This is a genomic window from Stenotrophomonas sp. YJH_SMC_4 (assembly GCF_059371575.1).
In genome coordinates this window covers 51,056-104,639 of record NZ_JCAFUR010000001.1, presented here as the reverse complement: position 1 = coordinate 104,639, position 53,584 = coordinate 51,056, and the positions used below count along the sequence as shown (strand labels likewise).

The following is a 53,584-nucleotide window of genomic DNA, read 5'->3' as shown; positions in this document are numbered from 1 at the left end:
GGGGCAGTGACTGGGTCTACACGTACCTCAAGTCGTTCTACCTGGACAGCAGCCGGCCGCTGGGCTGGAACAACGCGCTGTTCGCCAATGCCTCCATGCCCAACCCGCTGTGGGAGATGCAGGGCCTGCAGCATGCGGTCCATGGCAAGGCGGAAGCGCCCGGCATGGACCCGCCGGTGACCGGCCTGAAGATCGAAACGCCGGGGTCGGTCGATGCCGGGCAGTACGACCAGGCGGTGCGGGACATCACCAACTTCCTCGAGTATGCCGGCGAACCGGCCGCGCTCAAGCGCCAGCAGCTGGGCGTGTGGGTGATCCTGTTCCTGGCCCTGCTCACCTTCCTGCTGTACCTGCTGAAGAAGGAATACTGGAAGGACGTTCACTGAATCTGCCGCCGGCCATCGCACGGGCCTATTGGCTTTTGTGATGGTCGGTTGCACACTCGGGGAGGAGTCGACCGCCGGCACGGTGCCGGCGGCGCCGATGCGGCAGGCGGTCTCCTGTCGTGGGAGAGCCTTTGATGGCGGCGAGCGTACGCATGCGCAATACACTGACGCTGTTTTCCTCGAACGACGATGTACTGTGCCACCGTGTACGCCTGGTGCTGGCGGCCAAGGGTGTGACCTTCGACTTCGTTCCGGTCGATCCGCAGAACCCGCCTGAAGACCTGATCGACCTCAATCCGTATCACTCGGTGCCGACCCTGGTCGAACGCGAGCTGGTGCTGTACGCCGCATCAGTGGTCAGCGAGTACCTGGACGAACGTTATCCGCATCCGCCGCTGATGCCGGTCGATCCGCTCTCGCGTGCGCGCATCCGCCTGGCGATGCTGCGCATCGAGCACGACTGGGTGCCACAGGTGCAGGCCATCCAGCTCGGCAACAAGACCCAGGCCGAGGCTGGCCGCAAGCGCCTGAAGGAGCTGCTGACCGCCTCGCTGCCGCTGTTCAAGGCCAGCAAGTTCTTCCTCAACCCGGAAATGAGCCTGGCCGACTGCGCGATGGCGCCGATCATCTGGCGCCTGCAGTCGCTGGACGTACCGCTGCCGAAGGACGGCAAGGCGATCGAGGACTACGGCAACCGCATCTTCCGCCACCCCGGTTTCGTCCGCAGCCTGACCGATCAGGAAAAGAAGCTGCGCGATCTGCCGGTCTGATCCGGGCCTGCGTTACCCGTCTGCACGCCGACCGGCGTGCAGGTGATCCGCCCCGGCGGGGCGCCGGGCGCGTACACTTCACGCATGACCGAAGACTTCTTCCACATGACCAGCCACCGCCCGTACCTGCTGCGGGCGCTGGTGGAATGGATCAACGACAACCAGCTGACCCCGCACATCCTGGTCGACGCCGGCGTTCCCGGCGTGCAGGTCCCGCCTTCGGCGGTCAAGGATGGCCGGGTCGTGCTCAACATCGCCGAACGTGCTGTCGTGCGGCTGATGATCGACAACGAGATGGTGAGCTTCTCGGCGCGCTTCTCCGGTACCAGCTACCCGGTGCAGGTGCCGATCAGCGCCGTGCTGGCCGTCTACGCCCGCGAGACCGGGCAGGGCATGGCGCTACCGGATGACATCCCGGGCAACGAGACCGCTCCGACCAGCGATGAGCTGCTGCACGAGGAAGGCACGCCGCCGGACGATACGCCGCCAGCCAGCCCGCCGCCTAAGGGGCGCCCGAACCTGCGCGTGGTCAAGTAACCAGGTAACGGTGGGTGCCGACCATTGGTCGGCACGCCTTCAGCCCTTACACATCCTCGGCATCGTCCACATCCGCGCGGATCTGGCTGATCCGCGCCGCGCCCGGACCAGTGAATGAGATCAGCTGGTCGCCGCGCAGCACCATGCGGCCCACGTGGCGATCGATGCCGTCGTAGGAATACTCGAACTTGAAGGTACGTTCGAAGCCGAGCCGGCCATCTTCGCCGCGCGACAGGCGCAGGCCGGTGGCGTGCACCGCCTGATCCAGCCATTGCACGTCGGCAGCACGGCAGGCATTGCGCCCCAGTTCGACCGCGCGCTCGGCGGCCGAACGCGCCGCGTTCCAGAAGAAATAGATGATTCCGCCGGCAATCAGCAACAGCAGCAGGGTGGGCATGGCGTCAGCCGTCAGGGGTCGATCCCGCAAAGATGGCGGCGAACGCGCGCGGGATCAAGCGCTGCACTCACCGCCGCGGCTGCGGTTCGCTGGACATCGGCTGCGCGGGCACGATGACCGGTTGCGGTGCCGGAGTGGGCTGCATCGGCGTCGCAGTGGGCGAGGGCATCACCAGCGGTGAGGTTGCAGTGAGCTGCAGCAGCGCTGCCCAGTCCTGCCGGTTGAAGCTGCATTCGTCCTCGCGACCTGGTGTGCAGCCGGGGTCGATGCCGGTGCTGTTGCGTTCGCGTGCCGGAGGCAGCTTGATCAGCCCCGTACGATCCAGCTGCAGCAACCGCATCGCTACGGTGTTCATCACGTTGCCACCGACCAGGTACAGGGTCTGGTCGCCGCCGAGGTTGGCCGCCACCACCACTTCGCAATGCGATTTCCAGTGGCCCACCGAGCCATTGCCCAGTGCCTGCACCAGCCCGCTGTAGCTGAGCGTGGTGCTGCGGTCGCGCAGGAAGCACAGCAGGTCGCCCGGTGCGGGTTTGGCCGTGGCCGGGTCGACCAGCCGGTACGGCACGCCCGAGGGGCCGCCCTGGTAGGCGGCACGGATGTAGTCGATGTGGCGTGGCGACGTATTGAAGCCAGGAACGCCGGACTGGACCATCACCCAGGAAATGAACGCGGCCGACCACGGGTTGTCGATCAGGAAGGCGCGGCAGTCGCTGTCGGTGTAGCGCGTGCCCAACGGCGCCAGGCAGCTGCTGGCGCCCGCGATGCTGCCCATCGCATTGAGCGTGCCGCTGTTGCGCCAGTAGCCGGCCACGCGCTGCCAGGCGATCAGGCCATTGTCTGCCAGGTGATCGCTTTCGGCCTCGGTGACGCTGAGGCTGGCGGCACGGCCTTCACGATCGATGAAGGGCCGGTACCAGAGCCGGTGCTCATTGCAGGCGGTGTTGCGGATGGCCACCGCCAACGGACTCAGGCCGAAGCGGGGCGGAACATCGCAGGCTTCGGCGGCCGCTGCGGACAACGGTGCCGCGGCCAGCAGCAGGCAGGCAGGCAAGAGCATCCGGCGCATGCGCGGCTCCTGTGGGGGATACCTCAGCGTCGCAGCGCTGTCGTGAACGCCGGGTGTGAGAACGGGGTCAGATCCCTTTTCCACGGGAAAAGGGATCTGACCCCGGCCAGGCCTCAACCCGGCGGCGGGCCCAGCTTCAGCGACAGATCGATGGCCTGCACGTGCTTGGTCAGTCCACCGATGGAGATGCAGTCAACGCCGTCCTCGGCGATCGAACGCAGGCCGCCCAGGCCCACGCTGCCTGACACTTCCAGCGGAATGCGGCCGGCCGTGATGCGCACTGCCTCGCGGCGCAGGTCGGGGCTGAAGTCATCCAGCAGGATGCGTTCGCAACCGGCTTCCAGCGCCTGGCGCAGCTGGGCCAGGTCCTCGACCTCGACCACCAGCGGCAGCGCGGGCCATTGCCGGCGCGCGGCGGCCACCGCCGCGGCCAGCGAACCGGCGGCACGGATGTGGTTTTCCTTCAGCATCACCGTGTCATAGAGGCCGAAGCGGTGGTTGTCGCCGCCGCCACAGCGCACTGCGTACTTCTGCGCCAGGCGCAGGCCAGGCAGAGTCTTGCGGGTGTCGAGGATGCGCGTGCCGGTACCGGCCACCGCCGCCACGTAGCGGGCAGTGGTGGTGGCGGTGCCAGACAGCGTCTGCAGGAAGTTCAGCGAGGTGCGTTCGGCGCTGACCAGGCTGCGGCTGCGCCCGTGCAGCAGGGCCAGCACGGTGCCTGCGGTGACCGCGTCACCTTCGGAGACACGCCATTCGATGCGCACGTCCGGGTCGAGTGCGCGGTGGGTGGCGTCGAACCACGGACGGCCGGCAATCACCCCGTCCTGCTTGCACAGCAGGTAAGCGCTGTCGGCCTGGTCGGGCAGCAGGGCGGCGGTGACGTCGCCGCTGCCCAGGTCCTCGGCCAGCGCCCGCGCGACATCGGCGGCGACAACGGCCGCATCCGGCGTCGGCAGCGCGCTCATGCGGCCGGGAAGTCGGCGATCTGGGCGGTCGGGATGGCTTCTTCGGCCAGCAGCACCGGGATGCCGTCGTCAACGCGGAACACCTGCTTGCGGTCGCGGGTGACCAGCGCTTCGCGCAGCGGCTGCGCCAGCGGGTTGCCATCGGCCTTGTTCACCGCGCCGGCCGAAATGGCCTTGTTGAGGGCTTCCAGGCCCTTGCCATCCAGCAGGGACAGGGGCTGGCGGGTGTCCGGCGACACCAGCAGGTCGAGCAGCTTGCGATCCATGGTTCTTCGTCTTGCGTGGAAGATGGCTAGAATACGTCTTTAAGGCAGGTGACGGCCAATGACCCCCAACCCGATCGCGCCGCTTGTCGGCATCGTCATGGGTTCCCGTTCCGACTGGGAAACCATGCAGCACGCCGCCCAGAAGCTTGAAGCCCTGGGTGTTCCGTTCGAAGTGAAGGTGGTGTCCGCGCATCGGACGCCGGATGTGTTGTTCAGTTACGCCGAGCAGGCGGGCCCGCGTGGCCTGCGCGCGATCATCGCCGGCGCCGGCGGGGCCGCCCACCTGCCGGGCATGATCGCCGCCAAGACCGCCGTGCCGGTGCTGGGCGTGCCGGTGCAGTCCAAGGCCCTCAACGGCATGGATTCGCTGCTGTCGATCGTGCAGATGCCGGCCGGCATTCCGGTTGCCACCTTCGCCATCGGCAATGCCGGCGCGTCCAACGCGGCGCTGTTCGCTGCTGCGATGCTGGCCAGCGACCAGCCGGCGATCGGCCAGGCGCTCGACGCCTTCCGTGCACGCCAGACCGAAGACGTGATGGCCCACGACGATCCGCGCCAATGAGCCTGACCGTCGGCATCCTGGGCGGCGGCCAGCTCGCCCGCATGATGGTTCTGGCCGGTGCGCCGCTGGGACTGCGCTTCCAGCTGTACGACCCGGCGGCCGACGCCTGCAGTGGCCCGCTGGCGCCGCTCACCGTCGGTGCCTTCGATGACCGCCACGCGCTGGCGGACTTCGCCGCCAAGGTCGATGTGGTCACTTTCGATTTCGAGAACGTGCCCGCAGACAGCGCGCAGTTCCTGGCCGACCGCGTGCCGGTCTATCCGCCGCCGGCCGCGCTGGCGGTGGCCCAGGACCGGTTGAGCGAGAAGACCCTGTTCCAGCAGTTGGGCATCCCGCTGCCGGCCTTCGCTGATATCCGCAGCCGTGACGAGCTGGCTGCGAAGGCGGCTGAGTTCGGCCTGCCGTGCATCCTCAAGACCCGCCGCCTTGGTTATGACGGAAAGGGCCAGTTCCGCCTGCGCAGCGAGGCCGACATCGACGCCGCGTGGGATGCACTGGGCGCGCAGGTCGAGCGTACCGGCCTGATCCTGGAAGGCTTCGTGGCGTTCCAGCGCGAGGTCAGCGTGGTCGCCGTGCGTGGCCGCGATGGCAGCTTCGAAGCCTGGCCGGTCACCGGCAACTGGCATGTCGACGGCGTGCTGTCGGCCAGCGTGGCACCGGCTGTGCTGTCCGATGCCGAGCAGCAGGCCGCGATCGGCTATGCCCGCCGTGTCGCCGAGCACCTGCAGTACGTCGGCGTGTTCGCGCTGGAGCTGTTCTGTCGCGATGGCGAGCTGTTGGCCAACGAGATGGCGCCGCGCGTACACAACTCCGGCCACTGGACCATCGAGGGCAGCGAGACCTCGCAGTTCGAGAACCATCTGCGTGCCGTGCTGGGCCTGCCGCTGGGCAGCACCCGCATGCTCGGCCACGCCTGCATGCTGAACTGGCTGGGCGCGATGCCTGGCCCGGCACCGGTGCTGGGCCAGGCCAGCGGCCATTGGCACGACTATGGCAAGGAGCCGCGCGAAGGCCGCAAGGTCGGCCACGCCACGTTGCGCGATGACGATGCTGCCGCGTTGGCCGATGCGCTGGAGCAGGTCGGCCTGGAGCTGGATCGCCAGGCCCAGGTGGCGCCGGCGGTGCACGCGCTGCGCAATCGCTGAGCCCGGTAGTGCCGGCCGCTGGCCGGCAGTGCAACGCTGTGAAGCGCCGGTGCAGGCATCGGCGCAACATTCCCGGTGGTAGCGTGGAGCTCCTTTCACAGGAGTCACCCCCATGCTCGACTGGAATGCCTACCGCAAGGAACTGAAGGGCCGTATCGGTGAGATCGGCAAGCTCTCACCGGATACGGTCAAGGGCTACGCCACCCTGGCCAACGCTGGCGCGCAGACCAACCACCTCGATGCGAAGACCCGCGAGCTGATCGCGTTGGCGGTGGCGGTGACCACCCGCTGCGACGGCTGCATCACCGTGCACGTGGATGCCGCGCTGAAGCACGGTGCCAACCGCGAGGAAATCGCCGAGGCGCTGGGTGTGGCGGTGTCGCTCAATGCCGGTGCGGCGCTGGTGTACTCGGCGCGGGTGATGGATGCGGTGGCCGCGCACGAGAACGCGTGAAGCCACGCTCTGCTTTCCGGTAGTGCCGGCCGCTGGCCGGCAGATTCGCCATCTCTTGTACACCGATGGGGATGCCGGCCAACGGCCGGCACTACCCCGGGGCGGAGCCGTTGCCTCAGCGTAGCTGGCTCTCAGCGAATTCCCAGTTGACCATCTGCCAGAACGCATCCAGATAACGCGCGCGGTCATTCTGGTAGTCGGTGTAGTAGGCGTGCTCCCAGACATCGCAGCACAGCAGCGGCGTACTTTCACCCGTCAGCGGCGTGCCGGCATTGCGGGTCGCCTGGATGCCCAGCTGTCCGCCCGGATGCTGCACCAGCCACACCCAGCCGGAGCCGAACAGGCCCAGCGCGGTGCGGTTGAATTCCTCGCGCAGGCGCTGCACGTCGCCGAACTGGCGCTTCACCAGCTCGCCCAGGCGGCCCTGCGGTTCGCCACCGCCACGGGGCCGCAGGCACTGCCAGTAGAAACCGTGGTTCCACGCCTGGGCGGCCGCATCGAACAGCTTGCCCTGGGCCTGGCGGACGATCTCTTCCAGTGGCGCGTCTTCCCACTCGGTGCCGAGGATGCCGGCATTGACCGCATCCACGTAGGCGCGATGGTGGCGGCCGTGGTGCAGCTCCAGGGTCTGTGCGGACAGGTGCGGCTGCAGGGAGCCGGAAAGGTAGGGCAGGGCAGGCAATTCGACAGGCATGGACAGGTTCGTGGCCAGAGGGGCGGCGGCAGCCGGTTCCATCCGCTTACAATGGCGGCTACCGTGGGCAGTCTAGCCGACCACCGCGGTCGGTTTGTCCGGCGAAGCAAGGAGTGAGGTTGTGGCGGTAATGCAGCAAATCCAGGCCGAGGTCGATCGTTACCCGCTCGTGCTGTTCATGAAGGGCACCCCGCAATACCCGATGTGCGGTTTCTCCAGCCGCGCCGTACAGGCGTTGATGGCTGCCGGCGCGGTCACCCTGCGCACCGTCAACGTGCTGGAAGAACCCGAGATCCGCGCCAACCTGCCGCGGTTCTCCAACCTGCCGACCTTCCCGCAGCTGTTCATCAATGGAGAGCTGATCGGCGGCTGCGACATCGTCCTGGAACTGTTTGAAGCCGGCGAGCTCAAGCGCATCGTCGAAGAGGCGACCCAGGGATGAGTGCCTGGCCATCGACGTCACCGACCAACGGGGCGCTCGATGGCCGCCCGTTGCAGGATCGCGTGGTGCTGGTTGCCGGCGCCGGCGGTGGGCTGGGCAGTGCGGCGGCCGTTGCCGCCGCCGCCGCCGGGGCCACCGTGGTCCTGCTGGGCCGCAAGCCGCGCCGCCTGGACCGTGTCTACGCCCAGGTCCAGGCCGTCGGCCCGGAACCGCTGCTGTATCCGCTGGATCTGGAGGGTGCGGGCCCCGACGACTATGCCGAACTGGCCCAGGCCCTGCAGCGCGAGCTGGGGCGCCTGGATGGAGTGCTGGTCTGTGCCGCCCATTTCCCCGGATTGACCCCGTTCGAACTGGCCGACCCGGCCAGTTTCGCCCGTGCGGTGCATGTCACGCTCACTGCCCCGGCGTGGCTGGCCCAGGCCTGTCTGCCGCTGCTGCGGCAGCGCGAGGACGCGGCCCTGGTGTTTGCGGTCGATGCCTCCGAACGGGTGGGGCAGGCCTATTGGGGGGGATACGGTGTGGCCCAGCATGGCCTGCGCGGGCTGATCACCAGCCTGCATGACGAACTCGGCCGCAGCCCGGTGCGGGTCAGCGGCCTGTATCCGGGCCCCCTGCGCACGGCGCTGCGCGCCAGGGCCTATTCCGTCGACCAGGACCCGGCCGCCCGGGGCCCGGAGGCCGCCGCTGCGGCGGCCGTGACCCTGCTGTCCAGCGCTGGGCTTGCCTGGCGGGGCCGGATTCTCGACGCCAGTGAGGCGCCCCTGCCGGAATGAGGCCGGGGGAAAGGCGGAGTGAAGATCCCGTCACGATTGCGTTGCGATCCGGTGCCGTTTGTCGCACAACCGTCACATTGATGGCGTAGCGTGTTAATCTAGTGTTAACCGTTGTGGCTGCCTTCAGCCAAGCGGTAGGGAACCCCAGATAAATCTCCGACCAGCCACCCGCAGGGCTGTTTGGATGCGCTTTTTTTCCGCCATCGCCAACTCGCATCGAGGCTACCGAAAAATGACCCACCCACTCCGGATGTCCAAGCTCACCCTTGGTCTCGTGGCTGCGCTCGCCGCCGCTCCCGCCTTCGCCCAGAGCACCTCTGCCGGTGTCGGCGGCCAGGTGATGTCCGCCGCAGGCCAGCCTGTCGCCGGCGCTGAAGTCACCATCACCCACACCGAGTCGGGCACCGTTTCGCGTGCCACCACCGATGCGTCGGGTCGATACAACGCGCGCGGCCTGCGCGTGGGTGGTCCGTACACCATCACCATCACCAAGTCCGGTGAAGGCACCAAGACCGAAGAGGGTGTCTACCTGAACCTGAACCAGGTCAACACCGTCAACGCCAACCTGGGCGGTGACCTGGCTGCGACCAACCTGGACGCGGTGAACGTTGTTGCGACCGCCGGCGGCCTGGACCTGTTTAGCGCCAACAAGATGGGCACCGGCAGCAACGTGACGCGCGAAACGATGGACGCGCTGCCGTCGGCCAACCGCAACATCCAGGACTACATCCGCCTGGACCCGCGCATCTCGCAGGTCAGCAAGGCTGACGGCGCGATCTCGGCCGGTGGCCAGAACACCCGCTACAACGCCATCCGCATCGACGGCATCAGCGCCTCCGATCCGTTCGGCCTGGGCTCCAACAACCTGCCGACCGAGCGTCAGCCGGTGTCGATGGATGCCATCCAGGAAATCAACATCGACCTGGCCAACTACGACACCACCATCGCCGGCGGTACCGGTGCGGTGATCAACGCCGTGACCAAGTCGGGTACCAATGAGTTCCACGGCACCGTGTACGGCTCGTACCGCGACAAGGACATGGTCCGTTCGCGCCTGGAAGGTGACAAGTCGGACTTCAATGGTTTCAAGGACGAGAAGACCTACGGCATGACGTTCGGCGGTCCGATCCTCAAGGACAAGCTGTTCTTCTTCACCAACTATGAAAAGTACGAGCGTAGCGGCGGCGGCGTGAGCCTGAGTGACAGCCCGTACAACAAGGATCCGTCCAAGGGCGGCATCAGTGACGCCGACATCTCGGCAGTCCAGAAGCGCATGAGTGATCTGGGCTATCCGGTCGGCGGCGTTGACGGTCTGAACAACAAGACGACGATCGAAGAGTACGCCGTCAAGCTCGACTGGAACATCAACGAGAACCACCGTGCGGCCTTGCGCTACAACAAGATGAAGCAGGACGTCGTCCGCTTCCCGCAGGTCAGCAGCAGCGCGCTGTCGCTGAGTGACTTCTGGTACACCCAGCCGACCCAGTACGAAACCTGGATGGGTGAACTGTTCAGTGACTGGTCCGAGAACTTCTCGACCGAGTTCAAGGTTTCGCACAAGGACTACTCGTCCAATCGTGTCGCGGCTTCGCACCTGCCGCAGATGCGCGTGCGCTTCGGCAACAACTCGCTGTACCTGGGCACCGAGCAGAACACTCACACCAATCTGGTCGAGTCGAAGGAACTTAGCGCCTTCGGTGCCGGTACCTGGTACATCGGTGACCACACCGTCAAGTTCGGTTTCGATTACACCGACAATAACCTGATGAACTTCTACGGCCGTAATCTGTACGGCGCGTACGACTTCCGCGACTTGGCGTCGTTCCTGAAGGGTACCGCCAACGGCTACCAGCTGCGCGTGCCGCGTCCGGGTGGCAGCTTGGATGATATTCCGGCCAAGTTCCATCTGAAGAACACTGGCCTGTTCATCCAGGACACCTGGGCGATCAACTACAACCTGAGCCTGATGTTTGGTGTCCGTCTTGATATCCCGGACTTCACCAGCCAGAACAAGTACAACACCGACATCCAGTCGCGCTACGGCTACGACAACACCAAACTGGTGGACAAGAGCCTGTTCCAGCCGCGTGTTGGCTTCAACTACACCTTCGACAGCGATCGTCCGACCCAGCTGCGCGGTGGCGTTGGCTTGTTCGGCGGTGCAGCACCGAACGTGTGGCTGGCAGGTGCCTACCAGAACACCGGTCTGAACTACGTCGAGTACAACGTCAGTGGCAACCCGGGTGGTTTCAGTGCTGATGCCGACAATCCGTTCATTCCGGATCCGTCGAAGATCATTGCTCGCCAGAACGTGGACATTATCGCTCCGGGCACCCGCCTGCCGTCGGTGTGGAAGGCCAACCTGGCGTTCGACCATGAGCTGCCGTGGTACGGCATCGTGGCGTCGGCTGAAGTGCTGTTCACCAAGGTCAAGGATGGTCTGTACTTCGAACGTCTGGACCTGACGGACGGCAAGGGCAAGGGTGCGACCTTCGTTTCGGCGCAGGACGGTCGTGAGCTGTACTGGAACCCGGCAGGTCTGAATCAGGCCAACAGCAAGATCGACAGCCGTTCCGGCGACAACCTGGGCATGGAGAACGGCACCAACGGCGCGCTGAACCGCGCCAACCGTCCGAACAACATCGGTGACGTGATGTTGCTGCGCAACACCGACAAGGGTCGTGGCAGCCAGGCTACCTTCTCGCTGGCCAAGCCGCTGACCGAGAACTGGGGCTGGTCGCTGGGTTACACCTACACCCAGTCGAAGGAAGTTAGCCCGCTGACCAGCTCGCAGAACACCTCGAACTGGAACAACACCCAGATCCTGAACGCCAACGAGAACATCGCGTACAACTCGCGCTATGCAATCAAGGACCGTATCACCGGCACCCTGGAGTGGAAGCACAACTTCTTCGGTGACAACGCTACCCGTATCGGCCTCTTCTACGAAGGTCGCTCGGGCCGTCCGTACAGCTACGTGTTCTACAACGATGCCAACGGCGACAGCGCCATCGGCAACGATCTGTTCTACGTGCCGAAGGGTGTGGGCGACGTGCTGTTCACTGGCGGCGCAACGATGGAGAAGAAGTTCTTCGATTGGCTGGCGCAGAACCCGGAACTCGAGGCCTACCGTGGCAGCGTGGTCCCGGCCAACTCGCACCGCGCCAAGTGGGTCAACAGCTTCGACGTTCGTATCAGCCAGGAATTCCCAGGCTTCGTGAAGGGTCACAAGGGTGAAGTCGCCCTGGACATCATGAATGTCGGCAACCTGCTGAACAAGAAGTGGGGCCTCATTGACGACTACGGCTTCTATGCAACCCGCCGCGTGGGCAACTTCGCAGGTATCGATCCGGCCACCGGGAAGTATGTGTACTCGTTCACCGGTGCGGATGATTCCTCGATCCAGGAAAACAACAATGACAAGGGCAACACTGCCGTGTCGCGTTGGTCCATGCAGCTGACTGTGAAGTACAAGTTCTGATCCGTCAGAGCTTGATGATGTAAACGGAAACGGCCGGGGAAACCCGGCCGTTTTCCGTTCAGGCGAAAGTCCTTGCAGGCCACTCTGCATCGGCGTAGCATCCAGAAATGTGCGCGGTGCCAACGCCGCCGATGCGGTCCCGGAAAGGCGAACGCGGGGAGCACACATCCAACGGTCGGGCTTCCCGGCCGTTTTGCTTTTTAAGGGGGCGGCAGTACAGTCGGAAACCTTGAAGGAAGCAAAAAATTGGACATGACCACGAACGAAAAATCAGCCCGCGCACTGCCAGTGCAGGACGCGCGGATCTACCCGCGCGGTGGGCTGGATGTGCTGTCGCGGGCCGAAGTGGCCCGCTTGCGCGATGCCTCTGCCGGCGGCATGCACGAGCTGCTGCGCCGCTGCGCGCTGGCCGTGCTGACCAGCGGCAGTGCCTCTGACGATCCTCGCGCGGCGCGCGATCTGTATCCCGATTTCGACATCCAGGTGGCGCAGCAGGATCGCGGCGTGCGCATCGACCTGGTCAACGCACCGGCCATGGCCTTCGTCGATGGCGAGATCATCCGCGGTGTTGCCGAACTGCTGTTCGCCGTGGTGCGTGACCTGGCCTACATGGCCATCGAGATGGGCCCTGCCTACGCGGCCGAGCTGGAGTCGTCCGAGGGCATCACCAACGCGGTGTTCGGCCTGCTGCGCAATGCGCGCATCCTCAACCCGGGTGACCCGAACCTGGTGGTGTGCTGGGGCGGCCACTCGATCTCGCGCGACGAGTATCTGTACACCAAGCAGGTGGGCTATGAACTGGGCCTGCGCGGCCTGGACATCTGCACCGGCTGCGGCCCGGGCGCGATGAAGGGCCCGATGAAGGGGGCCACGATCGCCCATGCCAAGCAGCGCCGTACCGTGACGCGCTACATCGGCCTGACCGAGCCGGGCATCATCGCCGCCGAGTCGCCGAACCCGATCGTCAACCACCTGGTGATCATGCCGGACATCGAGAAGCGCCTGGAGGCCTTCGTCCGCATCGGCCACGGCATCATCGTGTTCGCCGGTGGCGTCGGTACCGCCGAGGAAATCCTGTACCTGCTCGGCATCCTGCTGCGCGAGGAAAACAAGGACCTGCCGTTCCCGCTGATACTGACCGGACCGACCGTGGCGGCGCCGTACTTCGAGCAGATCGACCGCTTCATCCGCCTGACCCTGGGTGACGCGGCCGCCGAGCGCTACGAGATCATCGTCGGCGACCCGGTGGCGGTGGCGAAGAAGATGGCCAACGGCATCAAGCGCGTGCGCGAGCACCGCCTGGCGCAGAAGGACTCGTTCTTCTTCAACTGGTCGATCGAGATTCCGTGGGAGTACCAGCAGCCGTTCGTGCCCACCCACGAGGCGATGGCCGCATTGGACCTGCACCACGGGCGTGCGCCGCATGCGCTGGCGGCCGACCTGCGCCGCGCGTTCTCGGGCATCGTCGCCGGCAACGTGAAGGAAGACGGCATGCGTCGCATCGAACAGTTCGGACCGTTCCAGATCCATGGCGACCCGGACATGATGCAGGCGCTGGACGCGTTGCTGCGCGCTTTCGTCGAGCAGCGCCGGATGAAGATCTCCGGCGAATACCAGCCCTGCTACCAGGTGCTGGCCTGAGCCCGGGCCGGTGCGATGGGGATCGCGCCGGCCGGGGTGGGAAGGTGCGGGTCGTCAAGGCTTTGACGCCCGTCGCCCTGGATTGACCGTTCATCCTGCCGCCGCTTGCCGGTGGCGGGACGATGGCCCATCGTGGCCATCAACACGCTGGGGAGCGTCCAATGTCTTTGCGCCGGCAAAACGGCTTCACGCTGGTCGAGTTGATGATCACGCTGGTCATCCTGGTCATTCTGGCCAGCATCTCCTATCCCAGCTTCCGCACCGCGATGCGCTCGAACCGGCTGACCACCACCAACAACGAGGTGATCGGTCTGTTGTCGCTCGCTCGCAGCGAGGCCATCCGCAACCGCCATGGTGGCGGGGTGTGCGGCAGCAGCAACGGCACGTCCTGCGATGGTGAGTGGAGCAAGGGCATGCTGGCCTGGGGCGACGCCGATGGCGATGGCTCCGTCAGCGGCAGCGAAAGCGTGCTGCGCTTCTCCAAGGGCAGCAGCAGCCTGGCGGTCGAGGCTCCCAGCCCAACCGTCATCACCTTCGATTCCCAGGGACGCCGCCGCGCGTCCGCCGACCAGGTCGTGAGCCTGGTGCCGCAAGGCTGCAAGACGGGTGACCCCATGCGGACCCTGACCGTCCTATTCTCCGGCCAGGTCCGCTCCACCGCAGGAACCTGCAAATGAAACGTCGTCGTTCCGGCATGGGCGGGCCTGCCCGCAGTCGTGGCTTCAGCCTGATCGAGGTGCTGATCGCGCTGCTGGTGCTGGCGTTCGGCCTGCTTGGCTTTGCGCTGCTGCAGACCATGAACGTGCGGTTCGTGCAGAGCGCCAGCCAGCGCACCCAGGCCACCAGCCTGGCCTACGATCTGATCGAGCTGATGCGCGTACAGCGCAGCGAAACCCTCAACGGTGGCGAATACACCAAGGCCTCCTTCACTGCCGGCTCGGTCACCGCGCCGGCTGGCCCCTGCACCTGGCCCAACAGTGCCGACGTGACAGCCTCCAAGGCGAACGTGGCGCGCTGGCAATGCCAGGTCGTCAAGGTGCTGGGAGGCAAGGCCAGCGCCAACGTGACCGTCAATGATGGTCTGGTCACGGTGGGCATCGGCTGGGGAGACGAGCGATGGAACGCAGCCAATCCCGACAGCATCACCACGTTCACCCTGGTTACCCGTCTATGAAGCGCGCGCCTTCCGCTGCCAGCCATGCGGCTGGCCTCTCGCTGGTTGAACTGCTGATCTCGCTGGTCATCGGCCTGGTGCTGATGCTGGGCGTGACCCAGATCTTCATGGCTTCGCGGGCGGCCTCGCAGCTGTCCGAAGGTGTCGCGCGCACCCAGGAGAACGCCCGATTCGCGTTGGAGTTCCTCGAGCGCGACATCCGGATGGCCGGGCACATGGGCTGCGTGAATGACCAGGCGCACCTGGTGCGCGCCCAGGACAGTGTCAAGGTCAACATTGCCGGCGTGAAGTCGGGTGATGGCAGCCCGATGGACTTCTCGGTGCCGATCCAGGGTTACGAGGCACAGGGCACCGCGCCTGGCAACAAGCTGACCCTCGGCGCAAGCTGGGGGGCTGCCGGCAGCACGCCGTCGGCGATCACCAATCTGAAGCCCAAACCGCTTGGCGGCAGCGACATCATCGTGATGCGCTACCTTGCGCCGGAAGGCTCGCCGGTGCTGTCCATCGGCTCCGGTACTTCGCCGGACATCACGATCGCCAGTGACGCGGCGGCCCGCCTGTCGGCCGGTGCCGTCACCACGCCCTCGGCGTTTGCCGTGGCCGATTGCAGCAAAGTGGACGTGTTTGCCGGAAAAATCGCCGGCAGCACGATCACGGCCAGCAAAGCCGATCTCTCGGCGTATTCGGCCAACAACGCGGTGACCATGGTCTATCGGGTGGAATCGATGGCGTACTACGTGGCAACGAATACCGCCGGCGAACCCGCGCTGTACCGCGCGCGTGGCGCTGGCGACAACACGTTCGCCACCGGTGAGGAGCTGGTGGAGGGCATTGAGAGCCTGCAGTTCCTCTACGGCCAGGATACCGAGACGGCGATCAGCAGCACCGCGCCGCCGACCGGGGTAATCGCCTTCCAGAAGACTGCCAGCGGGGTCAGTACCGGTACCGATGCCGCCGCTGTCGCTGCGTGGCGACGGGTTGGCCTGGTGCAGTTTGGACTGCTGGTGCGCAGCCCGCAGCGCGCCGCGGCCGAGCAGGCCAATACGGCCGTGGCCCAGCTGGGCGTGCTCGGCGTTGGCTTCAATCCGCCCACGACCTACGACGATCGCTACCGCGCCTCCTACGAGGTGTCCGTGGCACTGCGCAACCGACTGTTCGGGAACTGACCCATGAAGCCCTCCGTCTCCCGTCGATTCCAGGGGCGTACGCAGCAGCGCGGTGCGGTGCTGTACGTGGCTCTGATGCTGTTGATCCTGCTGTCGCTGATCGGCGTGGTCGGCATGCAGGTGGCGAGCATGCAGGAGCGCATGTCCTCCAACTACCGGGCCGCCAACGTGGCGTTCCAGGCCAGCGAGCGGGCGGTCCGTGACGCCGAGCGGTCGATCGAGGAGATCGACAACAATACCGGCGACGGCGGCTCGTTGAAGGCTGACGCCATCAAGCGCATCTGCGATGACGGCTTCGATCCCACCCGCTGGGTGGGAGAGCAGAAACTGTCGGCGGCGCCGGTGGTCAGCGTGCGCCGCATCGACGCCTGCATCCAGGGCGAATCGACGCTGGGCATGGGCACGCCGGAAAGCGAAGAGCCCACCCGCGTCTACCAGATCACCGCGTTCGGCTCCGATCGCGATGCCGCCACCAGCAACGAGGGTACTTCCTCGGCGGCTGTCGACACTGTTTTCAAGCTTTGAGGAACCCGGTCATGGCGACCCGAAAGATCAAGATCCTGGCCGGCTCCGGGCTGTTGCTGGCGGTGGCTGGCGGCACCTGGCTTGCGATGAACCTGTTCGCCGCGCAGGCGCAGGGCACATTGTCGCAGCACCCGATGAACCTGAAGGTCTCCGCGCCGCCGTCATTCATCATGGCGGTGGACGATTCGGGTTCGATGACCTTCCAGACCCAGTTCCCGGGGCAGGATGGAACGGCGTGCTGGAGCAACGCGCGCAAGAGCTTCTTCAAGTCGGCCGGGGTCCTGAACAAACCGGATGACATCATTGCTTACGATGCGTGGAACAGGCCCTACAACGATGGGCAGTGCAACTATTTCTACCTGTTGCCGGGGCCGCGGATCAACACCAGTTATCTCGGAATCCCTGCGTTGGACGTGTTCGGGTTTGCCCGATCCGCTGCCTACAATCCAGCCTACTACGATCCCTCGATCCAGTATCAACCCTGGCTCCGTATCGTCAATGAGGCTGTTGAATCCTACCCGGCATCGGTCGCCAGTGCCGCGCTCATTGATCCGCGTAACCAGAATGACAGCAACTATGTCGTAAATGTATCGAGCAGCTACCTGGGAACTCGATCCTGGGATGTGCAGCGCATGCAGGACGGCATGTATGCCCCGCCGGGCCAGCGATACATGACCGTATCCGACTCCGGACGGTTCAGTTCCGTGCAGGAGAACAAATCTGGGACCTCATGGTCGTCCGCGGCCAACGCGTCGTTGGAGTACACGCCTGCGACGTTCTATATGCCCTTCAAGAGCGATGGCGACCCCTACCCGCAGTTGGCGGGAACGCCCAATGCCTATGCCAACGCGGGCAACAATCGGACCAAGGTCCTGGATGCCTGCGGCAAGGGTTGCCACATGTGGAAGTACGTGCTCACGGCAAGTGATGCGGCGGCAATGCAGAACTTCGCCAACTGGTTTACCTACTACGGAAACCGCAACCGCGCGATGATCGCGGGCATGACGCATGCGTTGAATGTCAACGATATGTATGTCGGCTATTTCAGGATCAACGATTTCCTGAAGTACAACAGCTCGACGGATGCTGCGAAGCGTCTAACGATCCAGGACATGAGCCTGATTGGTCAGAAGACTCAGCTGTATAACGACATGATCGCACTGACGGCCAGCGGTGGCACGCCAAACCGCAATGCGGTAAATGCGGCCGGCCTGCAGTTCATGCGAACCGACGATGCGGCCCCCATCAAGCTTTCCTGCCAGAAAAACGCGGTGATGCTGTTCACCGATGGCTACAGCAACAACGGCAACGGGTTCCCATCGAGTTCGATCCCCACCCCAGGGAACATTGACGGTGCCATGGGTGCCCCGTTCAAGGACAGCAACTCGGATACGATGGCTGATATCGCGGCGTACTATTACGTCAATCCGTTGCGCACCGATACCGCGATGCCCAAGGGCAATGTGCCGGTGCCGGAGCAGTGCGCGACCAGTACAGACAAGTCGCTGGACTGCAACAAGGACCTGCATATCAACTTCTACGGGATCACGCTGGGCGCGCGTGGCAATCTGTTCGATCCGAACAAGCAACAGAACCCGTATACCGATTCGGCGGTCTACAGCAACTGGCCAAGTCGCCAGAACGACAACCCCAGCACCGTGGATGACATCTGGCACGCCGCGACCAATACCCGCGGTGAGTACATCAACGCGCGTACTCCGGCAGACATCACCACGGCCATGCGCCGGGTGCTCTCGTCGGTCACCTCCGGGCCAGCGCCTTCGGGCAGCCAGGGCCTGACCGGCGCGCGTATCGGTACCGGGTCGCTGGCGGTCACGCCCCAGTTCGAAGTGGCCAACGAGGAAACCGATTGGTTCAGCCGCCTGAAGGCATCCAAGCTTGCGGTGAACGACAAGACGCAGCAGACCGAGTACACGCAGGTGTGGGAAGCGGCCGAGAAACTGGGCGCGCAGCGTTCGCGCACCATCGTCGCCACCAAGGGCAATGCTGCAGTTGACTTCAGCAGCACCAACATCGCCTTCACCGATCTCTGCAACAAGGACGAGAAGCAGTATCCGGGTATTGCGCGCTGTTCTGCGACCGAGGCTGAAAAGCTGGGCGGCGACATCGCCACGGCCATGGCTTATCTGCGCGGCGACGCATCACGCGAAGTGCGCAACTCGGGGGGCATCTATCGCACCCGTACCACCGTGCTGGGTGACATTGTCAATTCCAGCCCGGTGATCAGTTCGCCCCGCGACGACTATGGCTACCAGCGCATCAGCACCGCGATGGCGACCTCGTATGCGACGTACCTGACCCGCAAGCGCAACAATGGCCGCTACATGGTCTATGTCGGTGCCAATGACGGCATGCTGCATGCCTTCGACGGTGGCATGAACGGCAATGGCGTAAGTGACGGTGCCGGTGGCAGCGAGACCTTCGCCTACATCCCTGGAACCGCGCTGGGCCACATGGCCAACCTGCTGTATCCCTACGTGGCGGCCAACAAGTCCGACCAGCGCTTCCGTCATCGCTACTACGTGGATGGACCGATCGCGGTGGCGGACGCGCAGATCGGTGGCAACTGGGCCACGGCACTGGTCGGTACGGCCGGCGCCGGTGGGCGCTCGGTGTTCGCGCTGGATGTGACCACGCCGTCCAGCTTCGGTACCGGCAATCGCCTGTGGGAAATCAGTGACGTGGCGCCGGGGCTCGACAGCACCGTGAAGGCGAATATCGGTCATGTCCTTGGCAAGCCGGTGATCGTGCCGGTGAAGGAAGGGACCGGGGTGGCGTGGAAAGCGATCTTCGGCAACGGTTACAACAGCCTCAGCCGCAAGGCCGTGCTGTTCGTGGTCGACCTGGGATCGGGCGCGGTGCGGATGATCACTGCTACCGAGGCCGCAGCAACCGCACCTGCCGGTGACAATGGCCTGGGCAACATCGTAGCTGTCGACCGTTGGCGCGCCGACAGCGCCGGTGGGACCGGGCGTGTACGTGGCCGTGACGGCCTGGCGGACACGATCTATGCGGCCGACCAGCGCGGCGCGCTGTGGAAGTTCGACCTGGAAAGCACGGCGACCTCGGTCACCACGCCGGTGTTCACCACGGCGCGCCAGACCAACAACAACAACCAGGTGTATCGCCAGCCGATTACCGGTGGCATGACCGCCGTGACCGGACCCGGTGGTGGCGTGATGCTGGTGCTGGGTACCGGCAGCTTCTCCTTCGACAATGACCCTCAGGATCTCACCGCGCAGTCGCTGTACGGTGTCAACGACACCAGCAAGGATCAGCCGGAGGCCACGATCGTGCCCGCCAATCTGGTGGCCTATACGGTGACCACCACCAACAAGTTGCGCACGGTCACGGCCACGCCCTTCTCCGGGGCGGCGCGCGGATGGAGCATTGCACTGCCCGGCGCAGGTGAACGCTTTGTTGGTAATCCTGCCGTGGCGTCGGGAACGGTGTTCATGCCGACCTACATGCCTACCGCGGGTGGCCGTGGCTGTTCGACCGAGGGAAGCAACTGGCTGTTTGGCCTCAATCCGATCTCGGGTGTTGCATCGCTGGAGCAGGCGCGGGTCGGGTCCATTACCGGCACGCCCTACGGAGCGGGCACGGCTGGCGTGAGTCTCGACACCGGCGGCACCGCACCGGTGAAGGACGTCAATGTCTCGGTGATGCCGCGCCTGGCAAAGGGTGCCGATCGAGGCGGACGTGCCTGCTGGATGGCGGTCAATGTGGCGGGTGCTCCGACGATGTACGTGCCTTATCCCTGCGGTCGCCAATCCTGGCGCCAGATCCAGTAACGAAGACATGCCCATGAGCCTGAACACTCTTTCCCGTACCCTGCGTCGTCCCGGCAAACAGCACGGTTTCTCCCTCATCGAACTGATGATCGTGGTGATCGTGCTCGGCATCCTGGCCGCGATTGTCGTTCCGTCGTACCAGCAGTACATCCGCCAGTCGCACCGGGGCGTGGCCAAGGCGGACCTGGTGGAATACGCGCAGCGTGCTGAGCGCTACTACTCGGTGAACAACACCTACTCGGGCTTCGCGCTGCCCAGCAAGGTGTCGCCGCGCGAGGGCGGGACCACACGGTACGCGATCACGTTCGATGGCAAGGCGTCCTCGTTCACGCTGACTGCGACGCCCCAGGGCAACCAGACCAAGGACAGCTGCGGGACGCTGAGCGTGGACCAGGCCAACCGCAAAACGGCCAGCGGCACGGTTTCCGATTGCTGGTAAATCAGGTGTTGATCTTCCTCTGAACGCCCAGTACAATGCGCCTCCCCGCCCGAATAGCTCAGCCGGTTAGAGCACTTGACTGTTAATCAGGGGGTCGTTGGTTCGAGTCCAACTTCGGGCGCCAGATACTGCAAAAGCCGCGAGAAATCGCGGCTTTTGTCGTTTTGGCCCGTCAGCAGGGAAGGGTGCGGTCGACACGCTCGCTGCGGATGCGGCCGCCGTTGTTGATGACCAACCTGCCATGCAGCCGGTCTCCTGCGCAGATGCGCAGCGTCAGATTGGCACCGGGACTGCGCCCGTCAGGCTGGAAGAACAGCAGCGGCCGTCCACCGCTGGCCTGGGCGACGATGGCGATGTCGGTCCGGCCTTGATGGTGGATCAGGATGTCCTGGGCGGATGCTGGTGTCCCCCGGTGCCTGCCGCTGCGATAGATGATCCACCCTGCGCTCCAGTCGCGGGAGCACTGCTCACCGTCGTCGCTGGCGCACAGCCCGATCAGTTCGCGGCGCTTCAGGGCCTCGCTTCTGGCGCTGGAAAGACTGGCATGCAGGGTCAGCTGCAGGGCGTCGGCGCGTTGCCGCAACAGCACCGGGCGCAGGGCCGGCCAGCCCACGGCCAGCAGAACGGAAAGGATGGCGATCACCACCAGCATCTCAACCAGATGCATGCCGGGTGATGCTGAACGACAGTGGGCGGGAGTGCGATGCATGGCATCAAGCCTCGCGCCGCAGCGGGACGGCCGCCATCAGGCACTGCCGCGCCCGCCTGCCCGGAAAGCCCTCAGCCGGCCGTCACCCCTTGCCCCGTATACTTGTCCTTCCCGGGAACTGGCAACACCATGAGCGACCGTTTCGAACTCGTCTCGCCGTATTCGCCGGCGGGCGACCAGCCTGATGCCATCGCGAAGCTGACCAGCAACTTCGAGGCGGGCATCGCCAAGCAGACCCTGCTGGGCGTCACCGGCTCGGGCAAGACCTACACCATCGCCAACGTCATCCAGAACGTGCAGAAGCCGACGCTGATCATGGCGCCGAACAAGACGCTGGCGGCGCAGCTGTATGGTGAGTTCAAGGCGTTCTTCCCGCACAACGCGGTCGAGTATTTCGTCAGCTACTACGACTACTACCAGCCGGAGGCCTACGTGCCTTCGTCGGACACCTTCATCGAGAAGGACAGTTCGATCAACGAGCACATCGAGCAGATGCGGCTGGCCGCGACCAAGACCCTGCTGTCGCGCCCGGATGCGATCGTGGTGGCCACGGTGTCGGCGATCTATGGCCTGGGTGCGCCGGAGGACTACCTGTCGCTGCGCCTGATCCTGTCCAAGGGTGAGCGCATCGACCAGCGCGACCTGATCAATCACCTGACCCAGCTGCAGTACACGCGCAATGAGTACGAGCTTCAGCGCGGCACGTTCCGCGTGCGTGGCGAAGTGATCGACGTGTTCCCGGCCGAGTCGGACAGCGAAGCGCTGCGCATCGAGCTGTTCGACGGCGAGGTCGAGAAGATCACCCTGTTCGACCCGCTCACCGGTGAGACGATGCGCAACATGCAGCGTTTCACCGTCTACCCCAAGACCCACTACGCCACTACCCGCGAGCGCGTGCTGGCCGCGGTGGAAACGATCAAGGTGGAGTTGAAGGAGCGGCTTGAGCAGCTGTACGCGGAAAACAAGCTGGTGGAGGCGCAGCGCCTGGCACAGCGCACGCAGTTCGACATCGAGATGATGGCCGAGGTCGGGTTCTGCAACGGTATCGAGAACTACTCGCGGCACCTGACCGGCAAGAACGCCGGCGAGCCGCCACCGACGCTGTTCGACTACCTGCCGCCGGACGCGCTGCTGGTCATCGACGAATCGCACGTGACCATTCCGCAGATCGGCGCCATGTTCAAGGGCGATCGCTCGCGCAAGGAGACCCTGGTCGAGTTCGGATTCCGCCTGCCGTCGGCACTGGACAACCGACCGCTGCGTTTCGAGGAATGGGAGGCGCGTTGCCCGCGCGCGATCTACGTGTCCGCCACGCCGGGCCCGTATGAGTACCGCGAGGCCGGCGACGAGATCACCGAGCTGGTGGTGCGCCCGACAGGCCTGATCGATCCGGTGGTGGAGATCCGCCCGGTGGGCACCCAGGTCGACGACCTGATGAGTGAGGCCAACGCGCGCATCAAGGCCGGTGACCGAGTGCTGGTCACCACGCTGACCAAGCGCATGGCCGAGAACCTCACCGAATACCTGACCGAACACGGTATCCGCGTGCGTTACCTGCACTCGGACGTGGATACGGTCGAGCGCGTGGAGATCATCCGCGACCTGCGCCTGGGCAAGTTCGATGTGCTGGTGGGCATCAACCTGCTGCGCGAAGGCCTGGACATGCCCGAGGTGTCGCTGGTGGCGATCCTCGACGCCGACAAGGAAGGCTTCCTGCGCTCCACCGGTTCGCTGATCCAGACCATCGGCCGCGCCGCCCGCAATGTGCGCGGCAAGGCGATCCTGTATGCGGACAAGGTGACCCGCTCGATGCAGGCAGCGATCGACGAGACCGACCGCCGCCGCGCCAAGCAGGTCGAGTACAACGAAGAACATGGCATCGTGCCGCGCTCGGTGGCGCGCCCGATCGTCGACGTCCTCGAAGGTGCGCGTTCGGATGCGGCGGAGAAGGAAGCCAAGAAGGGCAAGGGCAAGGGCAGGGCGGGTGTTGCCGAGGACGGAGCCGATTACCGTTCGCTCGGTCCGGCGCAGCTGGCGGCGCGTCTCAAGGCGCTGGAACAGCAGATGTACCAGCACGCCAAGGACCTGGAATTCGAGGATGCCGCACGGGTGCGTGACCAGATCCGGCAGCTGAAGGAAGCGAGTCTGGGCTGAACGCGGCGGTGCAGCATCTTCTTCACAAAAGTGTTGCGCTTCACGGCCGGCATCCGTAATATACGCGGCCTGCACCGACGCAATCGCGGACGTTCAGAAGCAAAAACGGGCGGTTAGCTCAGCGGTAGAGCACTACCTTGACATGGTAGGGGTCACAGGTTCGAACCCTGTACCGCCCACCACGAAGTCTCCGGAAGGAGGCTGTCGTGAACTGAAGAGCCCGGCCCTGGCGCCGGGTTTTTACGTAGCAAGGCCAGCTTTCGGGCGGCAGGAACAAGATGGGCGGTTAGCTCAGCGGTAGAGCACTACCTTGACATGGTAGGGGTCACAGGTTCGAACCCTGTACCGCCCACCACCTGGCTCCCGGCATTGCCGGTGCAGCGGTGGATCACGATGAAAGCCGGCCCTGGGCCGGCTTTTTCGTTTACGACGGTTGCCGGTGCCGGTGCCGGTGCCGAGCGTCAGCGCTGGGCAACCCATTCGTCGATGCTGATCATGCGCTGCAGCCGCCAGTGCCCGTCCACGCGTTCCCAGACCTGCGCGAAACGTGCTGAACCGGCCTGATGCTGCTGGCCGCCTGCAGGCAGGCGCTGGTTGCCCACGCGCAGCACGCGGTCCTGGCGTAGCCGGTACAACTGCAGGGCCGTCGGCTCCGGTGTCTGGTCATGTGCCGGGGGCACGCCCGCATGCCCGGCGTCGGCCTGCAGGATCTGGCTGCGCAGGGAGGCATCCCCGGCGTCGGCATCGCGGCCGAACAGGCCAGCGCACAACAGCAGCAGGGCAAGCATCGGCATGGCACGGTGCTCCGGAGAAGGGAGTCCAGCGTGGCACTGCCCCCTGCGCTGTGAAACCGGTATGCGACGAAAGCCGGAAAAGCGCCCGCCAAGTCGCTGCGGGAAGGATGAATCCGGGCCAGGAAGTGCCGGGCCGCGCTTCAAGGCGGCCCGGCGTGGTGGGCCACTGCGGGGTGGCCCGGTCATGGCCGCGGCGCTGGCTCAGCTCCGCGGCGGGTGTGGCAGGTCAGCGATGCCGACCCCATGCACGGATCCGGTTACAACGGATCGCAGCACAGCAGCTGGCCGTGCTTGCCCGCGTTGCCGAACGGGCACTGCGGGTGTGGTTCGCAGCCCGGTGCATATCCGGTCTTGGGCGAGACGGCGAAGGCCTGGCTGGCGCCGAAGGCCATGGCCGCGACAACGACGATACCGGCGACGGACGAAAGCACTTTCTTTCCGATCATGTGTATCTCCTTGGTTGGCGTTGTGGAGTTGCAGTTGCCGAAGGCACGGGAGTGCCGGTTGTGGCGCGAATGCGGTAACAGGGGGCCGCGACGCAATGCGCGGCACGCGGGATCAGGGCAGCGCCGGCTTCGGTGCGAGCGACGCGACGGCAGCCTGCACGACCTGGGCGTCGAGCTGGCCGACATGCTTGTAGGCAACGCGGCCATCGGCAGCCAGCACCATCAGCATCGGCGTGACGGTGGCGCGATAGCGCGTGGACGCGGCGGCTTCGTTGTCGATGGCGATCGGGAAGCGCAGTGCATGTTTGCCGGCGTAGTCCGCCAGCTGGTCGTATGGCGGCATGCCGACACCGACCAGTTCGCTGTTGCCGCGGGCCGCAGCGATCTGTTGCAGCTGCGGTACCGAGGCCAGGCAGTAGCGGCATGCGGTGGAGAAGAAATAGAGGATCTGCGGAACCTCGCGGGCACCGCCGATATCGACGAAGGTCTGCTGCGTGGTGCGCAGCGCCAGCGCATCCGGGCGACTACCCAGTTCGAGGCCATGTGCTGCAAGACGCATGTCCTGCAGCTGCGTGGCCATCTGCTCATTGATCTGCCGCAGCTGGCGGTTCTGCCATCCGAGCGCGATGACCAGCACGGACAGCAGCAGGGCGACAACGGGGAACAGGACGCGCTTGAGCATCGATCATCCTTGAACACAGCGTTGGGTCGAACATACCCGAACTGGCGCGCAGGTTGTTAAGCGGATGTTCCCGGCACATCCTCCGACGGAGCGCATGTACTAGAGTTGTGCCCGCGCAGGCATGCGTGCATGCCCTCCACCCATCCCCAGGATCTTTCAACGATGAGCGATCATGTGCCGGTTTCCAGGCCCAATCCGTTCTTTGAACTGCTGTTCGGCGGCAACATGCTGGAAGGTACGTTCAAGGCAGTGATCTGGGTCGCCCTGTTGTCCGCTGTGCTGGCCTGGACCACGTTCCGCTGAGCGGGGGCGCGGCACTGCCGCCGCGTTGCGGCAGGCCGGTGCTCAGGCGCTGAAGGCCTGGCGCAGGCTGCGCAGGGTGGCCTGCCGGTGCTCTTTCGCGCTGGCCTCGCCCATTTCCAGTTCCTGCAGGCGCAGCCCGACCAGGGTCATCGAAAGCGCGTATCCCCGGGCTGCGTCGGCAACGCGCGACTGGCCGAGCGCGCGACGTGCAAGCGCGCTTACGTGCTCAAGGTCGGGCATCAGGCCAAGGTAGACGCGTTCGGCGCTGTCCAGATCGGGGGCTCGCAGGATCGCGTGTGCTTCGGAGGTGGGGGAGACGGAGGCCATGGGGAGTCCTTGTCCGTAGCGGGTGCTCGTTCAGAACGAGCGCATCAGGGAAATGAAGGCCGATGACTGAGTGCCGCGTCGTGCCATCGGGCTGTCCTTTACTGCATCGCCGAGCCACTGGTTGGCGACCACGCCGGTCGCGCGCCACTTCGTGCCCAGGGGCGTGCTGACCGCGATCTGCAGGCTCGGTGATGTCGCGCTGCCCGGGTTGTAGGCGGCAAGTCCCGAGCGCAGCGCTTCCTCATCGCTGATGCCGTAGTAGTAATCCAGCAAGCGTGCGCTGGAGTGGACCACGCCGACCTTCGGGACCCAGGTGAAGCGACCAGCCTGGATCGGATAGCTGTAGTGCAGGCGCGACTCCATGCCACCTCCGTGCCCGGTGACCTCGCGCATCACGCTGGCCTCGACGATGCCCCAGTCGGCGCTGTATTCACCATTGATGCCGGCCATGGCGGACATCTGCCGGCTGTGCAGGCGGCGCAGCTGAGGATCGTTCACGTCGTCGGTCTTGAAGCGCAGCGTGTAGGGCGTGACCGCCGCCGACAGGCGCAGGCCCTCGCGCTTGTACAGGTACATGCCCAGCGAGCCCGGGCTGGCGAAGAAGCGCTGGCCCTGCCAGGCAATGGACGGGACCACCAGTGGCTTGACGTCGTAGTGCGCATACGCGCCCGAGGTCGCGCCAGCACTGATGCCGGCCTGTATGCCCGGGTTGCTGTCGGCGGCCTGCGCGAACACCGGCAGGCCAAAGGCAGCGGAGAACAGCAGCGGGCGCAGCAGGGTCGAGGGCAGTGGCGGCATCGGTCAACGACGTTGCGGAGGATGGCTGCGCATGATGGGGGCGCAACATTGTCAGAACATTGCGTCGGCGCATCCGCCAGGCCGAAGCGGAAAAAGTGGGCGCCAGGCACTATGATCGGCACCGTTTCCGGTAGCCGAGCCCCCGATGCGCATCCTCCTGGTCGAAGACGATCCTGACCTGTCCCGTGCCCTGCAATCGGGGCTGGAGCGGCAGGGCGTGGTCGCCGATGTGGTTGGTTGCCTGGCCGAAGCGGCCATCGCGCTGCGCGAACCGGTGCACCAGCTGATGCTGCTCGACCGCCAGTTGCCTGATGGCGATGGCGCTGGCTTCGTTGCCGTTGCGCGGGCCCTGCGTCCGAACCTGGCGGTGATCATGCTGACGGCCAAGGGCACGCTGTCGGACAAGGTCGAGGGCCTGGATGTCGGCGCCGATGACTATCTGGTCAAGCCGGTGGCGATCGAGGAACTGATGGCGCGCATCCGTGCGGTCTCGCGACGGCCCTCGGCAATGGTGACACCACGCTTGCGACTGGGCCGGCTGGAGTTCGATTTCGAATCGCTGCAGGCGCAGGTCGATGGCCAGCTGCTGGCGCTGCCCCGGCGCCAGGTGCTGGTGCTGCAGGCGCTGGCGATGCGGCAGGGGCGCACCGTCACCCGCAGTGCACTGGAGGCGGCGGTGTACGGCTTCGATGACGAGATCCAGTCCAATGCACTGGACGCGCACATCTCCAAGCTGCGCAAGGCGCTGCAACAGGCCGGGGCCGGCGTGGAGATCCATGTGATCCGCGGCGTCGGCTACCTGCTGGCGGAGGCCTGAGATGGCACGCCCGATCCGTTCCATCACCCTGGGCCTGGCCTGGCGCCTGTTCCTTGCGCAGGCGTTCACCGTGCTGTTCGCGGTGGTCGCGCTGATCCTGACCTGGGGTGACAAGGACTCCTGGGGCATGGACATGTTCACGGCCGAGGCGGTGGCCAAAGCCGTGCACAGCGAAGGCGGCCGGCTGGAACTGGACCAGGCGCGCTGGGACAAGCTCAATGCCGGGGCCGGCGGCAACCTCTGGTTCGCGGCGGTTGATGACAGGGGCACGTGGCTGGAGCGCGGCACGATTCCTGCGGTCCACGCGCCATTGCTGGCACGCTTGCCGACAGTGGGCGCCACCGAACTGGGTTCACTGGTGCCACCCTATCTGGACGTGGCGCGGGTGATGATCCGCAACGAGGATGGACGCCGCATCACGGTGATGGTCGGTGGTGCTCCAAAGGGTGGGTTGCTGGATGGCGCGCTGATGGTGCTGCGCCTGATCGGCCTGTGGTTCTTCCTGCCGTTGATCGTGGTCACGCTGCTGGTGATGCCGACGGTGATCCATCGCGCGATGCGCGGCGTGCGCCGCTCCGCGCAGCAGGCCAAGGAACTGGACATCGGCCAGCCGGGCGCGCGCCTGGATGCGCAGCTGGTGTCCACCGAGGTCGCACCACTGGTGGAAGCGTTCAACGATGCGATCGACAAGGTGCAGCAGGGCTATGCAGCGCGCGACAAGTTCCTCGCCGATGCCGCGCATGAGCTGCGCGTACCGATCGCGGTGGTGCAGGCGCGCCTGTCGCAGCTGCCGCAGGGTGAACTGAAATCGCAGTTGCTGACCGACGTCGCCCGCCTCGGCAACGTGGCTGAGCACCTGCTCGACCTGCAGCGTCTCGATCGCAATGTCGGCGCGCTGCAGCGGCTGGACCTGGCGTTGCTGGTGCGCGAGGCGGCCGCCGATCTGGCGCCGCTGGTGGTCGGCGCCGGTTATGGCTTCGAGGTGGATGCGCCGGAGTCGCCCGTGTGGATCCATGGCGACAGCCTGGCGCTGGGGCGGGTGATCGCCAACCTGGTGCACAACGCCATCGTCCATGGCGGCGGGCGCGGCACGATCTGCGTGCGCCTCGATGCACGCGGCCTGCTGGAGGTCAGCGACCAGGGCGCCGGCATTCCGGTCGGCGACCGCGAAGCGATCTTCGAGCCCTTCCACCGCCTGCGTGCAGCCGGCAGCGGCAGTGGCCTGGGCCTGCACCTGGTGAAGGAAATCGTGCAGCACCACGGTGGCTCGGTCAGCGTTGGCGAAGCGGCTGGCGGCGGCGCCAGCTTCAGAGTCAATTTCCACCGCGGTACCGTACGGCGCTGACAGGCGCACGGGGAAAGGCCCGATAGGCAGCCTGCGGCCTCCAGCGGCAGGCTGGGGAAATGGTTCCCGATCGATCCGCCCCGGCCCTGTTTGGCTTTGGCTGCGCTGCAGGCCTGGTGCTGGGGGCGCTGGCCTGCGTGCAGATGCCGATGTTGCTGCCGCTGTGGCTGAGTGTGCCGATGGCGATCGCCGGCGCCGGCGGCTGGCTGTTGCCCTGGCGCGGCCGTGCCTGGTCTGCGTCCCTGCTCGGCCTGGCCTGGGCAACGGTGCACGGGCACTGGGTCCTGCATGGCCAGCTGCCACCCGGCGCGCCACCGCAGGATGTGCAGGTGCGGGGCCGGGTGGCCGACCTTCCCCGGCAGGGGCCCGGCTACACGCGTTTCGTGCTGCATGTCGAAGATGCCGGCGCGCTGCCATCGCTGCGTGGCAAGCGCCTGCAGGTGACCTGGAGCGACCCGTGGCGCGGATCGCCGGCGCACGAGGCGGAGGGCGGGCGCCATGCGGTTCGCGCAGGATCGCATTGGCAGTTGTCGTTGCGCGTGCGCGCGCCACGCTCGCGGATCAATCCCGGCGGCTTCGATGGCGAGCGCCACGCCGTGCTGCGGGGCATCTCCGGCAATGCCTCGGTGCGTGATCCGGCCCGTGCGCGGGAGTGGCTGCCGGCGCAGGGCCTGCAGGCCTGGCGGGAACGCAGCAGTGCGGCGATCGCCGTGCAGGTGGCACATCCTGCCGCGCGGTTCGTGCAGGCGCTGGCACTGGGCGATACCCGTGGCCTGTCCGATGCCGACTGGGAACACTTGCGCGCGCTGGGCCTGACCCATCTGGTCGCCATCTCCGGTTTCCACGTGGGCGTGGTGGCTGGCTTCGGTGTACTGCTGTGCCGCTTGTGGTGGTGGCTGTGCCCGTTGCTGGGACGGTACTGGCCACGGCCGCAGGCCGCCGCATGGGGAGCGGCGCTGGCCGCAGCCACCTATGCCGTGGCGGCGGGTGGTGCGCTGCCGACGGTGCGCGCAGCGCTGATGATCGGGCTGGTCGCACTGGCCAGGGCCGGGCGTCGCCCGGTGGGCGCAGGGCAGGGGCTGGCGTTGGCCGCGATGGTGATGCTGTTGCCTGCGCCGCTGTCGGTGCTCTCGGCTGGATTCTGGCTGAGCTTCGGTGGCGTGCTGTGGCTGCTCTGGTGCCTGCCGAGGACGGGGCCGGAGGGAATCGGTGGCGGGCTGCGCGGGTTCCTTGCCGCGCAGGGTGTTGCCAGCCTTGGGCTGCTGCCGATGTGCATCGCCTTGTTCGGCGGGACCGCGCGGCTGGGGCCGCTGGTTAACCTGCCGGTCATCCCGTGGTGGACAATGCTGGTTGTTCCGCTGTCGCTGCTCGGTACCGGCCTGCACGTGCTGCATGACGGCGCGGGGCGTTGGGCCTGGCGTGCCGCGGCCTGGCTGTTCGAGCTCAGCTGGGGGGCCCTGCAACCGTTGGCGCTGCATCCGCAGGCGATGTGGTGGCTGGCCGAGGCGCCGCGCTGGGCGCTACCCGTGGCCTTGCTGGGCGTGTTCTGGTGGCTGCTGCCGCGCGGCGCCGGCGGTGGCCTGGCGGGCCTGCTGCTGTGCCTGCCGCTGCTGTGGCCGGCCCGGCATGCACCGGCCGCGGGGGAGCTGGAGCTGCTGGTGCACGATGTCGGCCAGGGCACGGCGGTGCTGGTGCGCACGGCGCGGCACGCGCTCTGGTACGACGTGGGGCCGCCGACTGGCGGCGAGGGCAACGAACGCATCCTGGTCCCCGCCCTGCGCGCGCTCGGCCAGGGGCCGCCCCGGCAGGTGATGCTCAGCCATGACCACCTGGATCACACCGGCAGCCTGCCCAGCCTGCGACGGCAGTTGCCCGGGCTGCAGCTGCTGGCGCCACCGGGCAGCACCATCGGCGGCGCCACGCCCTGCCAGCAGGGGATGCGCTGGGAGTGGGACGGGGTTGATTTCCAGGTCCTGCACCCGGCGCCGGGCGGCCGGCAAGCCGAAAACGAGGACAGCTGCGTGCTGCGCATTGCCAGCCGTCACGGCGTGGTCCTGCTGCCGGGTGACATCGGTCGACCGGCCGAGGGGGCGCTGCTGCAGGCGTACCCGCACGCGCTGAGGGCGGACGTGGTACTGGTGCCGCACCATGGCAGCGGCGGCAGCTCCAGTGCGCCGTGGGTTGCGGCGGTGGCGCCGCGGCTGGCGGTGGTCTCGGCCGGGCACCGGAACCGCTTCGGCCACCCGCGCCGGGAGGTGGTCCAGCGCTGGCAGGCGCAAGGCGCGGAGGTGCTGGCCACGGCCGACTCCGGGGCGATCCGCGTATGGCTTGGCGCACAAGGCCTGCAGCTGCGTGAACAGCGCATCCATGCATCCCGGTGGTGGGATGCCGCTGGGCGGGCGCGGTCGGCTGCTATCCTATCGCCGATCGAACAAGCGGCCGTTGGGCCGGAGGGTTGAAACGTGTGGGAACTGGTCAAGGCCGGTGGCTGGCCGATGGTGCCGCTGCTGCTGTTGGGCGTACTGGCTTTGGCGATCATCCTGGAGCGTTTCTGGTCCCTTCGGCGGACTGAAGTGCTGCCGCCCGGCCTCGGCCAGGAAGTGCGCAACTGGGCCGCTCGCGGCAAGCTCGACCCGGCCCACCTGCAGACCCTGCGGGCGAATTCGCCGCTGGGCGCGCTGCTGGCTGCCGCACTGGAAGCCCGCAACCGCCCGCGCGACCAGATCCGCGAGCGCATCGAAGACACCGGCCGCCACCTGGTGCACCGCATGGAGCGATTCCTGAACGCACTGGGCACCATTGCCTCGGCGGGCCCGCTGCTGGGCCTGCTCGGCACGGTGATCGGCATGATCCAGATGTTCCTGGGCATCCTCGACCACGGCGTGGGCGACGTGAACCAGCTGGCCGGCGGCATCGGCAAGGCGCTGGTGTGCACCGCCACCGGCATGATCGTGGCGATTCCGGCGCTGATGTTCCATCGCTACTTCAAGGGCCGCATCCACGGCTACGTGGTGGAGATGGAGCAGGAAGCCAGCGCCCTGCTGGATACGCTCGACGGCCGCCCCGGGGTGATGAACCCGGCCCCGGCCGCGCGCCAGTCCGGCGCCGCCACGGCGAAGGCCTGATCGATGCGTATCGGCAACGACCGATCCCAGGATGAGCCGCATATCGACCTGGTGCCGCTGATCGACGTCATCCTGGTGCTGATCATCTTCTTCGTGGTCACCACCACCTTCGACGCGCGTTCGACGCTGCAGGTGCAGTTGCCGACCGCCAGCCAGCAGCAGACCAACGAGCCGCCGCGCTCGCTCAGCGTTCTGATCAACGCCGAAGGCCGTTACTTCATCAACGACCAGGAAGTGCTGCGCAGCGACGTAGAGTCGGTCAAGCAGACCATCGCCGCCGTGGCCGGCAGCGATCGCGAGCAGACCGTGCTGCTGCGTGCCGACGCACGCACTCCCTACCAGGCCGTGGTGACCGCGCAGGACGCGCTGGGTCAGCTCGGCTTCCGCCGTATTGCCATTGCAACAGCACCCGAGGTGCGTCCATGAGTTCCAATCACGCGCCGGTGTGGCCGATCTACAAACGTCTGCTGGGGTACACCCGCGCCTATTGGGTGTTCATGGTGGCCGCGGTCATCGCCATGGTGGTCGAAGCCCTGGCGGGCTACCACTTCACCAAGTTGATGGAGCCGCTGGTCAACCGCGGTTTCGTCAACCCGGAACCGCGCATGGCGGTGATCCTGCCGCTGACCATCCTGGGCCTGTTCCTGATGCGCAGCGTCGCCACCTGGGTGAGCGACTACGCGCTGGCCAAGACTGGTCGCAGCGTGGTGCGCGACCTGCGCGAACAGGTGCTGGCCAAGTACCTGCACCTGCCGTCCTCGCATTTTGATACCGAAGCGACGCCGGTGATGGTCAGCCGCCTGAACTTCGATACCGAACAGGTCACTCAGGCCAGTGCCGACGCACTCAAGACCGTGGTGGCCGACACCCTGACCATCATCGCCATGCTGGCGGTAATGCTGCAGATGAGCGTGAAGGTCACCGTGGCGATGCTGGTGGTGGTACCGCTGATCGGCGTGATCGTGTCCTACGTGGGCAAGCGCTACCGCCGCATCAGCCGTGGCATCCAGGATGGTATGGGTTCGATGGCGCAGACCGCCGAACAGTCGCTGGCGGCGCAGCAGGAAGTGAAGGTGCACGGCACCCAGCAGCATGAGATCTCGCGCTACTCGCGCCTGGCCAACCGCATGCTGTCGCTGAACATGAAGGTGGAAGTCACCCGTGCTGCCGCCTCCAGCGTGGTGCAGTTCCTGGCCGCACTGGCGCTGGCGGTGATCGTCTGGGTATCGACCCGCGAAGCGCTGGCCGGCCGCCTCAACGCCGGCCAGTTCATGGGCCTGATGACCTCGATGATGGCCATCATTCCTTCGCTGCGCCGCCTGACCAGCGTGCAGACCTCGATCTCGCGCGGCGTGGCCGCCGCAGAGCGCCTGTTCGGCATCCTCGACATGCAGGTCGAGCGTGACGAGGGCCGCAACAGCGTGCAGCGCGTACGCGGCGAACTGGCCTTCGACCACGTCATGCTGCGCTACCGCGAGGACAGCGGCATTGCCTTGGACGACATCAGTTTCGTTGCCAAGCCCGGCACGGTCACCGCCATCGTGGGTCGTTCCGGCAGTGGCAAGACCAGCCTGATCCGGCTGGTGCCGCGCTTCTACGAGCCCAGCGGTGGTGTCATCACCCTCGATGGCGTCGCGCTGGATGACTATCCGTTGGCCGACCTGCGTCGGCAGGTGGCGATGGTCGGGCAGAAGGTCATGCTGTTCGATGACACCATCGCGGCCAACATCGCCTATGGCATGGAAGCGAGCGAGGAGCAGATCCGTGCGGCGGCCGAAGCAGCCAATGCGTGGGAGTTCATCGCGCGCATGCCGCAGCAGCTGCAGACCCCGGTCGGCGAGAACGGCGCGCTGCTGTCCGGCGGCCAGCGCCAGCGCCTGGCGATCGCCCGCGCGATCCTGCGTGACGCCCCGATCCTGATCCTCGACGAAGCCACTGCCGCGCTGGACAACGAATCCGAGCGACTGGTGCAGGATGCGCTGCAGCGCCTGATGCCCGAACGCACCACGCTGGTCATCGCGCACCGCCTGTCGACCATCGAGCATGCCGATCAGGTGCTGGTGATGGACCACGGCCGCATCGTTGAACGGGGTACCCACAAGGAGCTGCTTGCCATGGGTGGCCTGTACCAGCATCTGCACAGCATGCAGTTCCGCGAAAGGCAGGACTGATGGCTGGCAAGGGTACCCAGACCCCGCCGTACTGGTACGACGGCAGCCCGGTTCCGTGGGCGATGCGCCTGCTGGCGCCGCTGTATGCCGGCATCACCGCGCTGCGCCGCCGTGCCTACCGGCGTGGATGGCGCAAGCGCTACGCGCTGCCGGTGCCGGTCATCGTGGTTGGCAACATCACCGCCGGCGGCACCGGCAAGACGCCGCTGACCATCGCCCTGGTCGAGCGCCTGCGTGCGGCCGGCTGGAAGCCGGGCGTCGCCAGCCGTGGCTATGGCCGTGAAGACGCTGACAAGCCGCTGTGGGTGCAGGCCGACACGCCGACCGCCAAGGGCGGTGACGAACCGGTGCTGATCGCCTGGAAGACCGGCGTACCGGTGCGCGTGGACGCTGACCGCGTGGCCGCAGGCAGGGCACTGGTCCAGGCCGGCTGCGATGTGATCGTCTGCGATGACGGCCTGCAGCACTACCGGCTGGCGCGCGACATCGAGATCGAAGTGGTCGATGCCCAGCGGCGCTACGGCAACGGCCGCATGATTCCCGCCGGACCGCTGCGCGAGCCGGTCAGCCGTGCCGGCGAATGCGATTTCCGCGTGGTCAACCTGGGCCAGGCCGATGAGGAAAGCGCGGCACAGGCCTGCGGTTTCGGCCAGTGGCCGATGGCCCTGCACATCGACAGTGCGCAGCCGCTGGCCGGTGGCCGCGCGCGCCCGTTGTCGTACTTCAAGGGCCAGCGTGTTCATGCGGTGGCCGGCATCGCCCATCCGCAGCGCTTCTTCGACATGCTGCGCGCGCGTGGCATCGGCGTGGTGCCGCACGCCTTTGCCGACCACCAGGCCTACCAGCCGCAGGACCTGTCGTTCGGCAGCCAGCTGCCGGTGCTGATGACCGAGAAGGATGCGGTGAAATGCCGCGCGTTCGGCAACGATTGGCATTACGCGGTGCCGTTGCGTGCCGAGTTGCCTGCCGCGTTCTGGGTGGCGCTGACCGACCGCCTGGACAAGCTGCGACCGAACTGAGCGGCGCGGCGGCGCTTGCATTCACGTGCCGCCGGCCGCATCCCCGTTGTAACGAGCCTGCCGAGTATTGCCCCATGACCGAATTCGTCGTCGCCATTCCGGCCCGCTATGCCGCCTCGCGGCTGCCGGGCAAGCCGCTGCGCCTGCTGGGCGCTGAGCCGCTGGTGCTGCACGTGGCGCGCCGCGCGCTGCAGGCCGGCGCTGGCGAGGTCTGGGTCGCTACCGACGATCAACGCATTGCCGACGCGCTGTCCGGGCTGGCCGAGGTGAAGGTGGCGATGACCGCCACCTCGCATGCCTCCGGTACCGACCGCCTGGCCGAGTGCGCGCGCATCGCCGGCTGGGCCGACGACACCGTGGTGGTCAACCTGCAGGGTGATGAACCGTTCGCGCCGGCTGCGGGAATCCGTGCGGTGGCCCAGGCGCTGGTTGAAGGCAATGCGCCGATGTCGACCCTGGCGACCGCCGTGGAGGATGCAGAAACCCTGTTCGATCCGAACGTGGTCAAGCTGGTGCGCAACGTGCGCAACGAGGCGATGTACTTCAGCCGCGCGCCGATCGCCTGGCACCGCGATGGTTTCGCGCGCAGCCGCGACACGCTGCCGGAAGGGCATGCCTGGCTGCGCCACATCGGCATCTATGGCTACCGCGCCGGTTTCCTGCAGCAGTTCGCGGCGATGCCCCCGGGCCGGCTGGAGCAGGTCGAATCGCTTGAGCAGCTGCGCGTGCTCGAGGCCGGCTACCCGATCAGCGTGGCGATCTCGCCGGAGCCGTTCCCGCCCGGCATCGATACGCCCGAGGATCTGGAACGCGCTGAAGCGCTGCTGCAGACGCTGGCCGCGCGATGAGGCTGCTGGTCGTCTGCCTCGGCAACATCTGCCGTTCGCCGATGGCCGAAGGTGCGCTCCGCGCACGCCTGGACGCTTCACCGCTGGCGGGGCGGGTGCAGGTGGATTCGGCCGGCACCGGCGACTGGCATGTGGGCGAGCCGCCGGGCCGGCGTGCGATCGCCTGCGCGGCCGGGCACGGCGTGGACATCGGCGGCCTGCGTGCGCGCCAGCTGCACGCCGCTGATTTCGACCGCTTCGACTGGATCCTCTGCGCCGACGAGGCGAACCTGCGGGACGCGGGACGCTTGGTGGCACCCGCCCAGCGTGAGCGGCTGGCGCTGTACCTGCCCTGGTCGGGCGGGGAGGGGCAGGCGGCCATCCCGGATCCTTACACCGGCGGCAGCGATCACTTCGAACAGGTCTGGACGCTGGTCGACAATGCTGCAAAACGTGCAGTGGCACGACTGTTGCATGACGCCGACTCCGGCATAATCGGGCCATGAACGTCCAGCCCGTCCCGGACCTGCCCGAGTTCGCCACCTGGCTCAATGCCGCTCCCTGTACCCTGACCGAACTGCGCGGTCGGCCGGTGGCGCTGTTGTTCGTCAACGCCGCTTCTGCCTGGAGCGCGCAGCGCCTGGCCGAATTCAGTCAATGGCTGTCGCGTCACCCTGGCATGCTGCAGCCGCTGGTCCTGCAGGTACCCCGCTTCGATTTCGAGCGTGACGCCGGCGCCGCACTCAAACTGCTGCGCCGCCAGGGGCTGTCAATGCCGGTCCTGCTCGATGCCGACTGGGATGGCTGGCGTCGCTTCGGCATCACATCGTGGCCGACCGTGGTGCTGCTGGACGCGCAGGGTCGCGAGCAGCAGCGGCTGGTCGGGCTGGGGGCTCCGGGAGAGCTTGAGCGTGCGTTGAATGCGCTGTGCCACGGTGCGCCGTCGGCACCGCCGCGCGGCGGTACCGAGCTGCATCCGGAGCCGCGGCAGGCCCTGCGTTTTCCGCTGGGCCTGGCGGTCAGCACCGAACGCCTGTACATCGCCGACAGTGGCCATCACCGCATCCTCGAATGCAGCCACGGCGGCCGCATCCTGCGCCAGTTCGGGCTGGGGACGGCCGATTTCATGGACGGCAACCTCGCCGAAGCGGCGTTCCATCGCCCGCAGGCGCTGGTGCTGGAGCGCGACGCGCTGTACGTGGCCGACACCGGCAACCATGCCGTGCGCCGCATCAACCTGCTGACCGGCATCGTCGACACGCTGTGCGGCAATGGCCGCCCCGGTGCGCCGGTGGAGGGCCCGGTAGCACAGGCGCGGCAGGTCTCGCTGGACCACCCGGTCGGCCTCGCCATCGCCGATAACCAGCTGCACATCGCCATGGCCGGCGACAACCGCATCTGGAGCTACCACCTGGGTCAGCGCAGCCTGCAGTGGCGCGCCGGCAGCGGTGCCATCGACGAGCGTGACGGCAGCGGCCACCTGGCTGCCTTTGCCCAACCGACTGCGCTGGCCGTGGTGCAGCAGGTGCTGTACGTGGCCGATGCGCTGGGCTCCTCGATCCGTGCACTGCAGCTGCGCGGGGATCTGGTGCAGACGCTGGTCGGGCAGGGCCCCTGGCGTTTCGGTGACGAAGATGGCCCGCGCGCGCAGGCCAGCCTGCAGTTCCCACAGGCGATCGCGCTGAGTCCGGATGCGCCGCTGCTGTGGATTGCCGATACTGGCAATGGTCGCCTGCGCACGCTGCGGCTGGGCGGTGGCGAACTGACCACCCAGCCGCTGCCGCGCCGCCTGCACGGCCCGGCCGGGTTGGCCGTGGGTGCCGGTGCGGTGTGGATCGCCGAGACCGATGCCCACGCCGTGCTGCGATTCGACCCCGAAAGCGGCGTGCTCAGCGAAGTGCCGATCAGCGAATGACCGACGTTCCCGCCCCGGCCTTCGACGGCAAGGCCTTCGCGGCCCAGCTCAGTACCGCCCCCGGTGTGTACCGCATGTACGCGGCCGACGACACCCTGCTGTATGTCGGCAAGGCGCGTGCGCTGCGTAACCGAGTCGGCAGCTATTTCAACGGCAGCCCGAAGAATGCGCGGATCATGTCGATGATCTCGCAGATCGTGCGCATGGACGTGACGGTGACGCGCTCGGAAGCCGAGGCGCTGCTGCTGGAAAACCAGCTGATCAAGTCGCTGTCGCCGCGTTACAACGTCTCGCTGCGCGACGACAAGACCTATCCGCATGTGCTGCTGACCCGCGAGGACTGGCCGCGCATCGCGCTGCATCGCGGCCCGCGCGCCATTCCCGGCCGCTATTTCGGGCCGTATCCCGGCGTCACTGCGGTGCGCGAAACGCTGAACCTGATGCACAAGCTGTTCAAGCTGCGCAGCTGCGAGGACAGCGTGTTCCGCAACCGCTCGCGGCCGTGCCTGCAATACCAGATCGGGCGTTGCAGCGCGCCCTGCGTGGAGCTGGTGGCGCCTGCCGAGTACGCCGAATCGGTGCGTCGCGCTGCATTGTTCCTGGAAGGCAAGAGCGACGAACTGACCCGCGAGCTGGGCGAGCAGATGCAGGCCGCCAGCGAGGCACTGGAATTCGAGCAGGCCGCGCGCCTGCGTGACCTGATTTCCTCGCTGCGCAGCATGCAGACCCGCCAGTACGTGGATGGCCGTGCTGCCGACCTGGACGTGCTGGCGGTGGCCATGCAGGGCTCGCAGGCCTGCGTGCTGCTGCTGGCGTTCCGCGATGGCCGCAACCTCGGCACCCGCCCGTTCTTCCCGCGCACCAATGGTGAAGAAAGCCCGGAGGAAGTGCTGGCCGCGTTCGTCTCGCAGTACTACATCGAATTCGAGCCGCCGCGCGAGATCCTGCTGGACCGCGAGATCCCCGATGCCGACCTGCTGGTCGCCGCGCTGTCGGCCTCGGCCGAGCGCAAGGTGCAGCTGAAGTGGAACGTGCGCGGCGAGCGCGCCGGCTACGTGGAACTGGCCAGCCGCAACGCGCAGCTGACCCTGGCCACCGAACTCAACAGCCGCAACGCGCAGCATGCGCGCAGCGACGCACTGCGCGAGATGCTGGGTCTGGCCGAGCCGGTCAAGCGGGTCGAGTGTTTCGATATCAGCCACACCCTGGGCGAGGCTACCGTGGCCTCGTGCGTGGTGTTCGACGCTGCCGGTCCGGTGCGCGCGCAGTATCGCCGCTTCAACATCAGCGGCATCGAGCCGGGCGATGACTACGCCGCCATGCGCCAGGCCATCGACCGCCGCTTCCGCCGTGCGGTGGAAGAGCAGGGCGTGCTGCCGGACGTGCTGCTGATCGACGGCGGCGCCGGGCAGCTGGCGCAGGCCCAGGCCGCACTGGCCGACCTGGGCGTGGAAGGCGTGCTGCTGGTGGGTGTGGCCAAGGGCGTGGAGCGCCGCGCCGGCCATGAAGCGCTGGTGATGCCCGACGGCCGCGAGCTGCGCCCCGGCGCGGCCAACCCGGCGCTGCAGTTCATCCAGCAGGTGCGCGACGAGGCGCACCGCTTCGCCATCACCGGCCACCGCGGCCGCCGGCAGAAGGCGCGGATGACCAGCAAGCTGGAGGACATTCCCGGTATCGGGCCGCGCCGCCGCGCCAGCCTGCTCAAGCATTTCGGGGGCCTGGTGGGGCTGAAAGCCGCTGGCGAAGCGGAAATCGCCAAGGTGGAAGGCATCAATGACGCCCTCGCGGCACGTATCTACGCTAACCTGCACGGGTTGGCCACGCCTGATGCGGCCGAGTAGAGAGAGAAGCACGCAAGCATGAAGTTGACCCTGCCCACCTGGCTGACGTTGTTGCGGATCGTGATGATCCCGGTGCTGGTGCTGGTGTTCTACCTGCCCTACACCTGGACCAACTTCGCTTCGGCGGCGATCTTCGGCCTGGCCGCGATCACCGACTGGCTCGATGGCTGGATCGCACGCCGTTACCAGCTGGAGTCGGCCTTCGGTGCCTTCCTCGACCCGGTCGCGGACAAGCTGATGGTGGCAGTGGCACTGTTCCTGATCGTGCAGGGCCATCCGACGCCGTGGATGGCGTTCTGGGCGGCGGTGATCGTCGGCCGCGAGATCGCGGTATCGGCGCTGCGCGAATGGATGGCCGAGCTGGGCCAGCGTGCGAAGGTGCGCGTGGCGATGATCGGCAAGGTCAAGACCACCGCGCAGATGGTCGCGCTGCTGTGCCTGCTGTACTCGGTGGCCCCGAACGTGCCGGTGGAAGACATCTGGATGGGCTGGCCGGTGTTCCATATCGGCGACTGGACCCTGGCGATTGCCGCGGTGCTGACCCTGTGGTCGGGACTGCAGTACCTGCACGCCGCCTGGCCGAGCCTGCGCGATGACGAGCGCGCTGCGCGCGAGCGTGCGCGGCAGAAGAAGCTGGGCAACTGAGCCCGGGGTCGGATCCCTTTCTGCAGGAAAGGGCTCTGACCCCACGGTTGCTGCCATCCACGCATGGCGTGGATCTATTGGAAATGCCGCATCCACGGAGGGGGCGGATCCATCAGTTTGCGGAGACGCTGTAGTAGATCCACGCCATGCGTGGATAGGCGGTGCAAGGCGCCTCACAGACCCTGAAAAAAGCGCTTGACGCCATCCTTGGAATAGGTAAAATTTCGCCTCCCAAGCGGGAATAGCTCAGTTGGTAGAGCGCAACCTTGCCAAGGTTGAGGTCGCGAGTTCGAGTCTCGTTTCCCGCTCCAGATTCAAGAGAAACGCTCCCGCAAGGGAGCGTTTTTCGTTTGCGTGTTCCACGCTTCATCCTCACTTCACCGCCACTCCTTCGCCTCACCACGCGGCAGTTCGAAGCTGCATCTCCGACTCTCCACGGCGATGCCGCAATGCCTCACACTCTCTCCGCCTACGACCACGACGTCGTCATCGTCGGCGCCAGCTTCGCCGGTGCCGCCTGCGCACTGGCTGCCGCCCAGTACGGTCTGCGCGTCTGCGTGCTTGAACGCAAGGCCGACCCCGGCGAGCGCCTGCACACCACCGGCATCGTGGTGAAGGAAGCGATGGAGCAGACCTGGCTGGGGCGCATGCCCGAGCATCTGGTGCAGCGGGTCGCAAACGTGCGCCTGTATGCGCCGAACCTGCGCAACGTGTTGCTGGCCGCGCCGGGCTATTACTTCCTCACCACCGATACACCGAACCTGATGCGCTGGCTGGCCAGCGAGCTGCGCGCGAATGGTGTCGACCTGCGCCTGCAACGGTCTTTCACCGATGCCCATCGCAGTGGTGATGGCTGGCAGGTGGATGGGGCAGGGCGATGCGCCTATCTGGTTGGTGCTGATGGCGCACGCTCACGCGTGGCCCAGCGCACCGGCCTTGGCCAGGTGCGCGACACCCTCTACGGCGTCGAGCGCGAGTTCGCCGGCCTGCAGGTGGCGCAAGGCAATGCGCTGCATTGCTTTGTCAGCAAGCGCTACGCGCCGGGCTACATCGGCTGGGTCGCACAGAATCCGACCGGGCTGCAGGTGGGATTGGCGCTGCGTCATGACCCGCAACAGGTGCGGCCGCCGGATATCGATGGCTTCCTCGACCACGTGCGCGATGTGGTCGGCATTCCGCCTTCGGCGCGTCCCTCGGCCACCCGCGCCGGCTTGGTCCCGTGCGGCCGGCCGGATGGGCCGTTCACCGGCCAACGCGTGATCCTGACCGGCGACGCGGCAGGCATCGTCTCGCCGCTGTCCGCCGGGGGCATCCACTCCTCGTGGCGGCATGGCTGGGCGGTCGGCGAGGCGATTGCCCGCCATCTGCGTGGGCAAGGGCCGGAAGCGGAACGGGTGGCGCGGCGGGTGGCGCCGGCATTCCATGGCAAGCGCCTGCTGCGCTGGGCGATGGACCATCTGCAGGCCGACTGGCCGCTCAATGCACTGCTGCACACGGCGGCCACGCGGCGCATCGCCGAGCAGGTCTACTTCCACCGCCGTGGCCTGCGAACCTGAGGTATCGGTCCTGGGGGCCTGAACGCCTCCCCGCAATGCAGGCGAAAATTCCTGTTGACGCCGTGCAGCAATATCGACACAATAGCGCTCCTTCGACGCAGGTCGAACGAAATCTGCGGGAATAGCTCAGTTGGTAGAGCGCAACCTTGCCAAGGTTGAGGTCGCGAGTTCGAGTCTCGTTTCCCGCTCCAGATTCAAGAAGAACGCTCCCGAAAGGGGGCGTTTTTCGTTTGTCATGACGTTGGCGGCACGGGGCGCTACATTCGCGCCATGGCATTGTCATGGCGGGCGTGATATCGGCGGCCTGGCGGGACGATTCCAGCGTTAGTGTCGCAATCGGAATGGCGGGGCGTATCGGTCGTGGGGATGACCGCAGGGGCGGGGCTCGGGGAAGGTGGCAACAAGACGCAATGGCCCGGATGTCGCACCAGCGTTCCGTGCGTCGCATGCAGTGAAAGGCTGGCGAAAGGCCAACGCCATCGTTGCCTGAACCGCATGCGTGCTGTGACCTTTTTCGGACCATTTCTCCATGTTCGCTCCACAATCGCACGGTAGCCTTCATGCTCCTTCTACACGTTGGCGGGCTGGTGGTCAGGCGTATCACTTCAGTGGCAGTGCCCAGGACAGGGCGCGGACTCTCCCTGCAGGCAGTGCTGCGCCCCGGTGCGTTGTTGGCAACCCTGGCCCTTGCCGGCTGCATGTCGGTGCCCGTCCCGGACCTGCCTGATCGCACACCCAGCGCCTGGACCCAGGTACCGCAGGGCCAGGGCGTGGCGGTGGACGCCAGGCAGTGGTGGAAGGTGCTGGCCGACCCGGCGCTGGATGGCCTGGTCGATCAGGCGGTCGCCGGCAATCTCGACCTGCAGCAGGCCACCTTGCGCCTGCAGGCCGTTCGGATCGTCGCTGGCACGTCCGACTCGCGTTTCCTGCCGGAAATCTCCGCCAGCGCCAAGCAGGTGCAGGACGCCGCCGCTGTCGATACCTACTTCCATGCCGGCATTGAAGCGATCTGGGACCTGGGCCTGTTCGGCGCCGCCGAGAGTGTGCAGCTGAGCGCGCAGGCTTCGGCTGGCAATGCCGAGGCGCTGCGCAATGCCGCGCAGGTCGCGGTGATCGCCGACGTGGTGCGTAGCTATCTTGACCTCACCGTGGCACAGGCCCAGCAGGACCTGCTGGCCCGGCAGCAGACTGTGGACGACCGCGGTGAACAGTTGGCCCTGGTCCGCCAGCGCCTGCGCCTGGATGAACCCGGCGAGCTGGACCGCCTGCGTGCGCGCCAGGCGGCGACCCGCGCAGCCACGGCGCAGGCCCGCGAAAATGCTGACAACGCGGCCCGCGCGCTGGCATTGCTGCTGGGCCGTGACGGCCCGGACCCGGCCTGGCGCGCCTATCGCACGCCGCCGAAGCTGGGCACGTTCTCGTTGCAGCAGGTCCCAGCGGACCTGTTGCGCCATCGTCCGCAGATCCTGCTGGCCGAATCGGAGGTGATGCAGGCCGCCGCCAGCAAGGGCTCGGCGCGCGCCGCGATGTACCCGCGGATCAGCCTCGGCGGCTCCATTCTGTATGCCTACAACCTCACCCAGAACGCGCGCTCCAATTCCGACTCCAGTCCGTCGATCGGTCCATACGTCGATATTCCGCTGTGGGACTGGGGCCAACGCCGTGCGCGTTTCCATGCCGATGAGAAGCAACTGGACGCCGCGCTGCTCGGGTATCGCAAGGCCGTGCTGGAAGGCGTGAGCGAAGTGGAAGGCGCACTGGGCAGCCTGGCGCGCCAGGACAGCAGCATCCAATCGCTCCGTGCGGCCAATGATGCCGCCAACCAGCAGGTCAAGCGCCAGGTGCGGCAGGTGCAGCTGGGCCTGTCCAGCGAGTTCGATGGGCTGGATACGCAGCGTGCCGCATTGGCCTCGCAGGCCGACCTGATCGGTGCGCAGGGCGCGCGCGTGCTGGCGTTTGCGTCGCTGTACCGCGCCCTTGGTGGCGCACCGCTGCCGGTCGAGGCTGAGGGCGAACCGCAATGATCGCGCTGGCCCGCAAGACCCTGGCCTATGAGTGGCGCCGGTTCCTGCCGGTGGTGCTGGCGATGTGTTTCGCCGGCGTGCTGTTGATCGTGCAGGCCGCACTGGTGCTGGGCATCTTCGGCACCGCCGCGATCTATGTGAAGGCATCCTCGGCCGATATCTGGGCCGGTTTCCCCGGCACCCAGAGCGTCAACTACGGCCACGCGATCAGCGCCGATGTGGAAAGCCACCTGCGCATGGATCCGGATGTCACCCGCGTCGAACCTTACGAGTGGGTGGATGGCGAATGGCGCTCCAGCGCGCAGGGCACCGGCAACGTGTCGGTGTATCTGTCCGGCATCTCCACCCAGGACGACGCGATGATGTTCGCGCGCATCCTGCCCATCGACCTGCGCGCGCAGTTGCGCGAACCGGGTGCGGTGATCGTCGACAGCGCTGACCTGGATACGCTGGGCGTGGACCTGCAGAACAACCGTGCCTGGATCAATGGCAAGGCCGTGCGCGTGGTTGCCGCGCAGCCGGGCCTGCGTGGCCTTGGTGGTGTCAACGTACTGGCTTCGCTGGATACCGCGCGCGCCATCGCCGGTACCGACCCACATGAGGGCAGTACCTACTTCGTGGCGGGCCTGCGCTCGCCGGACCTGGCCGACCGCGTGCGCGATCGCCTGGCCGCGTCGATGGGCCAAGCTACGCCGGTCGAGTTCTGGACCGCGCCGGAGTTCGCCAGCCGCTCGCAGCAGTACTGGCTGTTCGACACCGGTGCCGGCATCGCGGTGTTGTTCATGGCCGTCATCGTCTGCTTCGTCGGCGCGGTGATCACCAACCAGTCGTTCGCGTCGGTGGTGGCCGGCTCAGTGCGCGAGTACGCCACGCTCAATGCACTCGGTGCAGGCCGCTATGCGCTGGCACGGGTGGTGTTCGAGCAGGCGTTGCTGATCGGTGGCGTGGGCATGTTGCTGGCGGCGGCCTTCAGCACCGTGGTGCTGTTGATCGCGCAGACCCAGCGCGTTCCGGTGCAGCTGACACCGATGGTGATCCTTGGCTGCGTGGCGCTGGTTGCGGTGATGGCCATGCTCTCCAGCATCATGGCGGTGCGCAGTGTCGTCCGCTCCGATCCATCGTTGCTGCTGCGTTGAGGACCGGCCGATGACTTCCACACGCGCCGTCGCCCCGACCCTGCGGGCCGATGCACTTGAAAAGGGCTTCATGTCCGGCGATGTGCAGGTGCCGGTGCTGCGCGGCCTGTCGCTGGACATCTATCCTGGCGAGCTGACCCTGGTGTCGGGCCCGTCGGGTTGCGGGAAGAGCACGCTGTTGTCGCTGCTGTCCGGCCTGTCCGCGCCCGATGGTGGCCGCGTGCACGCACTTGGCCAGGATGTGGGGCACATGACCCGAAGCGAGGTGGAGCGCTTCCGCCTGCACCATGTCGGTTTCGTGTTCCAGGGCTTCAATCTGTTCCCGGCACTGACTGCGCTGGAGCAGGTGCAGCTGCCGCTGGGCTACCGCGGCATGCGCAATCGCGAAAGCGAACCGCTGGCGCGCAAGGCGCTGGAAGAAGTGGGCCTCAGCCACCGCAGCCACATGCGCCCGGCGCAGCTGTCCGGCGGCGAGAAGCAGCGTGTGGCCGTTGCCCGCGCCTTCGCCAAGTCGCCGACGCTGATCTTCGCCGACGAACCCACCAGCGCGCTGGACGCCGAGAACGGTCAGCGCGTGATCGACATCCTGCATCGCTACGCACGTGCGCATGGCGCCACCGTGCTGTGCGTGAGCCACGATCCGCGCCTGATCCGGCATGCCGATCGGGTGATCGCCATGGAAGACGGCATGGTCCGTGATGACCGCCGCCAGAACGAAACTGTAGAGTCCGCCCCATGACCGAGACGTCGCACCTGCTTCCCCTCAGCCTGGCCCTGTCCGCGGCACTGCTGCTCGGCGCCTGTTCCAGGGACGCGCCTGCGCCTGCACAGTCGCCTTCGGGCAAGGCCGGTGCAACCGCCGTCGGCAAGGTCGCGGTGGCGCGCGGCATCATCGACGTCGAGGGTGGCCTGATCGCGCTGGCACCGCCGGTGGACGGCTCGATCACTGCCGCGCCGGTGAAGGAGGGCGCCACGGTGAAGAAGGGGCAGCTGCTGCTGTCGCTGGACGGTGCGCTGCTGCAGCAGGAGGTGGCGATGGCCACCGCCGATCTCGCCCTGGCCAATGACCGCCTGAAGGGCAGTCAGGCGCAGCTGCGCGAACTGGAGCGCAACGCTACTCGCCTGTCTACGGGGGCCAGCGAAGGCGTGTCGTCCAACCAGCAGGCCGATGCGGCCAAGCAGCAGCTGGCTGGCGTACGCGCCGATGTTGACGTGGCCGGTGCGCAGGTCGACCTGGCCCAGCACAAGCTGGAACACGCCAGGCTGAAACTGCAGCAGATGTCGCTGAGCGCGCCGGAAGCTGGCACCGTGGTCGGCCAGGTGCCGGGCCTTGGCGCATTCGTGCAGGCCGGCAAGCCGGCAATCTCCCTGCTGCCCGCGCGCCCGCTGCAGGTACGTGCCGAACTCAGCGCGGCCTACGCCGATGCCGTGCAGGTCGGCATGAAGGCTACCGTCGTTCCGGACAGCGATGGCGCCGAAAACACCAGCACGCTGCCGCCCGCACGCGTGGTACGCATCAGCCCGGTGTTCGCACAGGCACGCCTGCCTGAAGACGCTGGGCGTGGCGTGGCCAAGGTGGTGGAGTGCGTGCTGGAGTTCGATGGCGAGGCCAAGGCGCGCTTCGGCCAGCATGTGCGGGTGGAGTTCCGGAAGTAAGCCTAGTGCTGCGGCGGGGGCGCATCCGCGCGCCCTCGACGCCTGAGCACCCGCCATGCGCTCACCGCCGACACCATGCACAGCGCCAGCAGCAGTCCCACGTCCAGCAGCAACAACCACAGCAGATGCATGCCGTGTACCGGCGGCTGGTGCATGGCTGACAGCATCCACGGCACCGACCATGCCAGCAGCAGGGCGAAGGCGATCAGCAGGCGCAGCCACAGGCGTTTCAGTCTCCACGGCCGCACGATCAAGGCGGCCACCACCAGTTCGACGGTGCCCAGCAACGCGAACACGATGACAGTGCTGGTCGGGTAGGGCAGTTCGGCGCCCTCCAGGTGATGCAGCAGCCAGTAGTCTGGGGTGAAGCCGGCATTGACCAGTGCGGCGATCAGCGCCAGCCAGGTCAACGCAACCAGCAACCAGAACAGGCGGACGTAGCGTCTAGGCATCGGCGGTGTCCGTGGCGGCAGGCAGGCGGTTACGTGATGCATACCACGCGGAAATGGCGATCGCGGCCAATGCCAGCAGGCCGGGCCCGAGGGTAAAGTACAGCAGGCGCAGCGGATGGTTGTGCATCAGTGTCCAGCTCGCGAACGCCAGGGGAATCGCCAGCACCAGCAGCTTGGCAAACAGTGGCCGCAGCACCGCGATCAGCGGCTGGGCGCCAATGAACATCCAGAACAGATAGAACTGGGCGATGCCCAGGCCGATGTCACGATGTGAAGCAAAGCCGAAATGGTCGCGATACCAGTTCATTCCCATCGGCATCAGCGCCCAGTACAGCAGGGCCACCAGCAGATGCAGCAGCAGGGCGATCAACAGAGGCGTGCCGCGAAGGAGCATGGGCGAACGGGGCCGGGCGGGGCAGCGTACCCCACTGCGGACGTCCGTGACCGCATGATGTGAAGACTGTTGACGGCGTGAAGGAATTTGGACACAATAGCGCTCCTTCGACGCAGGTCGAACGGAATCTGCGGGAATAGCTCAGTTGGTAGAGCGCAACCTTGCCAAGGTTGAGGTCGCGAGTTCGAGTCTCGTTTCCCGCTCCAGATTCTACAGGGCCCCGGCAGGGGCCTTGTTTTTCTCCCGCCACGGCAAGGCGGGGCACGTTGGGCCACAAGGCTTTACGCGCAGTCAGAAAGGTGAAATCGCTGGTGTGTTTTCCGGATTTCCGGTAGCATGTCGGCTTATGCGGGAATAGCTCAGTTGGTAGAGCGCAACCTTGCCAAGGTTGAGGTCGCGAGTTCGAGTCTCGTTTCCCGCTCCATGTTCCGACAGGCCCCATCTTGGGGTTTTGTCTTGTCAGGGCCCAGTTCCTGGCGCGCAGTACGTTGGCCTCATGGCAGAGTGGCTATGCACCGGATTGCAAATCCGTTTACAGCGGTTCGATTCCGCTTGAGGCCTCCAATTGAAAAGCCCTGACTCCGGTCAGGGCTTTTTGTTTGCCTGGCGTTCGACGCCTTTGTGCAGAATCTCTTGATTCGGCCATGAAATCATCTGTTTGCCACCCGTTGTCAGCAGGTCCTATGAAGCCGAGGAACGAGTATGTACGTCGTCTGGACGTGCTGCTTGATCGCGGCGTGGTGCCGGAGGAGCTAGCCAACACCGAGGCGGCAGCGAAGAATCTGCGACGCGAACACGCCTCTCGATGCCATCAGCGGCTTGGCCGGGGCAAGTGTCGCGGTGGTGTGCAGTCCGACCCGGCGCAGCCGGTGTTGCGGGTTCGGGCCAGCTATCCGGTCAGCCCGTAGCTTTGGCGGGAATCACCTCCTGATCACGTTGTGCAGGAGGACATCGTCCTTGCCGAGAGCCTCCAGATGCGTAGCGAACCGCCGCACGATGCGGTGGTGGTCACTGGTGAGCTGCCGGGGAAGGGCATCACCTGCAAAGTACGCAAGGACGGTCAGGCAGGTCAGCTTTTCGCACAGCAGGTCAGCAGCCCACTGATTCATGTTGCTGCCGTCGGCGCCGAGCGCGGGCGGAACATCCTTGGTAAACGAAGTGAGCAAGCCGCCGTCGACCTCACTATGCCGCTGTTCCCCAAGCCGATTAAGCCAGGTGAGGTCGGCCCAGTCATGCCATTGGACCTGGTGGAAGTGGTTGGCGCTGCGGGGAGATGGCATGGGCAGTGCGAGTCGCTGCGCGTTGATGTTGTGATCGATCAACAGGCAGTTGTGATCGAGCACGCCGCAGCCCTCGAAAGGCACTACAACGATGCGAACTGACCTTCGGGATCAATTCGGCGAACTGGTCAGCAGCAATCCTCGATTGCTGGCGACCGTCACCGCGCACAACAGTGATGGCAGCAGCACGCTGACGACGTATGACGGTGTACAGATGCGGGCGTTCGGCCAGCTGCAGCAGGCCATCCCATACAACGTCTGGGTTCGTGGTGCTCGCTTGGTCGAGGCGGCTCCCAACCTTCCGGTGATGGAAGTCACCATCTAGCAAGACAGGGCGCTGCCTAGATGCCTGCAAGCATCCAGACAGCGCCGCAACACAGGTGATCTCAGCACCTGGCATTGGCCGTGGCCCCGTCGCCCTCGCGAGAGCGACGGGATTGTCGGCTTCCTCTATCGCAAATACTGAGAAACCATGTCCAAGCCCATCATTTCGTGGCCGGGCGGCAAGCGCCGCCTGCTGAAGCACCTGTATCCCCACTTCCCGATCCACGATTGCTACGTCGAGGCGTTTGCTGGTGGCGCCGCCTCACTGCTGATGCGGCCGTATCCAGCCCAGATGGAAGTGCTCAACGACATCAACGGTGAGCTGGTCTCCCTGTACCGCTGCGTGCGGCATCACCTGGACGAGTTCGTACGCATGTTCCGCTGGTCTCTGGTATCGCGGCAGATGTTCGAGTGGGCGCAGATGGAGCGGCCGGAGACGTTGACCGACATTCAGCGTGCTGCGCGCTTCTACTACCTGCAGAAGCTGGCCTTAGGAGGGAAGGTGCAGGGTCAATCGTTCGGTGTGGTCACGGCTGGAGGTCCGCGGCTGAACCCTCCTGCGCATCGAGGAAGAGCTAAGCGCGGTGCATCCGAGATGCGGGAACCACAAGGTGTGCAGCGCTTCTGCACGCGACCCCTACAAATGTACCGCTATGCGCTGGTAGGGTGTCGATTCGGTCCGGAAGCGGGGCTGGATAGTATTCGGCGAAGTGCCGTGTGATCCCCCTGGGACGCGTCGTGTGTTTCTAAGCAAGGACTTGAGATCGGTGTGACTCGCGAGTAAGTAATGTAATGCCGGATCCGGGGCCGCAGGCAGCCAACCCGGGGGGCGCGTGAGCAGCGCCTCGTCGGCTCAATATGGCAACGTATCTCCTGCCTGGCCGGTCGAATTTTATGCTGTTGCCGCGTAGCTGGTGCCAATGGGGGGCCATGACGCTAGCATGGCCCTGAAGCCCTTGACCGATATGGCCGGACTGGATCATGGAAGAATTGCCAAAGCGGAATAAGAAGCCCAGCCGCAAAGACGGCTTCCCTTGGAAGAGCACCATTGCCGTCGTGATTATCGTCGGCGTTGTCCTAGCCGTAGCGGAAATGGGGCGGGTTGACCGCGAGTACCGCGCGCAGGCCAACCGCCAAACCTTCGGCGCAATGCAAAATGCGCTCCATGGGGATGAGTTCGTGGCCCGCCCAGCTGCGGATACGATACCGGCAAGCGATGCAGATCAAAACGATCAGAAGGCCGAAACAGACCCCTCCAGCAAAGTGAAGTGAAGCGCAGGTGCGGCCCGCGAACGGGCTGCACCGGCAGTGCTAGGAATCAGCTAGGTGTCCAACCGAACTCGTACAAGATCCATGGTTCCATGGACAGGCAGACCATCTCGCCCGCCAATTGACAAGCTTCTTCCTTGGTGAACGGCGGGTTACCGAGCAGGAGGACTGCGTGCGATGGGTCGTCGCCGATATGGCATTGACCCTTAGGGGTGCAGATTACTCTCCCATCGCAGCCATCAGTGACCTTCAGGTAGTACGGGGTGGTGGTGTCGCCGCCCTCCAGCCTTCTGCCGTTGCAGAAGTATGCGCGTTGACCGACAGGCGTGCCATTGACATCAAAGTAAACGTAGTTGACCGAGCTGTTTCGAGCGGCACTGGCGCCGAAGCTAATCGCGGTAAGGGTCGCAAGCAACAGAGATACGAGTATTGCTTTCACAAGCGCTTCTCCTTAGGCAGTAGAGCTATCGCTCTCTAGGTCTGAATGGAAGGTGGTCCTATGGTTGTCAAGTTGATGAATGCCCGGTGGGCAACTGGAAGGTCTCAACGGACTTGGATGCTCGCAATAGGAAAACCGCTCACTGGCATGTAGGGAAAAGCCTAGGGGGCGGCGCTGATAGAGGTGTAGCAGGGCGTCCTGAGCGGTTAAGACTTGCGGTTGAGCGAATCGCAGCGATTGAGACGGCCGGTCGTATCCTTCCGGCCATGATCTCCTCCACCTACCAAGGCTTCCGCACCGCGCCAATTCCCTCTGGTTGGGCCCAGACCGGTGAGCGCTGGGCGCTCTGGTATAACGGCCGCGAGACGGCTGGCGTCACGCCCGATGGTGGTCCCAGGGGCCGGCTATGGATGGAAGGCCAGAAGATGTGGCAGGTGAAGGAAGTGCGCGCGGCAAACGTCCGGCAGGCGAAGCGATACGCCGAGCGATGGTGTGCTGCCAGGCTCTATCCCGATCTGCCTCTGCGCCAAGCGGTTGCCCGGCTGACCGACAGCACCCCGATTCAGCCCGAGCCGCCGGTGCCCGGCCTGCCGCCGACCCGAGAGCAGCAGCAACAGGCCCGGCGGCTGGCCGAGGCCACGTCAGCTGCCACAGCGAGGGTCAGGGAGGCACTGGAGCCGCGCCGATCGCCGGAGGAGACCAAGCCCAGGGCGAAGGACCCGATGAAGGCATGGGTGAGAGCTGGGCGCACCGAAGTAACGCGAAGCAGTAGGTAAGGTTCCTCCCTATAGCTCTCGTCGTCCCTCCGTGCGAAGCTCCAAGATTGGCAAGGAAGCCTCAGGGGGAGGCGCATGCAGAGACTTACCCATTCATTTACTCTTTTTCGCGTTCAGCTACACAAGCCTCAACAGATGCCTCTGCTTGGGGTGGAGGCGACAGAAGCGCAAATCCTCAGAGCTGCATTGCTCGAAAAGCCTTGGGACGAGGTCCGAGGGCACATTTGGAGAGTTGGCAATGTCAGCGAGGTCTCCGGCGATGCGATGGTTTTCTTCATAGGAAAAGAGCAGCCGACGACGTTTGGCACAGTCGGCGCGGATGGCGATTTCCATGAAGCGGAGGCAGTAGTGGCTCCGAATACTCTGGTTGTTGTGGATCTCAAATATCAGCTTTTAGCCATTGCTCACCGGGTGCAGCTCTCTCAGAGTGTTTACGCGGTCGCGAGCAGGATTCGCACTTTGCTTGCGTCAAGTCAGAGTGTCCGTGAGACGGAATGCAAAGTTTCTGTAGCAGCCGTTAATGACCCTACAGATTTCATTCGGGTCTTGGAGACGGCTCAGGCGGTGGTGAAGTTCAAGGTCACCTACGGGCTGCCGAACGTTTGGGACGCCGATGATTTCCAGAAGCCAATGCAGGAAACAACTCGCATTCTGGGTGCCGATGAGGGAGCTGCGGTCTTCAAGGGTGATGATCTTCGAAGAGGGCCGCTAGTTCGCCTCGCAAAGGCATCGTCCGCAATTGGCAAGGCAGCTGTCGCTTGGGTGAAGAAGTCTGCCGGCGATAGAGTTGTGACCGTCAAGCAGAAGAACAATCCTGTGATCCTTGAGCAGGATATCGTCACAGAGGACTCGTCTGTCTCAGGGCAGGATGTGGCGTACGTCGAACAATCTCAGCCACTGAGAATTGCGGACCTCATAGTACGACGTATGAGAGAAGAGTACTTAAAGATAAGACATGAGTGACGAGCCCATCCCCACGTTCTGGCATTGGTTCTTCCACGGTGTTGCCAAAAGGCCTGGCTATAGGCGCGTGGCTAATGCTTGGGGATTTCTTCATCTTGCCTTGGGGGGCATTGTCGCGTTCGTGGTCGAAGTTGACTTCCAGGAGCTTGCGAAGGGTGCACTGCTACCTCTGATGGCGATTCTGGTCGGCCTGACCTTTTCTTGGGCCGGTAACGTTAATTCGATCATGCAGACCGAAGAGGTGCAGAAATTCTTGAACGAGAAGGGTGGGCCGCTGGAGTATGTTTACACGTTTCAGTTGTGCATTCTTATCAACATTTCCGTCATCTCCGCTTGGTGTGTCCCTCTACTGAATTTGCCGTACTTGCTTCCCTGCCAGACACGGGCGCCGGTGGAAGGCGCGATGGCGGCCGTGCTGTTTGCTTCGGTCTCCCTCGCAGTTCGGACCGGCTGGCACGCGGTAGTCGGGTCGAACATGTTGCTCTTGCGCAAGCTCATCCAAGGTGGCAGTCCGGGTGGAGGGATTGAGTAATCATTTGAAATGAAAAGATAAGGTGCGGATTGCAAATCCGTTTACAGCGGTTCGATTCCGCTTGAGGCCTCCATTTGAAGAGCCCTGACTCCGGCCAGGGCTTTTTTTGCGGTCTGGAATGGGTCGCTCGAGCGCTATGATCGGGTCTGGACCTTAGCGGACTT

55 protein-coding genes, 8 tRNA genes and 1 pseudogene (1 of these 64 only partly in view) are annotated in these 53,584 nt (G+C 65.8%); 49 read left to right on the top strand and 15 right to left on the bottom strand.

Annotation, left to right across the window (positions count from 1 at the left end; all coding sequences use genetic code 11):
- From AC5P9F_RS00630 to AC5P9F_RS00620, 3 genes are all read left to right on the top strand, one after another.
- Positions 1–386, top strand: partial view of a cytochrome c1 gene (locus AC5P9F_RS00630; protein WP_005408841.1) — the 3' portion only. 364 nt of this gene lie to the left of the window's left edge; 386 of the gene's 750 nt are visible here — the last part of the coding sequence; the start codon falls outside the window, past its left edge; it ends in the stop codon at positions 384–386.
- A 134-nt stretch (positions 387–520) separates the two neighbouring features.
- Positions 521–1,156, top strand: coding sequence for a glutathione S-transferase N-terminal domain-containing protein (locus tag AC5P9F_RS00625; RefSeq protein ID WP_005408842.1), 636 nt, complete (start codon positions 521–523; stop codon positions 1,154–1,156).
- Between the two features lie 84 nt (positions 1,157–1,240).
- Positions 1,241–1,693, top strand: a complete 453-nt coding sequence (locus AC5P9F_RS00620) for a ClpXP protease specificity-enhancing factor (RefSeq protein WP_005412806.1) — start codon at positions 1,241–1,243, stop codon at positions 1,691–1,693.
- 46 nt (positions 1,694–1,739) lie between these two features.
- On the opposite strand, the gene AC5P9F_RS00615 is transcribed toward AC5P9F_RS00620, so the two are convergent.
- The 4 genes from AC5P9F_RS00615 to AC5P9F_RS00600 all read right to left on the bottom strand — a co-directional run bounded on the left by AC5P9F_RS00615 (position 1,740) and on the right by AC5P9F_RS00600 (position 4,390).
- On the bottom strand, positions 1,740–2,090 hold the full coding sequence (locus tag AC5P9F_RS00615) for a DUF3301 domain-containing protein (protein WP_005408844.1): 351 nt from the start codon (positions 2,088–2,090) through the stop codon (positions 1,740–1,742).
- 67 nt (positions 2,091–2,157) lie between these two features.
- Positions 2,158–3,159, bottom strand: a complete 1,002-nt coding sequence (locus AC5P9F_RS00610; protein WP_005412807.1) for a DUF2272 domain-containing protein — start codon at positions 3,157–3,159, stop codon at positions 2,158–2,160.
- A gap of 113 nt (positions 3,160–3,272) precedes the next feature.
- Positions 3,273–4,124, bottom strand: a complete 852-nt coding sequence (gene nadC / locus AC5P9F_RS00605) for a carboxylating nicotinate-nucleotide diphosphorylase (protein WP_005408846.1) — start codon at positions 4,122–4,124, stop codon at positions 3,273–3,275.
- Positions 4,121–4,390 (bottom strand): Trm112 family protein, encoded by a 270-nt coding sequence (locus AC5P9F_RS00600; RefSeq protein WP_005408847.1) that lies wholly within the window; start codon positions 4,388–4,390, stop codon positions 4,121–4,123. Before AC5P9F_RS00600 ends, nadC begins: the two co-directional genes overlap by 4 nt.
- Before the next feature lie 58 nt (positions 4,391–4,448).
- On the opposite strand from AC5P9F_RS00600, the gene purE reads away from it, so the two are divergent.
- The 3 genes from purE (at position 4,449) to AC5P9F_RS00585 (ending at position 6,551) form a co-directional block, all read left to right on the top strand.
- Positions 4,449–4,952, top strand: coding sequence for a 5-(carboxyamino)imidazole ribonucleotide mutase (gene purE / locus AC5P9F_RS00595; protein WP_005412808.1), 504 nt, complete (start codon positions 4,449–4,451; stop codon positions 4,950–4,952).
- Positions 4,949–6,097 (top strand): 5-(carboxyamino)imidazole ribonucleotide synthase, encoded by a 1,149-nt coding sequence (locus AC5P9F_RS00590; RefSeq protein WP_005412809.1) that lies wholly within the window; start codon positions 4,949–4,951, stop codon positions 6,095–6,097. Before purE ends, AC5P9F_RS00590 begins: the two co-directional genes overlap by 4 nt.
- 112 nt (positions 6,098–6,209) lie before the next feature.
- Entirely contained in the window at positions 6,210–6,551 is a 342-nt protein-coding gene (locus AC5P9F_RS00585; RefSeq protein WP_005408850.1) for a carboxymuconolactone decarboxylase family protein, read from the top strand.
- A gap of 115 nt (positions 6,552–6,666) precedes the next feature.
- Here the strand turns inward: AC5P9F_RS00585 and AC5P9F_RS00580 are convergent, their stop codons facing one another.
- Positions 6,667–7,245, bottom strand: coding sequence for a superoxide dismutase (locus tag AC5P9F_RS00580; protein ID WP_012479673.1), 579 nt, complete (start codon positions 7,243–7,245; stop codon positions 6,667–6,669).
- A 121-nt stretch (positions 7,246–7,366) separates the two neighbouring features.
- On the opposite strand from AC5P9F_RS00580, the gene grxD reads away from it, so the two are divergent.
- The 11 genes from grxD (at position 7,367) to AC5P9F_RS00525 (ending at position 20,825) form a co-directional block, all read left to right on the top strand.
- Complete coding sequence (gene grxD, locus AC5P9F_RS00575; RefSeq protein ID WP_005408852.1) at positions 7,367–7,687, top strand: Grx4 family monothiol glutaredoxin; 321 nt, start codon at positions 7,367–7,369, stop codon at positions 7,685–7,687.
- Positions 7,684–8,460 (top strand): SDR family NAD(P)-dependent oxidoreductase, encoded by a 777-nt coding sequence (locus AC5P9F_RS00570; protein WP_005412811.1) that lies wholly within the window; start codon positions 7,684–7,686, stop codon positions 8,458–8,460. Before grxD ends, AC5P9F_RS00570 begins: the two co-directional genes overlap by 4 nt.
- A gap of 232 nt (positions 8,461–8,692) precedes the next feature.
- Entirely contained in the window at positions 8,693–11,941 is a 3,249-nt protein-coding gene (locus AC5P9F_RS00565) for a TonB-dependent receptor (RefSeq protein ID WP_080101792.1), read from the top strand.
- Positions 11,942–12,193: 252 nt separating this feature from the next.
- The gene (ppnN, locus tag AC5P9F_RS00560) at positions 12,194–13,582 is read left to right on the top strand and encodes a nucleotide 5'-monophosphate nucleosidase PpnN (protein ID WP_032966556.1); all 1,389 of its coding nucleotides are present in this window, start codon (positions 12,194–12,196) and stop codon (positions 13,580–13,582) included.
- Between the two features lie 161 nt (positions 13,583–13,743).
- Positions 13,744–14,259 carry a GspH/FimT family pseudopilin gene (locus AC5P9F_RS00555; protein ID WP_005408856.1) on the top strand — a complete coding sequence of 172 codons (516 nt, stop codon included), beginning with the start codon at positions 13,744–13,746 and terminating at the stop codon, positions 14,257–14,259.
- Entirely contained in the window at positions 14,256–14,756 is a 501-nt protein-coding gene (pilV, locus tag AC5P9F_RS00550) for a type IV pilus modification protein PilV (protein WP_005408857.1), read from the top strand. The genes AC5P9F_RS00555 and pilV overlap by 4 nt, the downstream gene beginning before the upstream one ends.
- Positions 14,753–15,922, top strand: a complete 1,170-nt coding sequence (locus AC5P9F_RS00545; protein ID WP_005408858.1) for a PilW family protein — start codon at positions 14,753–14,755, stop codon at positions 15,920–15,922. The genes pilV and AC5P9F_RS00545 overlap by 4 nt, the downstream gene beginning before the upstream one ends.
- Before the next feature lie 3 nt (positions 15,923–15,925).
- Positions 15,926–16,447, top strand: a complete 522-nt coding sequence (locus AC5P9F_RS00540) for a pilus assembly PilX family protein (protein ID WP_005408859.1) — start codon at positions 15,926–15,928, stop codon at positions 16,445–16,447.
- A gap of 11 nt (positions 16,448–16,458) precedes the next feature.
- Entirely contained in the window at positions 16,459–20,262 is a 3,804-nt protein-coding gene (locus tag AC5P9F_RS00535) for a pilus assembly protein (RefSeq protein ID WP_164170802.1), read from the top strand.
- Between the two features lie 13 nt (positions 20,263–20,275).
- The gene (locus tag AC5P9F_RS00530; protein WP_005408861.1) at positions 20,276–20,701 is read left to right on the top strand and encodes a type IV pilin protein; all 426 of its coding nucleotides are present in this window, start codon (positions 20,276–20,278) and stop codon (positions 20,699–20,701) included.
- A gap of 47 nt (positions 20,702–20,748) precedes the next feature.
- Positions 20,749–20,825, top strand: a tRNA-Asn gene (locus tag AC5P9F_RS00525).
- A 48-nt stretch (positions 20,826–20,873) separates the two neighbouring features.
- On the opposite strand, the gene AC5P9F_RS00520 is transcribed toward AC5P9F_RS00525, so the two are convergent.
- Positions 20,874–21,368, bottom strand: a complete 495-nt coding sequence (locus AC5P9F_RS00520; RefSeq protein WP_012479680.1) for a GspH/FimT family pseudopilin — start codon at positions 21,366–21,368, stop codon at positions 20,874–20,876.
- 171 nt (positions 21,369–21,539) lie between these two features.
- Here AC5P9F_RS00520 and uvrB point away from each other — a divergent pair, with 171 nt between their 5' ends.
- The 3 genes from uvrB to AC5P9F_RS00505 all read left to right on the top strand — a co-directional run bounded on the left by uvrB (position 21,540) and on the right by AC5P9F_RS00505 (position 23,919).
- Positions 21,540–23,564 (top strand): excinuclease ABC subunit UvrB, encoded by a 2,025-nt coding sequence (uvrB, locus tag AC5P9F_RS00515; RefSeq protein ID WP_005408863.1) that lies wholly within the window; start codon positions 21,540–21,542, stop codon positions 23,562–23,564.
- Positions 23,565–23,671: 107 nt separating this feature from the next.
- Positions 23,672–23,746, top strand: a tRNA-Val gene (locus AC5P9F_RS00510).
- Positions 23,747–23,844: 98 nt separating this feature from the next.
- Positions 23,845–23,919 (top strand) — tRNA-Val (locus AC5P9F_RS00505).
- Between the two features lie 106 nt (positions 23,920–24,025).
- Here AC5P9F_RS00505 and AC5P9F_RS00500 read toward each other — a convergent pair.
- From AC5P9F_RS00500 to AC5P9F_RS00490, 3 genes are all read right to left on the bottom strand, one after another.
- Positions 24,026–24,358: a hypothetical protein gene (locus AC5P9F_RS00500; RefSeq protein ID WP_005412816.1), complete on the bottom strand. Its 333-nt coding sequence runs from the start codon at positions 24,356–24,358 to the stop codon at positions 24,026–24,028.
- Positions 24,359–24,615: 257 nt separating this feature from the next.
- Entirely contained in the window at positions 24,616–24,804 is a 189-nt protein-coding gene (locus AC5P9F_RS00495; protein ID WP_005408865.1) for a hypothetical protein, read from the bottom strand.
- A gap of 112 nt (positions 24,805–24,916) precedes the next feature.
- Entirely contained in the window at positions 24,917–25,486 is a 570-nt protein-coding gene (locus AC5P9F_RS00490) for a TlpA family protein disulfide reductase (RefSeq protein ID WP_005408866.1), read from the bottom strand.
- A 162-nt stretch (positions 25,487–25,648) separates the two neighbouring features.
- Between AC5P9F_RS00490 and AC5P9F_RS00485 the strand changes: the two genes are divergently transcribed.
- The gene (locus tag AC5P9F_RS00485) at positions 25,649–25,789 is read left to right on the top strand and encodes a hypothetical protein (RefSeq protein WP_005408867.1); all 141 of its coding nucleotides are present in this window, start codon (positions 25,649–25,651) and stop codon (positions 25,787–25,789) included.
- Between the two features lie 42 nt (positions 25,790–25,831).
- Here AC5P9F_RS00485 and AC5P9F_RS00480 read toward each other — a convergent pair whose 3' ends face one another.
- Together AC5P9F_RS00480 and AC5P9F_RS00475 are read right to left on the bottom strand one after the other, a co-directional pair.
- Positions 25,832–26,116 carry a hypothetical protein gene (locus AC5P9F_RS00480; protein ID WP_005408868.1) on the bottom strand — a complete coding sequence of 95 codons (285 nt, stop codon included), beginning with the start codon at positions 26,114–26,116 and terminating at the stop codon, positions 25,832–25,834.
- Between the two features lie 30 nt (positions 26,117–26,146).
- Positions 26,147–26,914 (bottom strand): MipA/OmpV family protein, encoded by a 768-nt coding sequence (locus AC5P9F_RS00475; RefSeq protein WP_005412817.1) that lies wholly within the window; start codon positions 26,912–26,914, stop codon positions 26,147–26,149.
- A gap of 145 nt (positions 26,915–27,059) precedes the next feature.
- Between AC5P9F_RS00475 and AC5P9F_RS00470 the strand changes: the two genes are divergently transcribed.
- From AC5P9F_RS00470 to AC5P9F_RS00380, 19 genes are all read left to right on the top strand, one after another.
- Positions 27,060–27,731: a response regulator transcription factor gene (locus AC5P9F_RS00470; protein WP_005408870.1), complete on the top strand. Its 672-nt coding sequence runs from the start codon at positions 27,060–27,062 to the stop codon at positions 27,729–27,731.
- A gap of 1 nt (position 27,732) precedes the next feature.
- Positions 27,733–29,076 (top strand): sensor histidine kinase, encoded by a 1,344-nt coding sequence (locus tag AC5P9F_RS00465; protein ID WP_005408871.1) that lies wholly within the window; start codon positions 27,733–27,735, stop codon positions 29,074–29,076.
- Between the two features lie 59 nt (positions 29,077–29,135).
- Positions 29,136–31,535: a DNA internalization-related competence protein ComEC/Rec2 gene (locus tag AC5P9F_RS00460; RefSeq protein WP_099497442.1), complete on the top strand. Its 2,400-nt coding sequence runs from the start codon at positions 29,136–29,138 to the stop codon at positions 31,533–31,535.
- 3 nt (positions 31,536–31,538) lie between these two features.
- Positions 31,539–32,201, top strand: coding sequence for a MotA/TolQ/ExbB proton channel family protein (locus AC5P9F_RS00455; protein ID WP_005412819.1), 663 nt, complete (start codon positions 31,539–31,541; stop codon positions 32,199–32,201).
- 3 nt (positions 32,202–32,204) lie between these two features.
- Positions 32,205–32,627, top strand: coding sequence for an ExbD/TolR family protein (locus AC5P9F_RS00450; protein ID WP_004152323.1), 423 nt, complete (start codon positions 32,205–32,207; stop codon positions 32,625–32,627).
- Positions 32,624–34,372 carry a lipid A export permease/ATP-binding protein MsbA gene (gene msbA / locus AC5P9F_RS00445; protein WP_005412820.1) on the top strand — a complete coding sequence of 583 codons (1,749 nt, stop codon included), beginning with the start codon at positions 32,624–32,626 and terminating at the stop codon, positions 34,370–34,372. Before AC5P9F_RS00450 ends, msbA begins: the two co-directional genes overlap by 4 nt.
- Positions 34,372–35,391, top strand: coding sequence for a tetraacyldisaccharide 4'-kinase (lpxK, locus tag AC5P9F_RS00440; protein WP_099497441.1), 1,020 nt, complete (start codon positions 34,372–34,374; stop codon positions 35,389–35,391). The genes msbA and lpxK overlap by 1 nt, the downstream gene beginning before the upstream one ends.
- 74 nt (positions 35,392–35,465) lie before the next feature.
- Entirely contained in the window at positions 35,466–36,239 is a 774-nt protein-coding gene (kdsB, locus tag AC5P9F_RS00435) for a 3-deoxy-manno-octulosonate cytidylyltransferase (protein WP_005412822.1), read from the top strand.
- The gene (locus tag AC5P9F_RS00430; RefSeq protein WP_005412823.1) at positions 36,236–36,724 is read left to right on the top strand and encodes a low molecular weight protein-tyrosine-phosphatase; all 489 of its coding nucleotides are present in this window, start codon (positions 36,236–36,238) and stop codon (positions 36,722–36,724) included. The genes kdsB and AC5P9F_RS00430 overlap by 4 nt, the downstream gene beginning before the upstream one ends.
- Positions 36,721–38,133 carry a hypothetical protein gene (locus tag AC5P9F_RS00425; protein WP_005412824.1) on the top strand — a complete coding sequence of 471 codons (1,413 nt, stop codon included), beginning with the start codon at positions 36,721–36,723 and terminating at the stop codon, positions 38,131–38,133. The genes AC5P9F_RS00430 and AC5P9F_RS00425 overlap by 4 nt, the downstream gene beginning before the upstream one ends.
- Complete coding sequence (gene uvrC / locus AC5P9F_RS00420) at positions 38,130–39,974, top strand: excinuclease ABC subunit UvrC (protein WP_005408879.1); 1,845 nt, start codon at positions 38,130–38,132, stop codon at positions 39,972–39,974. Before AC5P9F_RS00425 ends, uvrC begins: the two co-directional genes overlap by 4 nt.
- Before the next feature lie 18 nt (positions 39,975–39,992).
- Entirely contained in the window at positions 39,993–40,619 is a 627-nt protein-coding gene (pgsA, locus tag AC5P9F_RS00415) for a CDP-diacylglycerol--glycerol-3-phosphate 3-phosphatidyltransferase (protein WP_012510614.1), read from the top strand.
- Positions 40,620–40,854: 235 nt separating this feature from the next.
- Positions 40,855–40,930 (top strand) — tRNA-Gly (locus AC5P9F_RS00410).
- A 138-nt stretch (positions 40,931–41,068) separates the two neighbouring features.
- Positions 41,069–42,175, top strand: a complete 1,107-nt coding sequence (locus AC5P9F_RS00405) for an NAD(P)/FAD-dependent oxidoreductase (protein ID WP_049459966.1) — start codon at positions 41,069–41,071, stop codon at positions 42,173–42,175.
- Positions 42,176–42,290: 115 nt separating this feature from the next.
- Positions 42,291–42,366: transfer RNA gene (locus tag AC5P9F_RS00400), tRNA-Gly, on the top strand.
- 369 nt (positions 42,367–42,735) lie between these two features.
- Positions 42,736–44,199 (top strand): efflux transporter outer membrane subunit, encoded by a 1,464-nt coding sequence (locus AC5P9F_RS00395; RefSeq protein WP_099497503.1) that lies wholly within the window; start codon positions 42,736–42,738, stop codon positions 44,197–44,199.
- Complete coding sequence (locus AC5P9F_RS00390) at positions 44,196–45,335, top strand: ABC transporter permease (RefSeq protein ID WP_012479690.1); 1,140 nt, start codon at positions 44,196–44,198, stop codon at positions 45,333–45,335. Before AC5P9F_RS00395 ends, AC5P9F_RS00390 begins: the two co-directional genes overlap by 4 nt.
- 10 nt (positions 45,336–45,345) lie before the next feature.
- The gene (locus tag AC5P9F_RS00385; RefSeq protein WP_012479691.1) at positions 45,346–46,074 is read left to right on the top strand and encodes an ABC transporter ATP-binding protein; all 729 of its coding nucleotides are present in this window, start codon (positions 45,346–45,348) and stop codon (positions 46,072–46,074) included.
- Positions 46,071–46,991, top strand: a complete 921-nt coding sequence (locus tag AC5P9F_RS00380; protein ID WP_012479692.1) for an HlyD family secretion protein — start codon at positions 46,071–46,073, stop codon at positions 46,989–46,991. The genes AC5P9F_RS00385 and AC5P9F_RS00380 overlap by 4 nt, the downstream gene beginning before the upstream one ends.
- Before the next feature lie 2 nt (positions 46,992–46,993).
- Here AC5P9F_RS00380 and AC5P9F_RS00375 read toward each other — a convergent pair whose 3' ends face one another.
- Entirely contained in the window at positions 46,994–47,443 is a 450-nt protein-coding gene (locus tag AC5P9F_RS00375; RefSeq protein WP_005408902.1) for a hypothetical protein, read from the bottom strand.
- Positions 47,436–47,837 (bottom strand): hypothetical protein, encoded by a 402-nt coding sequence (locus tag AC5P9F_RS00370; RefSeq protein WP_012479693.1) that lies wholly within the window; start codon positions 47,835–47,837, stop codon positions 47,436–47,438. Before AC5P9F_RS00370 ends, AC5P9F_RS00375 begins: the two co-directional genes overlap by 8 nt.
- A gap of 130 nt (positions 47,838–47,967) precedes the next feature.
- Here AC5P9F_RS00370 and AC5P9F_RS00365 point away from each other — a divergent pair.
- The 3 genes from AC5P9F_RS00365 to AC5P9F_RS00355 all read left to right on the top strand — a co-directional run bounded on the left by AC5P9F_RS00365 (position 47,968) and on the right by AC5P9F_RS00355 (position 48,401).
- A tRNA-Gly gene (locus tag AC5P9F_RS00365) sits at positions 47,968–48,043 on the top strand.
- Between the two features lie 142 nt (positions 48,044–48,185).
- Positions 48,186–48,261: transfer RNA gene (locus AC5P9F_RS00360), tRNA-Gly, on the top strand.
- A gap of 66 nt (positions 48,262–48,327) precedes the next feature.
- Positions 48,328–48,401: transfer RNA gene (locus tag AC5P9F_RS00355), tRNA-Cys, on the top strand.
- Positions 48,402–48,757: 356 nt separating this feature from the next.
- On the opposite strand, the gene AC5P9F_RS00350 is transcribed toward AC5P9F_RS00355, so the two are convergent.
- Positions 48,758–49,180: a hypothetical protein gene (locus AC5P9F_RS00350; protein ID WP_012479695.1), complete on the bottom strand. Its 423-nt coding sequence runs from the start codon at positions 49,178–49,180 to the stop codon at positions 48,758–48,760.
- Positions 49,181–49,208: 28 nt separating this feature from the next.
- On the opposite strand from AC5P9F_RS00350, the gene AC5P9F_RS00345 reads away from it, so the two are divergent.
- From AC5P9F_RS00345 to AC5P9F_RS00335, 3 genes and pseudogenes are all read left to right on the top strand, one after another.
- The gene (locus AC5P9F_RS00345) at positions 49,209–49,442 is read left to right on the top strand and encodes a hypothetical protein (protein WP_012479696.1); all 234 of its coding nucleotides are present in this window, start codon (positions 49,209–49,211) and stop codon (positions 49,440–49,442) included.
- 147 nt (positions 49,443–49,589) lie between these two features.
- Positions 49,590–50,046: pseudogene (locus AC5P9F_RS00340) on the top strand (DNA adenine methylase); the annotation flags it as partial.
- Between the two features lie 376 nt (positions 50,047–50,422).
- The gene (locus tag AC5P9F_RS00335) at positions 50,423–50,713 is read left to right on the top strand and encodes a hypothetical protein (RefSeq protein WP_012479698.1); all 291 of its coding nucleotides are present in this window, start codon (positions 50,423–50,425) and stop codon (positions 50,711–50,713) included.
- 46 nt (positions 50,714–50,759) lie between these two features.
- On the opposite strand, the gene AC5P9F_RS00330 is transcribed toward AC5P9F_RS00335, so the two are convergent.
- Positions 50,760–51,149 carry a hypothetical protein gene (locus tag AC5P9F_RS00330; RefSeq protein ID WP_043034354.1) on the bottom strand — a complete coding sequence of 130 codons (390 nt, stop codon included), beginning with the start codon at positions 51,147–51,149 and terminating at the stop codon, positions 50,760–50,762.
- A 266-nt stretch (positions 51,150–51,415) separates the two neighbouring features.
- Here AC5P9F_RS00330 and AC5P9F_RS00325 point away from each other — a divergent pair, with 266 nt between their 5' ends.
- The 3 genes from AC5P9F_RS00325 (at position 51,416) to AC5P9F_RS00315 (ending at position 53,420) form a co-directional block, all read left to right on the top strand.
- Entirely contained in the window at positions 51,416–51,925 is a 510-nt protein-coding gene (locus tag AC5P9F_RS00325) for a hypothetical protein (protein ID WP_173675993.1), read from the top strand.
- A gap of 75 nt (positions 51,926–52,000) precedes the next feature.
- Entirely contained in the window at positions 52,001–52,888 is an 888-nt protein-coding gene (locus tag AC5P9F_RS00320; RefSeq protein ID WP_043034353.1) for a hypothetical protein, read from the top strand.
- Positions 52,881–53,420 (top strand): hypothetical protein, encoded by a 540-nt coding sequence (locus AC5P9F_RS00315; protein WP_043034352.1) that lies wholly within the window; start codon positions 52,881–52,883, stop codon positions 53,418–53,420. Before AC5P9F_RS00320 ends, AC5P9F_RS00315 begins: the two co-directional genes overlap by 8 nt.
- Positions 53,421–53,584 lie beyond the last annotated feature (164 nt).

What these genes read in the sequence shown, in the direction of transcription:
- AC5P9F_RS00625 (WP_005408842.1), top strand. Translation starts at nt 521, where the DNA reads ATGGCGGCGAGCGTACGCATGCGCAATACACTGACGCTGTTTTCCTCG.
- AC5P9F_RS00620 (WP_005412806.1), top strand. Translation starts at nt 1,241, where the DNA reads ATGACCGAAGACTTCTTCCACATGACCAGCCACCGCCCGTACCTGCTG.
- AC5P9F_RS00615 (WP_005408844.1), bottom strand. Translation starts at nt 2,090, where the DNA reads ATGCCCACCCTGCTGCTGTTGCTGATTGCCGGCGGAATCATCTATTTC.
- AC5P9F_RS00610 (WP_005412807.1), bottom strand. Translation starts at nt 3,159, where the DNA reads ATGCGCCGGATGCTCTTGCCTGCCTGCCTGCTGCTGGCCGCGGCACCG.
- nadC (WP_005408846.1), bottom strand. Translation starts at nt 4,124, where the DNA reads ATGAGCGCGCTGCCGACGCCGGATGCGGCCGTTGTCGCCGCCGATGTC.
- AC5P9F_RS00600 (WP_005408847.1), bottom strand. Translation starts at nt 4,390, where the DNA reads ATGGATCGCAAGCTGCTCGACCTGCTGGTGTCGCCGGACACCCGCCAG.
- purE (WP_005412808.1), top strand. Translation starts at nt 4,449, where the DNA reads ATGACCCCCAACCCGATCGCGCCGCTTGTCGGCATCGTCATGGGTTCC.
- AC5P9F_RS00590 (WP_005412809.1), top strand. Translation starts at nt 4,949, where the DNA reads ATGAGCCTGACCGTCGGCATCCTGGGCGGCGGCCAGCTCGCCCGCATG.
- AC5P9F_RS00585 (WP_005408850.1), top strand. Translation starts at nt 6,210, where the DNA reads ATGCTCGACTGGAATGCCTACCGCAAGGAACTGAAGGGCCGTATCGGT.
- AC5P9F_RS00580 (WP_012479673.1), bottom strand. Translation starts at nt 7,245, where the DNA reads ATGCCTGTCGAATTGCCTGCCCTGCCCTACCTTTCCGGCTCCCTGCAG.
- AC5P9F_RS00570 (WP_005412811.1), top strand. Translation starts at nt 7,684, where the DNA reads ATGAGTGCCTGGCCATCGACGTCACCGACCAACGGGGCGCTCGATGGC.
- AC5P9F_RS00565 (WP_080101792.1), top strand. Translation starts at nt 8,693, where the DNA reads ATGACCCACCCACTCCGGATGTCCAAGCTCACCCTTGGTCTCGTGGCT.
- ppnN (WP_032966556.1), top strand. Translation starts at nt 12,194, where the DNA reads ATGACCACGAACGAAAAATCAGCCCGCGCACTGCCAGTGCAGGACGCG.
- AC5P9F_RS00555 (WP_005408856.1), top strand. Translation starts at nt 13,744, where the DNA reads ATGTCTTTGCGCCGGCAAAACGGCTTCACGCTGGTCGAGTTGATGATC.
- pilV (WP_005408857.1), top strand. Translation starts at nt 14,256, where the DNA reads ATGAAACGTCGTCGTTCCGGCATGGGCGGGCCTGCCCGCAGTCGTGGC.
- AC5P9F_RS00545 (WP_005408858.1), top strand. Translation starts at nt 14,753, where the DNA reads ATGAAGCGCGCGCCTTCCGCTGCCAGCCATGCGGCTGGCCTCTCGCTG.
- AC5P9F_RS00540 (WP_005408859.1), top strand. Translation starts at nt 15,926, where the DNA reads ATGAAGCCCTCCGTCTCCCGTCGATTCCAGGGGCGTACGCAGCAGCGC.
- AC5P9F_RS00535 (WP_164170802.1), top strand. Translation starts at nt 16,459, where the DNA reads ATGGCGACCCGAAAGATCAAGATCCTGGCCGGCTCCGGGCTGTTGCTG.
- AC5P9F_RS00530 (WP_005408861.1), top strand. Translation starts at nt 20,276, where the DNA reads ATGAGCCTGAACACTCTTTCCCGTACCCTGCGTCGTCCCGGCAAACAG.
- AC5P9F_RS00520 (WP_012479680.1), bottom strand. Translation starts at nt 21,368, where the DNA reads ATGCATCTGGTTGAGATGCTGGTGGTGATCGCCATCCTTTCCGTTCTG.
- uvrB (WP_005408863.1), top strand. Translation starts at nt 21,540, where the DNA reads ATGAGCGACCGTTTCGAACTCGTCTCGCCGTATTCGCCGGCGGGCGAC.
- AC5P9F_RS00500 (WP_005412816.1), bottom strand. Translation starts at nt 24,358, where the DNA reads ATGCCGATGCTTGCCCTGCTGCTGTTGTGCGCTGGCCTGTTCGGCCGC.
- AC5P9F_RS00495 (WP_005408865.1), bottom strand. Translation starts at nt 24,804, where the DNA reads ATGATCGGAAAGAAAGTGCTTTCGTCCGTCGCCGGTATCGTCGTTGTC.
- AC5P9F_RS00490 (WP_005408866.1), bottom strand. Translation starts at nt 25,486, where the DNA reads ATGCTCAAGCGCGTCCTGTTCCCCGTTGTCGCCCTGCTGCTGTCCGTG.
- AC5P9F_RS00485 (WP_005408867.1), top strand. Translation starts at nt 25,649, where the DNA reads ATGAGCGATCATGTGCCGGTTTCCAGGCCCAATCCGTTCTTTGAACTG.
- AC5P9F_RS00480 (WP_005408868.1), bottom strand. Translation starts at nt 26,116, where the DNA reads ATGGCCTCCGTCTCCCCCACCTCCGAAGCACACGCGATCCTGCGAGCC.
- AC5P9F_RS00475 (WP_005412817.1), bottom strand. Translation starts at nt 26,914, where the DNA reads ATGCCGCCACTGCCCTCGACCCTGCTGCGCCCGCTGCTGTTCTCCGCT.
- AC5P9F_RS00470 (WP_005408870.1), top strand. Translation starts at nt 27,060, where the DNA reads ATGCGCATCCTCCTGGTCGAAGACGATCCTGACCTGTCCCGTGCCCTG.
- AC5P9F_RS00465 (WP_005408871.1), top strand. Translation starts at nt 27,733, where the DNA reads ATGGCACGCCCGATCCGTTCCATCACCCTGGGCCTGGCCTGGCGCCTG.
- AC5P9F_RS00460 (WP_099497442.1), top strand. Translation starts at nt 29,136, where the DNA reads ATGGTTCCCGATCGATCCGCCCCGGCCCTGTTTGGCTTTGGCTGCGCT.
- AC5P9F_RS00450 (WP_004152323.1), top strand. Translation starts at nt 32,205, where the DNA reads ATGCGTATCGGCAACGACCGATCCCAGGATGAGCCGCATATCGACCTG.
- msbA (WP_005412820.1), top strand. Translation starts at nt 32,624, where the DNA reads ATGAGTTCCAATCACGCGCCGGTGTGGCCGATCTACAAACGTCTGCTG.
- lpxK (WP_099497441.1), top strand. Translation starts at nt 34,372, where the DNA reads ATGGCTGGCAAGGGTACCCAGACCCCGCCGTACTGGTACGACGGCAGC.
- kdsB (WP_005412822.1), top strand. Translation starts at nt 35,466, where the DNA reads ATGACCGAATTCGTCGTCGCCATTCCGGCCCGCTATGCCGCCTCGCGG.
- AC5P9F_RS00430 (WP_005412823.1), top strand. Translation starts at nt 36,236, where the DNA reads ATGAGGCTGCTGGTCGTCTGCCTCGGCAACATCTGCCGTTCGCCGATG.
- AC5P9F_RS00425 (WP_005412824.1), top strand. Translation starts at nt 36,721, where the DNA reads ATGAACGTCCAGCCCGTCCCGGACCTGCCCGAGTTCGCCACCTGGCTC.
- uvrC (WP_005408879.1), top strand. Translation starts at nt 38,130, where the DNA reads ATGACCGACGTTCCCGCCCCGGCCTTCGACGGCAAGGCCTTCGCGGCC.
- pgsA (WP_012510614.1), top strand. Translation starts at nt 39,993, where the DNA reads ATGAAGTTGACCCTGCCCACCTGGCTGACGTTGTTGCGGATCGTGATG.
- AC5P9F_RS00405 (WP_049459966.1), top strand. Translation starts at nt 41,069, where the DNA reads ATGCCTCACACTCTCTCCGCCTACGACCACGACGTCGTCATCGTCGGC.
- AC5P9F_RS00395 (WP_099497503.1), top strand. Translation starts at nt 42,736, where the DNA reads ATGCTCCTTCTACACGTTGGCGGGCTGGTGGTCAGGCGTATCACTTCA.
- AC5P9F_RS00390 (WP_012479690.1), top strand. Translation starts at nt 44,196, where the DNA reads ATGATCGCGCTGGCCCGCAAGACCCTGGCCTATGAGTGGCGCCGGTTC.
- AC5P9F_RS00385 (WP_012479691.1), top strand. Translation starts at nt 45,346, where the DNA reads ATGACTTCCACACGCGCCGTCGCCCCGACCCTGCGGGCCGATGCACTT.
- AC5P9F_RS00380 (WP_012479692.1), top strand. Translation starts at nt 46,071, where the DNA reads ATGACCGAGACGTCGCACCTGCTTCCCCTCAGCCTGGCCCTGTCCGCG.
- AC5P9F_RS00375 (WP_005408902.1), bottom strand. Translation starts at nt 47,443, where the DNA reads ATGCCTAGACGCTACGTCCGCCTGTTCTGGTTGCTGGTTGCGTTGACC.
- AC5P9F_RS00370 (WP_012479693.1), bottom strand. Translation starts at nt 47,837, where the DNA reads ATGCTCCTTCGCGGCACGCCTCTGTTGATCGCCCTGCTGCTGCATCTG.
- AC5P9F_RS00345 (WP_012479696.1), top strand. Translation starts at nt 49,209, where the DNA reads ATGCGAACTGACCTTCGGGATCAATTCGGCGAACTGGTCAGCAGCAAT.
- AC5P9F_RS00335 (WP_012479698.1), top strand. Translation starts at nt 50,423, where the DNA reads ATGGAAGAATTGCCAAAGCGGAATAAGAAGCCCAGCCGCAAAGACGGC.
- AC5P9F_RS00325 (WP_173675993.1), top strand. Translation starts at nt 51,416, where the DNA reads ATGATCTCCTCCACCTACCAAGGCTTCCGCACCGCGCCAATTCCCTCT.
- AC5P9F_RS00320 (WP_043034353.1), top strand. Translation starts at nt 52,001, where the DNA reads ATGCAGAGACTTACCCATTCATTTACTCTTTTTCGCGTTCAGCTACAC.
- AC5P9F_RS00315 (WP_043034352.1), top strand. Translation starts at nt 52,881, where the DNA reads ATGAGTGACGAGCCCATCCCCACGTTCTGGCATTGGTTCTTCCACGGT.